This is a genomic window from Kaistia defluvii (assembly GCF_026343955.1).
Taxonomy (GTDB): Bacteria; Pseudomonadota; Alphaproteobacteria; order Rhizobiales; family Kaistiaceae; genus Kaistia; species Kaistia defluvii.
In genome coordinates, this window is record NZ_JAPKNI010000001.1 from 625,624 (window position 1) to 683,294 (window position 57,671).

Annotated in this window: 48 protein-coding genes and 1 pseudogene (2 of these 49 only partly in view); 20 read left to right on the top strand and 29 right to left on the bottom strand. The window is 66.1% G+C overall.

The genetic code is table 11. From position 1 onward, the window contains the following. The 5 genes from OSH10_RS02875 to OSH10_RS02895 all read right to left on the bottom strand — a co-directional run. Nucleotides 1–206: the beginning of a GMC family oxidoreductase gene (locus OSH10_RS02875; protein WP_266330015.1), read on the bottom strand. Its footprint begins 1,525 nt before the window's first position; 206 of the gene's 1,731 nt are visible here — the first part of the coding sequence; its start codon is at nt 204–206; its stop codon lies off the left edge, out of view. Between the two features lie 4 nt (nt 207–210). Then, nucleotides 211–1,635: an NAD-dependent succinate-semialdehyde dehydrogenase gene (locus OSH10_RS02880; RefSeq protein WP_266330016.1), complete on the bottom strand. Its 1,425-nt coding sequence runs from the start codon at nt 1,633–1,635 to the stop codon at nt 211–213. 149 nt (nt 1,636–1,784) lie between these two features. Continuing rightward, a complete protein-coding gene (locus tag OSH10_RS02885; RefSeq protein WP_266330017.1) occupies nt 1,785–3,548 on the bottom strand; it encodes a SulP family inorganic anion transporter in 1,764 nt (587 codons plus the stop codon). A gap of 43 nt (nt 3,549–3,591) precedes the next feature. Then, nucleotides 3,592–4,518: an MBL fold metallo-hydrolase gene (locus OSH10_RS02890; protein WP_266330018.1), complete on the bottom strand. Its 927-nt coding sequence runs from the start codon at nt 4,516–4,518 to the stop codon at nt 3,592–3,594. Next, nucleotides 4,475–5,953: an aminotransferase class V-fold PLP-dependent enzyme gene (locus OSH10_RS02895; RefSeq protein ID WP_266330377.1), complete on the bottom strand. Its 1,479-nt coding sequence runs from the start codon at nt 5,951–5,953 to the stop codon at nt 4,475–4,477. The genes OSH10_RS02890 and OSH10_RS02895 overlap by 44 nt, the downstream gene beginning before the upstream one ends. A 142-nt stretch (nt 5,954–6,095) precedes the next feature. On the opposite strand from OSH10_RS02895, the gene OSH10_RS02900 reads away from it, so the two are divergent. From OSH10_RS02900 to OSH10_RS02920, 5 genes and pseudogenes are all read left to right on the top strand, one after another. Beyond that, nucleotides 6,096–6,572, top strand: a complete 477-nt coding sequence (locus OSH10_RS02900) for an Lrp/AsnC family transcriptional regulator (protein WP_266330019.1) — start codon at nt 6,096–6,098, stop codon at nt 6,570–6,572. Nucleotides 6,573–6,666: 94 nt separating this feature from the next. After that, nucleotides 6,667–8,376: a GMC family oxidoreductase gene (locus OSH10_RS02905; protein WP_266330020.1), complete on the top strand. Its 1,710-nt coding sequence runs from the start codon at nt 6,667–6,669 to the stop codon at nt 8,374–8,376. 36 nt (nt 8,377–8,412) lie between these two features. After that, nucleotides 8,413–9,150 (top strand): aspartate/glutamate racemase family protein, encoded by a 738-nt coding sequence (locus OSH10_RS02910; RefSeq protein WP_266330021.1) that lies wholly within the window; start codon nt 8,413–8,415, stop codon nt 9,148–9,150. 4 nt (nt 9,151–9,154) lie between these two features. Then, nucleotides 9,155–9,649: an Lrp/AsnC family transcriptional regulator gene (locus OSH10_RS02915; protein WP_266330023.1), complete on the top strand. Its 495-nt coding sequence runs from the start codon at nt 9,155–9,157 to the stop codon at nt 9,647–9,649. Between the two features lie 133 nt (nt 9,650–9,782). Then, a pseudogene (locus tag OSH10_RS02920) lies at nt 9,783–10,850 on the top strand (saccharopine dehydrogenase C-terminal domain-containing protein); the annotation flags it as partial. A gap of 327 nt (nt 10,851–11,177) precedes the next feature. On the opposite strand, the gene OSH10_RS02925 reads toward OSH10_RS02920, so the two are convergent. From OSH10_RS02925 to OSH10_RS02970, 10 genes are all read right to left on the bottom strand, one after another. Continuing rightward, nucleotides 11,178–11,912, bottom strand: coding sequence for an iron-sulfur cluster assembly protein (locus OSH10_RS02925; protein ID WP_266330024.1), 735 nt, complete (start codon nt 11,910–11,912; stop codon nt 11,178–11,180). Continuing rightward, complete coding sequence (locus OSH10_RS02930; RefSeq protein ID WP_266330025.1) at nt 11,899–12,936, bottom strand: amidohydrolase family protein; 1,038 nt, start codon at nt 12,934–12,936, stop codon at nt 11,899–11,901. The genes OSH10_RS02925 and OSH10_RS02930 overlap by 14 nt, the downstream gene beginning before the upstream one ends. A gap of 206 nt (nt 12,937–13,142) precedes the next feature. Beyond that, nucleotides 13,143–14,156, bottom strand: a complete 1,014-nt coding sequence (locus OSH10_RS02935) for an ABC transporter permease (protein ID WP_266330026.1) — start codon at nt 14,154–14,156, stop codon at nt 13,143–13,145. A gap of 58 nt (nt 14,157–14,214) precedes the next feature. Then, the gene (locus tag OSH10_RS02940; protein ID WP_266330027.1) at nt 14,215–15,741 is read right to left on the bottom strand and encodes a sugar ABC transporter ATP-binding protein; all 1,527 of its coding nucleotides are present in this window, start codon (nt 15,739–15,741) and stop codon (nt 14,215–14,217) included. Between the two features lie 98 nt (nt 15,742–15,839). Beyond that, nucleotides 15,840–16,928 carry a substrate-binding domain-containing protein gene (locus OSH10_RS02945; RefSeq protein WP_266330028.1) on the bottom strand — a complete coding sequence of 363 codons (1,089 nt, stop codon included), beginning with the start codon at nt 16,926–16,928 and terminating at the stop codon, nt 15,840–15,842. Between the two features lie 250 nt (nt 16,929–17,178). After that, nucleotides 17,179–17,883 carry a ribose 5-phosphate isomerase A gene (gene rpiA, locus OSH10_RS02950; RefSeq protein ID WP_266330030.1) on the bottom strand — a complete coding sequence of 235 codons (705 nt, stop codon included), beginning with the start codon at nt 17,881–17,883 and terminating at the stop codon, nt 17,179–17,181. A gap of 37 nt (nt 17,884–17,920) precedes the next feature. After that, the gene (locus OSH10_RS02955) at nt 17,921–18,763 is read right to left on the bottom strand and encodes a MurR/RpiR family transcriptional regulator (RefSeq protein WP_266330031.1); all 843 of its coding nucleotides are present in this window, start codon (nt 18,761–18,763) and stop codon (nt 17,921–17,923) included. 10 nt (nt 18,764–18,773) lie between these two features. Then, nucleotides 18,774–19,454 (bottom strand): HAD-IA family hydrolase, encoded by a 681-nt coding sequence (locus tag OSH10_RS02960; RefSeq protein ID WP_266330032.1) that lies wholly within the window; start codon nt 19,452–19,454, stop codon nt 18,774–18,776. Nucleotides 19,455–19,485: 31 nt separating this feature from the next. Continuing rightward, nucleotides 19,486–21,006, bottom strand: coding sequence for a xylulokinase (gene xylB / locus OSH10_RS02965; protein ID WP_266330033.1), 1,521 nt, complete (start codon nt 21,004–21,006; stop codon nt 19,486–19,488). 4 nt (nt 21,007–21,010) lie between these two features. After that, on the bottom strand, nt 21,011–22,462 hold the full coding sequence (locus tag OSH10_RS02970; protein WP_266330034.1) for an aldehyde dehydrogenase family protein: 1,452 nt from the start codon (nt 22,460–22,462) through the stop codon (nt 21,011–21,013). A 681-nt stretch (nt 22,463–23,143) separates the two neighbouring features. Here OSH10_RS02970 and OSH10_RS02975 point away from each other — a divergent pair. The 6 genes from OSH10_RS02975 (at nt 23,144) to OSH10_RS03000 (ending at nt 29,849) form a co-directional block, all read left to right on the top strand. Beyond that, nucleotides 23,144–24,244, top strand: a complete 1,101-nt coding sequence (locus OSH10_RS02975) for a sugar ABC transporter substrate-binding protein (protein WP_266330035.1) — start codon at nt 23,144–23,146, stop codon at nt 24,242–24,244. 143 nt (nt 24,245–24,387) lie between these two features. Next, the gene (locus OSH10_RS02980; protein WP_266330037.1) at nt 24,388–25,386 is read left to right on the top strand and encodes an ABC transporter permease; all 999 of its coding nucleotides are present in this window, start codon (nt 24,388–24,390) and stop codon (nt 25,384–25,386) included. Then, the gene (locus OSH10_RS02985; RefSeq protein ID WP_266330039.1) at nt 25,383–26,951 is read left to right on the top strand and encodes a sugar ABC transporter ATP-binding protein; all 1,569 of its coding nucleotides are present in this window, start codon (nt 25,383–25,385) and stop codon (nt 26,949–26,951) included. Before OSH10_RS02980 ends, OSH10_RS02985 begins: the two co-directional genes overlap by 4 nt. Nucleotides 26,952–26,955: 4 nt before the next feature. After that, nucleotides 26,956–27,915, top strand: coding sequence for an ABC transporter permease (locus OSH10_RS02990; RefSeq protein WP_266330040.1), 960 nt, complete (start codon nt 26,956–26,958; stop codon nt 27,913–27,915). A gap of 45 nt (nt 27,916–27,960) precedes the next feature. After that, nucleotides 27,961–28,752 carry an SDR family NAD(P)-dependent oxidoreductase gene (locus OSH10_RS02995; protein WP_266330041.1) on the top strand — a complete coding sequence of 264 codons (792 nt, stop codon included), beginning with the start codon at nt 27,961–27,963 and terminating at the stop codon, nt 28,750–28,752. 83 nt (nt 28,753–28,835) lie between these two features. Continuing rightward, nucleotides 28,836–29,849, top strand: a complete 1,014-nt coding sequence (locus OSH10_RS03000; protein WP_266330042.1) for a LacI family DNA-binding transcriptional regulator — start codon at nt 28,836–28,838, stop codon at nt 29,847–29,849. Nucleotides 29,850–29,858: 9 nt separating this feature from the next. On the opposite strand, the gene OSH10_RS03005 is transcribed toward OSH10_RS03000, so the two are convergent. The 3 genes from OSH10_RS03005 to OSH10_RS03015 form a co-directional block, all read right to left on the bottom strand. After that, the gene (locus tag OSH10_RS03005; RefSeq protein ID WP_266330043.1) at nt 29,859–31,484 is read right to left on the bottom strand and encodes a GMC family oxidoreductase; all 1,626 of its coding nucleotides are present in this window, start codon (nt 31,482–31,484) and stop codon (nt 29,859–29,861) included. A gap of 295 nt (nt 31,485–31,779) precedes the next feature. Then, on the bottom strand, nt 31,780–32,460 hold the full coding sequence (locus tag OSH10_RS03010; RefSeq protein ID WP_266330044.1) for an HAD-IA family hydrolase: 681 nt from the start codon (nt 32,458–32,460) through the stop codon (nt 31,780–31,782). Between the two features lie 114 nt (nt 32,461–32,574). Next, entirely contained in the window at nt 32,575–32,970 is a 396-nt protein-coding gene (locus OSH10_RS03015; protein WP_266330046.1) for a (R)-mandelonitrile lyase, read from the bottom strand. A gap of 237 nt (nt 32,971–33,207) precedes the next feature. On the opposite strand from OSH10_RS03015, the gene OSH10_RS03020 reads away from it, so the two are divergent. The 6 genes from OSH10_RS03020 (at nt 33,208) to OSH10_RS03045 (ending at nt 39,893) form a co-directional block, all read left to right on the top strand. After that, nucleotides 33,208–33,438 carry a hypothetical protein gene (locus tag OSH10_RS03020; protein WP_266330048.1) on the top strand — a complete coding sequence of 77 codons (231 nt, stop codon included), beginning with the start codon at nt 33,208–33,210 and terminating at the stop codon, nt 33,436–33,438. Then, nucleotides 33,422–34,459 (top strand): DNA topoisomerase IB, encoded by a 1,038-nt coding sequence (locus OSH10_RS03025; protein WP_266330049.1) that lies wholly within the window; start codon nt 33,422–33,424, stop codon nt 34,457–34,459. Before OSH10_RS03020 ends, OSH10_RS03025 begins: the two co-directional genes overlap by 17 nt. Before the next feature lie 87 nt (nt 34,460–34,546). Continuing rightward, the gene (locus OSH10_RS03030; RefSeq protein ID WP_266330051.1) at nt 34,547–35,014 is read left to right on the top strand and encodes an MgtC/SapB family protein; all 468 of its coding nucleotides are present in this window, start codon (nt 34,547–34,549) and stop codon (nt 35,012–35,014) included. 108 nt (nt 35,015–35,122) lie between these two features. After that, a complete protein-coding gene (locus OSH10_RS03035) occupies nt 35,123–36,274 on the top strand; it encodes an NAD(P)/FAD-dependent oxidoreductase (protein ID WP_266330053.1) in 1,152 nt (383 codons plus the stop codon). 293 nt (nt 36,275–36,567) lie between these two features. Beyond that, entirely contained in the window at nt 36,568–39,513 is a 2,946-nt protein-coding gene (locus OSH10_RS03040; protein ID WP_266330054.1) for a hybrid sensor histidine kinase/response regulator, read from the top strand. Nucleotides 39,514–39,686: 173 nt separating this feature from the next. Further along, nucleotides 39,687–39,893 (top strand): hypothetical protein, encoded by a 207-nt coding sequence (locus tag OSH10_RS03045; RefSeq protein WP_266330055.1) that lies wholly within the window; start codon nt 39,687–39,689, stop codon nt 39,891–39,893. Between the two features lie 198 nt (nt 39,894–40,091). On the opposite strand, the gene OSH10_RS03050 is transcribed toward OSH10_RS03045, so the two are convergent. Further along, complete coding sequence (locus tag OSH10_RS03050; protein ID WP_266330056.1) at nt 40,092–41,192, bottom strand: mandelate racemase/muconate lactonizing enzyme family protein; 1,101 nt, start codon at nt 41,190–41,192, stop codon at nt 40,092–40,094. Between the two features lie 52 nt (nt 41,193–41,244). Continuing rightward, nucleotides 41,245–42,720, bottom strand: a complete 1,476-nt coding sequence (locus OSH10_RS03055) for an aldehyde dehydrogenase family protein (protein WP_266330058.1) — start codon at nt 42,718–42,720, stop codon at nt 41,245–41,247. Nucleotides 42,721–42,936: 216 nt separating this feature from the next. Between OSH10_RS03055 and OSH10_RS03060 the strand changes: the two genes are divergently transcribed. Then, a complete protein-coding gene (locus OSH10_RS03060; protein WP_266330060.1) occupies nt 42,937–43,662 on the top strand; it encodes an FCD domain-containing protein in 726 nt (241 codons plus the stop codon). Between the two features lie 28 nt (nt 43,663–43,690). Then, nucleotides 43,691–45,313 carry a GMC family oxidoreductase gene (locus OSH10_RS03065; protein ID WP_266330062.1) on the top strand — a complete coding sequence of 541 codons (1,623 nt, stop codon included), beginning with the start codon at nt 43,691–43,693 and terminating at the stop codon, nt 45,311–45,313. Between the two features lie 250 nt (nt 45,314–45,563). On the opposite strand, the gene OSH10_RS03070 is transcribed toward OSH10_RS03065, so the two are convergent. The 8 genes from OSH10_RS03070 to OSH10_RS03105 all read right to left on the bottom strand — a co-directional run bounded on the left by OSH10_RS03070 (nt 45,564) and on the right by OSH10_RS03105 (nt 55,023). After that, nucleotides 45,564–46,682 carry a LacI family DNA-binding transcriptional regulator gene (locus OSH10_RS03070; RefSeq protein ID WP_266330063.1) on the bottom strand — a complete coding sequence of 373 codons (1,119 nt, stop codon included), beginning with the start codon at nt 46,680–46,682 and terminating at the stop codon, nt 45,564–45,566. A gap of 189 nt (nt 46,683–46,871) precedes the next feature. Continuing rightward, on the bottom strand, nt 46,872–47,897 hold the full coding sequence (locus OSH10_RS03075; protein WP_266330064.1) for an ABC transporter permease: 1,026 nt from the start codon (nt 47,895–47,897) through the stop codon (nt 46,872–46,874). Then, nucleotides 47,897–48,919 (bottom strand): ABC transporter permease, encoded by a 1,023-nt coding sequence (locus OSH10_RS03080; RefSeq protein WP_266330065.1) that lies wholly within the window; start codon nt 48,917–48,919, stop codon nt 47,897–47,899. Before OSH10_RS03080 ends, OSH10_RS03075 begins: the two co-directional genes overlap by 1 nt. Further along, entirely contained in the window at nt 48,916–50,445 is a 1,530-nt protein-coding gene (locus tag OSH10_RS03085; protein WP_266330067.1) for a sugar ABC transporter ATP-binding protein, read from the bottom strand. The genes OSH10_RS03080 and OSH10_RS03085 overlap by 4 nt, the downstream gene beginning before the upstream one ends. Before the next feature lie 115 nt (nt 50,446–50,560). Continuing rightward, nucleotides 50,561–51,541, bottom strand: a complete 981-nt coding sequence (locus OSH10_RS03090; RefSeq protein ID WP_266330069.1) for an ABC transporter substrate-binding protein — start codon at nt 51,539–51,541, stop codon at nt 50,561–50,563. An 88-nt stretch (nt 51,542–51,629) separates the two neighbouring features. Further along, nucleotides 51,630–53,237: a choline dehydrogenase gene (locus tag OSH10_RS03095; RefSeq protein ID WP_266330071.1), complete on the bottom strand. Its 1,608-nt coding sequence runs from the start codon at nt 53,235–53,237 to the stop codon at nt 51,630–51,632. 72 nt (nt 53,238–53,309) lie between these two features. Beyond that, on the bottom strand, nt 53,310–53,768 hold the full coding sequence (locus OSH10_RS03100) for a MaoC family dehydratase (protein WP_266330073.1): 459 nt from the start codon (nt 53,766–53,768) through the stop codon (nt 53,310–53,312). A 25-nt stretch (nt 53,769–53,793) separates the two neighbouring features. Next, nucleotides 53,794–55,023 (bottom strand): CaiB/BaiF CoA transferase family protein, encoded by a 1,230-nt coding sequence (locus OSH10_RS03105; protein WP_266330075.1) that lies wholly within the window; start codon nt 55,021–55,023, stop codon nt 53,794–53,796. A gap of 485 nt (nt 55,024–55,508) precedes the next feature. On the opposite strand from OSH10_RS03105, the gene OSH10_RS03110 reads away from it, so the two are divergent. After that, nucleotides 55,509–56,990: an aldehyde dehydrogenase family protein gene (locus OSH10_RS03110; protein WP_266330076.1), complete on the top strand. Its 1,482-nt coding sequence runs from the start codon at nt 55,509–55,511 to the stop codon at nt 56,988–56,990. A 120-nt stretch (nt 56,991–57,110) separates the two neighbouring features. Here the strand turns inward: OSH10_RS03110 and OSH10_RS03115 are convergent, their stop codons facing one another. Beyond that, nucleotides 57,111–57,671: the end of an FAD-binding protein gene (locus tag OSH10_RS03115; RefSeq protein WP_266330077.1), read on the bottom strand. The gene runs 1,131 nt beyond the window's last position; the window shows 561 of its 1,692 coding nt (coding positions 1,132–1,692); the start codon falls outside the window, past its right edge; it ends in the stop codon at nt 57,111–57,113.

A 57,671-nucleotide genomic window follows, 5' to 3' on the forward strand; every position in this document is an offset into this window, starting at 1 on the left:
AGGTCCGGCCAGACATTCTTGGCGTTGAAATAGGCGACGCGCGGATAGCTGTCGAGAATGGCGGGCTCGACCCGGTCGGGCGGCGTATCGCGACCCGCTTCCAGCAGGATCACGCGATACTTGCCGTCCTCCGACAGGCGGCTCGCCATGACGCAGCCGGCCGAACCGCCGCCGACGACGACGAAATCGCAGTTCAGCTCCGGCATGGCCTCAGCCTTCGTTCACGAACTTGGTCACGAGATAGGAATCGAGCCCCTCAATGCCGCCCTCGACGCCATAGCCGCTGTCCTTGACGCCGCCGAACGGCGTCTCCGCGCTGCTGGCGACGAAGGTGTTGATGCCGACGACGCCGACCTTCAGGTCGCGGGCGATGCGGCGCGAATAGGCGGTCGAATGGGTGAGCGCATAGCCGGCAAGCCCGAACGGCACGGCGTTGGCGGCCGCGATCGCTTCGTCGAGGTCGGCGAAGGGGGTGATCGTCGCCAAGGGGCCGAACGGCTCCTCGCTCATCACCCTGGCATGGGCCGGCACGTCGGCGAGCACGGTCGGCTCGAAGAAATTGCCCGGCCGGTCGATGCGCTTGCCGCCGGCCACCAGCCGGGCGCCGCAGGAGACCGCCTCGGCCGTCAGCCGCTCGACCGCGTCGACGCGGCGCGCATTGGTGAGCGGCCCCATCACGGTCGCCGGATCGAGGCCGTCGCCGACCTGCACGGTCTTCGCGAGACGGGCGAACTCGCCGACGAAATCGTCATAGATCGACTGGTGCACGAAGAAGCGCGTCGCCGAGGTACAGACCTGGCCGGCATTGCGGAACTTCGCGGTTGCCGAACGGGCGGCGGCCCAGGCCGGATCGACATCCTCCATGACCAGGACCGGCGCATGCCCGCCCAGTTCCATGGTCAGGCGCTTCAGGCCCGGCGCGGCAAGCCGCGCCAGTTCGCGGCCGACCACGGTCGAGCCGGTGAACGACACCTTGGCGACCTTGGGCGATGCCATGATCTGGATGGAGATATCGGCCGGACGTCCCAGGACGACATTGAGCGCACCCGCCGGCAGGCCGGCGTCGTGCAGGCACTGGGCAATGGCGAGCGGCGCGGACGGCGTTTCCTCGGCCGGCTTGAGCACGACGGTGCAACCGGCGGCCAGAGCCGCGGCAACCTTCTTGCCGGACGTCATGGCCGGGAAATTCCAGGGCGACATCGCCGCCACGACGCCGACCGGCTCCTTGAGCACGACCATGCGGCCATCCTCCGGGCCCGGGATGATCCGGCCATAGGCGCGGCGTGCTTCATCGGCGAACCAGTCGAACACCTCGGCGGTGGCCAGGATCTCGCCCCTCGCCTCCGCCAGCGGCTTGCCGTTCTCCAGCGTCAGTCCGGTGGCGATGTCGTCGACGCGCCGCCGGATCAGATCGGCAGCACGGCGCAGCACGCGGGCGCGCTCGACCGGCGCCTTCCGGCTCCAGGCCGGAAACGCCGCCTCCGCCGCATCGATCGCGGCCGAGACATCCTCAGCCGAAGCGATCGGCAACGGCGCCAGTTCCTGCCCGGTTGCCGGGTTGACGATGACGTTGGAAGCCGTTTCAAAGGTCGAACGGGCAATCCCGTTGATCAGCAGGGTCGGTGCAGCGTACATGGGGCGCGCCTTGGCTAGATCCTAATCAATCATTTAAAACATTTATTTGAATGCGCGCTCAAGTGAAAACGCGCCCTGCCCCAACGGCGATGCCAGACATCAAAACGCGCGTTCGGCCGAAGCACCGGCCCGGAGAATGGATTTCTCTCTCACGCGCGCTCGACGGACCCCGTCCCGGCCTCGACCCCGGCAGCAGCCGGGAGGGTCAGCGCACGGACCGCCTCCATCTGGCTCAGGAACACCTTGCCGGACAGTTTGGCGAGAAAGTCGGAACGGCGCAGCCGGTCCATCACCGGCCCCTTCACTTCCGACAGGTGAAACTGGATTCCGGCATCCTGCAGGCGGCTGTTGATCTCGAACAGGCTGTCGAGCGCGCTGGAATCGATCGTGTTGACGGCGGGACACATCAGGATCAGGTGCCGCACCTTCGGCCGCTCGGCCACCAGCCGCAACACGCTGTCTTCGAGGAAGCCGCAATTGCCGAAATAAAGGCTTTCGTCGACGCGCAGGCCGAGCACGGCCTCGTCGGTGAGAACGGCATGGCGCTCGACATTGCGGAAATGCTCCGTCCCCGGCATCTGGCCGACGACAGCCATATGGGGCCGGCTGGTGCGCTGGAGATGCAGGATCAGCGACACGGCCACGCCGGTGACGACGCCGATCTCCACGCCCCAGATCCACGTCACCAGGATCGTCGCTGAGATCGCGACGAAATCCGGCCGCGAATAGGCATAGACGCGCCGGATCGCCGCGATATCGACCAGCGATAGAACGGCGACGATGATCGTCGCCGCCAGCGTCGCCTGCGGCAGATGCGCGAGATAGGGCGTCAGGAACAGCGTGACGAGACCGATGCCGATGGCGGTATAGAGCCCGGCCGCAGGCGTCTCGGCGCCGGCGTCGAAATTGACCACGGAGCGGGCAAAGCCGCCCGTGACCGGATAGCCCGACGAAAAGCCGGAAGCGAGATTGGCGACGCCGAGCCCGATCAGTTCCTGGTTGGGCGAGATCCGCTGCCGCCGCTTCGAGGCGAGCGTCTGGGCGATCGAGATCGACTCGACGAAGCCAACGACGCTGAGCAGCAAGGCGGGCCCCGCCAGGCGCGTCACCGTCTCGATCGAAAGATCCGGCAGCGCAAACACCGGCAGGCCCTGCGGGATGGTGCCGACCAGCTGCACGCCCTTGGCCTGCAGGTCGAAGGCGACCGCCGCCACCGTCGTCACGACGATCGCCGCGATCGGCCCGAGCCGCACGATCAGTTCGGCCCCCGCGCGACGCAGGCCAAGCCGAAGCAGCACCCCCTTCAACCGCGAGCGCACGAAGATCAGGAAGGCGACGACCCCGACACCGATCAGGACGGTATAGGGATTGACGAGCGGGAGCGCCCGGAAGAGGCCTGCCAGCATCTCGGGCAAGGTGCTGCCGCCGGCTCGGACGCCCAGTACATGCTTGAGCTGGCTGACGGCGATCAGCACGCCGGACGCGGTGATGAAGCCGGAAATCACCGGCCGGCTGAGCAATCCGGCCAGGAAGCCGAGGCGGAACACGCCCATCAGCACCAGGATGACGCCGGAGAGAAAGGCGAGCGCCACCGCCATGGCGAGGTATTCCGGCGATCCCGGCGCCGCGACCTGGCTGATCGCCGCCGCCGTCATCAGCGAGATCACCGCGACCGGCCCGACCGCCAGCGTCCGGCTGGTGCCGAACAGCATGTAGGCGACCAGCGGCAGCATCGACGCATAGAGCCCGACCTGGGGCGGCAGGCCGGCCAGCATCGCATAGGCGAGCGACTGCGGCACCAGCATCACCGTGACGATCACCGCGGCGATCAGGTCATTGGTCAGCGTCGATCGATCGTAGCGGCGGCCCCAGTCGAGAATGGGGAGGCTTCGTTGCAGCAGTCTCGCGATCACGCTTCAGGCCCGTGTTGGAGGAAGGCGTCAGAGATGGAAACGATCAGCCCCAGTCCGGCTCGCCCAGCGCGCCGATTGGGATCTTCAGATAGCGTCGGCCATTGGCTTCCGGCTCGGGCAGCCGGCCGCCATTCGTATTCACCTGCAAGGCATGCAGGATCAGCTTCGGCATTGGCAAGGTCGCATCGCGCCGATTTCGCAGCGCCACGAACTCGGCCTCGCTCGCGCAGACGGAAACATGCGTGTTGCGGGCGCGCTGTTCGGCGACCGTGCTTTCCCATGCGGGCTCGCGCCCACCAGGCTGGTAGTCATGCCCGGTGAACAGCCGCGTCTCGTCCGGCAAGGCCAGAATGGCCTGGATCGAGCGCCAGAGATCGCCGGCCGATCCGCCCGGGAAATCGGCCCGCGCCGTGCCGCTGTCCGGCATGAACAGCGTGTCGTGCACGAAGGCGGCGTCGCCGACGACATAGGTGATCGAAGCCAGCGTATGGCCGGGCGACAACATCACCCGCGCCTCGAGATCGCCGATGCGGAAGCGATCGCCATCGGCAAACAGCCGATCCCAGGCCGACCCGTCGGCTGGCAGGTCGGTCCGATTGTAGATGGCGTTCCAGATCGTCTGGACGCCCGCCACCTTCTCGCCGATCGCCGTCGGCGCGCCGGTCCTGCGGCGCAGATAGTCGGCGGCCGAAAGACGATCGGCATGCGGATGAGTATCGAGGATCCATTCCAGCGTCAGGCCTTGCGAGGCGATGAAGGCGAGCAGGCGGTCGGCGTTCCGGCTCGCCACCGAGCCCGACTTCTCGTCGAAGTCGAGCACGGTATCGATGATGGCACAGCGCCGCGTCGCCGGGTCGGCCACGATATACTGGATGGAGAACGTCCGGGGATCGAAGAACCCCGTCACCTGCGGCCGGCCGGCCAAGTCAGGCCGCCTTGTCGGCAGGGCGGAACTTCGCCGTCGCGACATCGACCTGATAGGCGGAGGCAGCGGACGGGTCGCGCGCCAGCTGGTCGAGCGAGCGGATCAGGAAATCGGCCTTGGCATCGTCCATCAGGAAGCTGAGGTTCAGCCGCACCCAGCCGGGCTTCTCGATTTCCTGGCCGGCGCCGATGCTGGCGCGGATCGCGTTGGAGGCGTCCTCGTCAATGCCGAGCAGGCGATGCGCATAGGGGCCGGCGCAGGCACAGCCACCTCGCGCCTGGATGCCGAAGCAATCGCTCAGCATGCGGGTGAAGAGCTGGTGGTGGACGAAGCCGCCTTCGCCGTTCAGCACGCGCATGGAGAAGATCGGCAGCCGCTCGCCCCTGTCGACGCCGAGCAGCTTCAGCCGAGGATTCTGCGACCACACGGCCAGCGCCCGGTCGTTCAGCTCGGCATGGCGGCGATCGATGAAGGCCTGCCCGACCGCATCCTTGACGAGAAAGGCCAGCACGGCGCGGATGTCGCCAACGACGTTCGGCGTGCCCGCCTCTTCCCGCGCGGCGAGATCCTTCACATAGTCGTGGCCCCAGGGCGAAACGAACGACACGGTGCCGCCACCGGGCCAGCTCGGCCGCGTCTGCGTCACGGCGGATTTCCGCACCACGAGAATGCCGGAAGCGCCCGGGCCACCGACAAACTTGTGCGGCGACAGCACGATCGCGTCCTTCGCCAGGCCTTCGCCCCGCGCCATGTTCATCGGCATGTAGGGGCCGCCGCCGGCATAGTCCCAGACCGCGAGCGCGCCGTGTCGCTTCAGCAGCGCCGTCACCGCATCCGTATCCGTGGTGATGCCGGTGACGTTGGAGGCGGCCGAGAAAGCGCCGATGCGCAGGCTCCGGTCGCCGGTTCGCGCCAGCGTCGCTTCGAGTTCGCCGAGATCCGGGCCGCCTTCGGCCGCTTCGGCGATCTCGATCACCTCAGCGCCGCTCTCGCGCCAGGGCAGGATGTTGGAGTGGTGCTCATAGGGGCCGACGATCACCAGCGGATTCTCGCCGCGCTGCGCCGCGTCGGCGACACCGAGCAGCGACACCAGCCGGTTGATTCCGGCGGTCGCGCCCGAACCGGTGAAGATGACGGCGCAATCCGCGTCGGCGCCGACCAGCCGGCCGATGGTGGCGCGCCCCTCGCGGCGCATCCGCGTCATCGCGCCACCGCAATAGGACGCCTCGGTATGGCTGTTGGCGTAATAGGGCAGGACTTCTTCCATGACGAAGCTCTCGACCTGGCGCAGCGCCCGGCCCGAGGCGACGTAATCGGCATAGAGCAAGGGCTTCAGCCCGAAGGGGCCTTCGATCAGCTTCCCCTCGCCGATCAGCCCTTCGCGCAGTTCGCGCACGATATCCGGGCTTGCGAGACTGGCGCGAAAACGCTGCAACGGCGTGGCGTTGACGGTCTCGATCGTGTCGCGTGAGGTATCCATGGCCATGCGCTTTCTGAGGAAAGAGGCCCATCGCAGGCGGAGGCCGAAACGGGTCATTCAAACCATCATTTCAACTTCCAAACGCGTAAAACACACCGATTTCATTGACAAATAGCTCCACATTCGATCATACGATCGAAATATGAAGTCAAAATTCGATCATATGGATTTGCGAATTCTGCGCGCCCTGCAGAATGATTCATCGCTGTCGCAGCGCGAGCTGGCCGAGACGGTGAACCTGTCGCAGAACGCCTGCTGGCGGCGGCTCCAGGCAATCCAGCAGAGCGGCGTGATCCAGGGCTATTCGGTCCGGCTCAACCGCGCCGCCGTCGATCTCGACGTGGTCGTCTTCGTCATGATCCGCACCCGCCATCATTCCAAGGCATGGCTGGAAACCTTCCGCCAGCATGTGCAGTCCATGCCGGAAGTGATCGACTTCTACCGGATCGGCGGCGACTACGACTACATGCTGAAGATCGTCACGCACGACCTCGCGAGCTACGACCGCTCCTATCAGCGCCTGATCGAGAAGGTGGAGCTGGACACGGTCACCTCCTATTTCGCCATGGAGGCGATCGCGGAACAGCGTCCCTTCCCGATCCGCGATGTCGGCGGCTAGCGCAGAAGTGAGACCGCGCAGTCCGATTGACGATGCCCGATCGCGGATCTAGAAATTAAACAGTTGTTTTAATCAGCGGATTTGCGGGCTCGCCATGTTCTTCGACCATATCATCGTTGGCGGCGGCTCCGCCGGCTGCGTGCTGGCCAATCGGCTTTCGGCCGACCCGAAGCGCCGCGTGCTGCTGATCGAGGCGGGTCCCGATACCCCGCCCGAAGCGGTCCCCGCCACGATCTATGGCGAGGGCTTCCTGCCGGATTATTTCCAGCCCTATCGCTACTGGACCGAGCTGAAGGCCTATACCGGCCCGATCGGCAACAAATCGCCGGCCGAGATCAAGGCCGCCATGCCCGAGCGCCGCTACGAGCAGGCGCGCGTCATGGGCGGCGGTTCCTCGGTAAACGCCCAGGTGCTGATCCGCGGCCTCGCCACTGATTATGACGAGTGGCAGGCGATGGGCGCGGCAGGATGGTCCTGGGACGACTGCCTGCCCTATCTCAAGAAGATCGAGCGCGACCTCGATTTCTCGACGCCGCTGAGCGGCACCGAAGGGCGCATCCCGATCCGCCGCACCTTCCCGGAATACTGGAGCCCGTTTGCCCTCGCCTTCCGCGACGTGGTCGGCAGGGCCGGCATTCCCTATCTCGACGACAGCCACCAGCAGGTCGGCGACGCCTGCTTCCCGTTCGGCCGCAACAATGCCTACAACCACCGGGTCTCGTCGGCGGCGGGCTATCTCGACGAGTCGACCCGCCGTCGTCCCAACCTGAAGATCCTTTCCGGAACCGTGGTGCAGGGGCTGACCTCGGAAGGGCGCCGCATCACCGGCGTCACCATCCGCCGCGACGGCAAGGACGAGCGCATCGAGGCCAGCGAGGTCATCCTGTCGGCCGGCGCGCTACACAGCCCGGCCCTGCTGATGCGCGCCGGCATCGGCCGCGCCGAGCATCTCGCCGAGCACAACATCGCCGTCCTCAGCGACCGGCGCGGCGTCGGCGAGAACCTCCTCGACCACCCGCTGATCGGCTTCGGCGTCCATCTGAAGCCGGAGGGCCAGCTTTCGCGCGCCGCCAAGAACGGCTTCCTGATGCATATGCGCTGGAGCTCGGGCCATCCGCAGACGCCGCGCGTCGACATGAAGCTGACCGTCTCCGGCCGCTTTGCCGCGACGCGGCTGGGCGAACGCCTCGCCACCGTCAATTTCGGTCCCAACAAGGCCTATTCAAAGGGCATCGTGCGACTGAACGATGCCTCGCCCCATTCCGAGCCCTTCGTTGCCTTCAACTATCTTTCCGACCATCGCGATCTCGAGCGCTTCATGACCACGGCGCGCCAGGTCGCCGGGTTCCTGACGCAGGGTCCCGTCTCCGACTATGTCAGCGCCTTCTGGCCGGGCATCTACGCGGCCTCGCTGCGCAACCTGACCGCGCCGACGGCGATGAACAAGATCATCACCAATGTCGCGGCCGGCCTGCTCGATCTCGGGGGCGCGGCGCGGCAGCTCGTGCTGGGCGCGGCCATAGACAAGCGCTTCCCGCTCGACAAGACCATGGCCGACGAAACGCTGATGGAAGAATGGATCCGCGCCGGCGTGCAGGGCGACTGGCATCCCTGCGGCACCAACCGCATGGGCCGCGCCGATGATCCGAACGCCGTGGTCGATCCGCATGGCTCGGTCTATGGCGTCGAGGGCTTGCGCGTCGCCGACGCATCGATCATGCCGTCGATCCCGGCCGCCAACATCAACCTGACGACGATGATGATCGCCGAGAAGATCGCCGACGATATCCTGGCCGGGCGCTAAGGGCCGAACGCAGGACCAATTCAGGAGACGAGGAACGTGGGAATCTATCGGGTTCGTCCGGATGCGCAGAGCTATGGCCATGAGATCGGCATCCTGCTGATCGCCTGCTCCAATCCCTTCCCGCCGGGCGATGTCGGCAACGCCTGGAGCTACAATTATCCGGTGCTGTACGAGACCATCTACGACGTCACCATCGACAGCCTGATCAATGAGGGCGACCGCTCGATGGCGCCGTCGGTGGTCGCCGCGGCGAAGAAGCTGCAAGGCATGGGCGTCAAGGCGATCACCAGCGATTGCGGCTACATGCTGTATTTCCAGGAGGAAGTCGCCGCCGCGCTCGACATCCCGGTGATGCTGTCGAGCCTGCTGCAGCTGCCCTTCATCGCGGCAACCTTGGCGCCCAGCGCCTCGATCGGCGTCATTTGCGCCAACAAGGACCGGCTGACGCCGGAGCTGCTCTCTTACGCCTACCCGCACCCGACCCGGACGTTGCATGTCGCGGGGCTGCAGGACGCGCCGGCCTTCCGCTATGCCATTCTCGACGAGAAGGGCGAGCTCGACAGCGACGCGGTGGAAAAGGAAGTCGTCGAGCGCGCCGTGAAGCTGGTCGAGGAACATCCCGAAATCGGCGCGATCCTGCTGGAATGCTCCAACCTTCCCCTTTACGCTGCGGCGGTACAGCGGGCGACGGGCCGGCATGTGTTCGACTTCCTGACGATGATCGATTTCGTACAGGGAGCGGGCCGGCGCCGGACCTATCAGGGAGGCTACTGAACCGATGGACAGTCCCGGCTCCGGCAAAGACGCAGCTTCCAGCGGCCGTGTCCGGGACAAGCAGCCCACACTCGACGGCACCGATCGTAAGCTGATCGCCCTGTTGCAGGAGAATGCGCGCGAATCCGTCACAGAGCTGGCGCGCAAGCTGAAGCTCGGCCGGACCACCGTGCACGAGCGGATCGCCAAGCTCGAGAAGAGCGGCGTCATCCTCGGCTATTCGACCATCCTGTCGCGCAATCTCGGCACGCCGGCGAGCCGGGCGATCGTCATGCTGAGCCTGGTGCAGCGCATGCAGCCGGCCGTGATGGAGCGGCTGCGGCGGCTGCCGGAAGTGCTTACCTGCCACACCGTCAGCGGCGACTTCGACCTCGCTCTCATGGTCGAGGCGCCGCAGATGGACGATCTCGACGCCGTGCTCGACGAGATCATCAACCTTCCCGGCGTCGAGCGCTGCCGCAGCTCGATCATCATGACGACCAATTTCGACAAGGGCTGACGGCGCTTCCGTCATTTCGTCGGACAGGCCGTCGTTTCGTCGGCGGAACGGCGGTCGAGCTTCATTTTCCACGCTGGCGACCGCATCGCCCGCCCCGGACAATCGGTGCCTCGAGAGCGAGGGAGCCGCTGCCATGAAGACCATCACCGTCGTTGGAGCCGGAAAGATCGGCAGCACCATCGCGTCGATGCTGGCGGAGACGGGTGACTACCGGGTCGAACTGGTCGACCGCAGCGAAGCGAGCCTCGACGCCCTGCCGGCACGGCCGCGCCTGACACACCGCGTGGTCGATGTCGCCACCGAAGGCGCGCTGGCCGAAACCCTGGCCGGCTCTTTCGCCGTCATCAGCGCCCTGCCCTTCCACCTGACGACCGCCGTCGCCACGGCCGCGATCTCAGCCGGCGTCCACTATCTCGACCTGACCGAAGATGTCGCCAGCACCCGTTTCGTGAAGGCCATGGCCGCGACCGCCAGCGCGGCGCTGATCCCGCAATGCGGCCTCGCACCCGGCTTCATCTCGATCGTCGCCAGCGACATGGCGCGCGATTTCGACAGTCTCGACAGCATCCGCATGCGGGTCGGCGCGCTGCCGCAGTTTCCCTCCAACGGGCTCAATTACAGCCTGACCTGGAGCACGGACGGCGTCATCAACGAATATTGCGAGCCCTGCGAGGCGATCACCAATGGACGGCTCGTCTCGGTGCCGCCGCTGGAAGAACGTGAGGAATTCTCGCTCGACGGCGTGCTCTACGAGGCGTTCAACACCTCCGGCGGCCTCGGCACGCTGTGCGAGACGCTCTCCGGCAAGGTGCGGCGGCTCAACTACAAGACGGTCCGCTATCCCGGCCATGCGGCGATCATGAAGGTGCTGCTCGACGATCTCCGCCTCTGCGCCCGGCGTGAATTGCTGAAGGATATTCTGGAGCAGTCGCTGCCGACGACGCGGCAGGATGTGGTGGTGATCTTCGTCAGCGTCAGCGGCATGAAGCAGGGCCGGCTTGTCGAAGAAATCTACGCCAAGAAGATCTATAGCCGCGGGGAAGGCCCGAGCGCCTGCAGCGCCATCCAACTGACGACCGCCTCGGCCGCCTGCGCGGTGCTCGATCTGCTGGCCGAGGGCAAGCTTCCCGCGACGGGCCTGGTCCGGCAGGAAGACATTCCGATGGCGGCGTTCCTCGCCAATCGCTTCGGCAGCGTCTACCGGCCGGACGGATCCGGCACCACCGACAGCCAGGGGAGGCAGGAAAAGACGGCGGAGCCGCATCCTGCCGATGGCGCCCGCCGCCACGCCAAGGCGGCGGGCCTCCTGCCCGCCTGAGAAAACCGACCGGTCGGCCTCACCGGCAGAAGCCGATATTTTTCTGGGAACGATCGTCGCCATCCGGGGTTGCCTTCCCAGATGCGGCGCGCGTCAACCGGACGTGGCGGCACGGGGAACAGGGCAGTTTTTCCGGTTTCTTGCCCTGACCAACGCATAGGTAGTCGAGCCCCTATCCCGCCCGCGCCGCATCGAATTCTTCTCGAAAGATCAGGCCGGATTGGCCGCCGCCAGAATCCGGCAATGCTCGGCGTTTGCCGACATGGTGACCGCCGTGCCGCGCACACTGCGGACATGCACCGCCCACTGCGGCAACGCGACGGGCTCGCCCTGGGCAGTGACGAATGCCCGGTCACCGGGCAGGTTGCGGCGCAGCGCCAGATAGCGCGCCACCGGTTCGGCCAGACCGACTGTCTCTTGGGCGATCCGCTCCAGATCCGAAAGGGTCCATAGCGCCGGCGGCGGCAGGTTGCCCCCCTTGGGCAGTTCATCGAGCACGGCGTGCTGGCGGGCCAGAAAAGCCTTTTCCAGGAAGGTGTGGCGCAGGCCGTCCAGTTCGCCTTCGGCCTTCTGCGGAAAGGCTTCCATGAAGGAGAGATCCTGCGCGACCGCCTCGTTGATGCGCCGCGCCGCGAAATGATCGCGCAACACCACTTCGGCGGAAAGGACCCAGGGCAGCGCCACCACGGCCGCCTTGATGTCGGCCGCCATCAGAAACGCGAAGTTCGCCGCGCACCATTGCGTCGGCAACTGGAAGGCAACGCCGACCGATCCGCCGTCGACCTCGATCGACTTGATGAACCCCATTGCCGTGACCGTCTCGTCCAGTTCGGGGTCGCGGATCGTCTCCAGAGCGAGGCGCACCTCTTCCGCTCGCGCCTCGGTCAAGCTGTCCGCGACCGCCAACGGCGCAGCGGGCGACGGCGTGGCTTCATTCGGCCGCATGGCGGGATGCCTCGGCTGCCGGCAGATCGACCGGCGGCAGGTTCAGCAGCGCATCGGCATCGAGACCGTAGAGCTTGGCCGCGTTGAGGCCCAGAATCTTGCGCTTGGCGTCGAGGTCGAGCGCGTGTCCCGCCTCGGTCGTATCCTCCTCATCGAGCTCGAACGCCATGAACGCCTCAATGATCCAGTCGGGACTGGTGATCGCGTAGTCCGAGCCGAAGATCAGCCGGTCCGGCCCGACGCCCCAGAGCAGTTCGATCAGCATCGTCTTGAAATGGCGCGGCCGGGCGCGGATGAACGAGGTGACCAGCGCCAGCCCGCCATAGACGTTCGGCTCCTGCCCGGCGACGGCGCAGAAATCGTCGATGCGCGGCATGCCGCAATGATCTACGACGAAGGTCAGGTCCGGAAAGCTCGTCGCGACATGGTCGACATCGCGCACGTCGAAGGCGTCATAGTCGAGCGGATGCGTCGTCGGACCCTTATGGACATGGATGATGGTGATGCCCAGTTCGCGGCACTTCTCCAGATAGGGCCTCACGAAATCGTCGGACAGGCGGTAGCCGCGCGAGATGCCGTTCCATTCGCCGGTATAGAGCTTGACGCCCTTGAAACCGAAGCGGTCGTGGTCCTGCTCGAGCCTTGCCAGACCGCGCGAGCCCTCACGCGGATCGATCCGGCCGTTCAGCACGACGCGATCCGGGCAGAGCGCCTTCAGTTCACTACACTGATCCGTGGTGTTGAAGCCGTCCTTGTAGAAATCCCGGAGATCGACGGGCAGCATGATGGCGGCGTCGCAATAGCCGTCGACGAACAGGTCACGGGCCGCCTTTTCGGCGCCGTAGTAGCGGAACTGGTCCTGCGTCCAGCGCTTGTCGGCCGGCGTGAAGCCGACATGCCCGCCCCAGAACGTATCGATGAAGGTGCGGCCATAGTCGTTGCGCCAGTTCTCCGGCCGCCCATCCCAGAGGTGGGTGTGGCCATCGACGATCAGAATGCGCTCTCCGTCCGGCGTAACGAACATGGATCCCTCCCTGGATCTTCCTGGCAGAGACTAGGCCGCGGACCGTCCCTGCAAAGAAGCTTTGCAATCGACGGCACGCTGCCCCTCGCGCCTTATGGTCTGTCCAGGGCCCGGCATAGTCGCGGAAACAGCGCGCCTCGGGCGCCGTTTCCCATGGTCTCCTCCGCGCCGATCGGCGCGATGCGCAACGCTAGCGCGATGCGCGGTCAGCTGAAATAGCGCACACGGATGGCGTCGATGGCAACGGCGATGAAGATCATGACGCCGCCGATGATGCCGACATAGAAGGACGGCACCGAGATGATGGCGAGGCCGACCTGGATGATCGTCAGGAGCAGCACGCCGCCCAGCACGCCGATGACATTGCCACGGCCGCCGAACACGCTGACGCCGCCGATGATGGGGGCCGCGATGGCATAGAGCAGATAGCTCGAGCCCTGGTTCGAGGTGATCGCCATCTGCCAGGACGCCAGCAGGAATCCGGCGCAACCGGCCAGGAAGCCGGCCAGCGTATAGGTCAGGATCTTGACCCGGTCGACGCGGATGCCGGCCGAATTGGAGGCGACCGGATTGCCGCCCACCGCGTAGACGCGGCGGCCGAATACGGTGTTGGAGAGCAGGATGCCGACACCGACCAGCGCGATGACGAAGATGAACGGCATGACCGGCCAGCCGCCGATCGTCGCCTGGCCGATCCAGACATAGCCGTCGGAAAGATTGGTGATGGTGCGGCCCTGGGTCAGCGCCAGCAGCGCGCCCTGCAGGATGATCATCATCGACAGGGTCTGGATCAGCGACACCATCTTGAGCTTGGTGATGCAGAGGCCGTTGAAGAAGCCGATGAAGGTGGCGACGCCGACGCCGACCAGCATGCCCGGGAACCATGGCAGGCCCCAGTCGGAATAGGCCATCGCGCCGATCGCCGAGGAGAAGCCGAGATTGGCCGGCAGCGACAGGTCGATTTCGGCGACCAGAAGCGGCAGCGCCACGGCGAGGCCCAGCATGCCGAGCACCGTGGCCTGCACCATGATGTTCTGCATGTTGTTGACGGTGAAGAAGAACTGGTTGAACAGGCCGAAGATCACGACCAGCGCGATCAGCCAGATCCACACCACATTGTGCAGCACCCATCCGAGGACGGAACGGCCGCCCTCCTTCGCGGTGGGGGCGGTGCCGGCGGGGCTCGCGGTCTTGGCGGCGGCGGTCATCGTGCGGCTCATCTCTTCCTCGTTGTCAGCATGGCATTCCGGGCGACCGGCGCAAGATCCGAATGTGGACCTAGGCCGGCTCAAGCCCCCGGAGCCTGTCATTGGTGATCTCGGAGCCCGTGAGCTCGCGGGCGATGGTGCCGTTTTCGAAGATGCAGACCCGGTCGACGGCGCGCGTGATCTCGTCGGTATCGGTCGAGACGATGATGACGGCGACGCCCGTCCGGCTCAGATCGTCGACGATTCGCAACACGTCCTGCTTCACGCCGACATCGATGCCGCGTGTCGGCTCGTCGAGGATCAGCACACGCGGCCCGGTCGCCAGCACGCGGCCGAGACAGACCTTCTGCTGGTTGCCGCCCGAAAGCGTGTCGACCGCGACCTCGGCCGAGGGCGCCTTGATATCCATCGCCGCGAAATAGCGATCCGAAAGCTTCAGCTCGGCCTCCTTGCTCAGGAAGCCGGCATTGGCCACCGCCGAGAGCGACGACAGCGAGATGTTGGCGCCGATCGACATCTGGCCGATCGCGCCATCGCGGCGGCGGTCGTCGGACAGGAAGGCGATGCCGGATTCGAAGGCATCGCGCGGATGGCTCGGCAGCTTCTGCGTCTCGCTGCCATCGGCAAAGCGGATCGTGCCGGATTGCACCGGCGTCAGGCCGAAGATGCAGCGCGCCAGTTCCTTGGCGCCGGCGCCGGGCAGACCGGTAAAGCCGACCACCTCGCCGGGGCGCAGGTCGAGCGCGGGAACGCGGACGCTGGGACCGACAATATCGCGAAGCTCAACGGCGGGGGCGTCATCGGCGAAGCTGCGGCGCTCGCGCTGGAACAGCACTAGGCCCCGGCCGAGCACCAGCTCGGAAAGCTGCGCCGAGGTCAGGCTGCCGACATCCTCGGAGCCGCCGGCCAGCACGCCGTCGCGCAGCACCGATACGGAGTCGCAGATATCGAGGATCTCGTCATTGTAGTGTGAGATGAAGATGAAGGTGACGCCGTCGGCCTTCAGCCGGCGCATGAAATCGAACAGCTGCTTGCGGTCCTCGACCGTCAGGGCCGCCGTCGGTTCATCAAGGATGATGATCTTGCCGCCGCTGAACATGGCGCGGAGGATGTTGAGCTTGCGCCGGGCCACGGCGTCGAGCTTGCCGGCCGGCTTGTCGAGATCGATGCCGGTCCCGGCCAGCATGCGCGCGGCGTCCTTGCGCAGCTTGCGCCAGTTCACGAAGCCGAAGCGGCGCGGCCAGATGCCCAGCATCAGGTTTTCGGCGGCGGAGAGATGATCGATGATCATCGGCTCCTGGGTGACCAGGAACACGCCCGCCTCTTCCATGGACGGCACGTCGGCATGGCCGAGCGCCACGCCATCAAGGTAGATGGTGCCCGTCGTCGGCTGGCGCTGACCCGACATGATGCCGACCAGCGTGCTCTTGCCGGCGCCGTTTTCGCCCAGCAGGCCATGGATCGAGCCGCGGCGGATGGCGAGGCTGACATCGCGCAGCGCCACGGCGCCGCCATAGACCTTGCCGAGATTCTCGACCCGCAGAACATAGTCGCTCGCGGCCTGCGATCTGGATGTCATCGGCACGGTCACGCGCATCTCCTGTCAAAAACGGAACGGCCGCGCATCGAGCGCGGCGCAACAGAAGGCAACGCCGCGCCGGAGGAACAGGTCCACCGACGCGGCGTCCTTGCCGACTATGTGTAAGGGATCTTCCATTCGATCTCGGCGATGGCGCCCCAATGGCGCGGATCGGCCGAATTCGACTTGTCGATGATGAAGGGCGGAATGATCAGCGTCGGGCCGGTCTTGCCGGCGACGATCTCGCCCTTCTCCCAGAAATACTTCTTGTTCTCGTACGGGCCGATCGGAACGGCCTGCTTCTTCATCGAGTAGGTGCCGAGCATCTCGACCGCGATCTGGCCATAGGCGATCGGATCCTGCGACACGCAGGCGTCCATGAAGCCGTCCTGGATCCACTTCAGCGCGACCGGCTCGCCGTCGATGTTGACGAAGATGACGTGGCCTTCCTCGCCGACCTTCTTCCAGCGACCCTTCTGCTGCAGCGCCGTGACGATGCCGCGCGAAGGCGAATCGGAGGGCGCATGCACCGCGTCGAGATCCGGGAATTCCGACAGCGTCGAGAGCGTCACGGCCAGCATCTGGTCGAGCGCGCCTTCGGTCGGACGGGCGAGATACTTGATCTCCGGATACTTGGCGAACTCGGCGTCCATGCCTTCCTTGCGCAGGCGCCAGGCGACGCTCTGCAGCGCGCCGAAGCAGTTCAGCACGGTGCCCTTGGGGCTGCCATACTTGGCGGTCAGGCGCTTGATGATCTCCTGGGCCGCCATCTGGCCGCCAAGGTAGTTGTCGAAGGAGACGGTGATCGCGACGTCGCCGCCATCGGCCGGCGTGTCGATGATGCCGACCGGAATGCCCTTCTGGTTATAGCGGCGGATCGCCGAGACGATCGCCTGGCTGTCGATCGGGTCGCTGATGATCGCCGAAGGGTCGGAGAGCATGAGGCTCTGCCACTGCTCCAGCTGGCGGGTGTTGTCGAAATTGGCGTTGGTCGCCTGGAATTCCCACTTGTTCGCCTGGACCGCGCGCTTCACGGCCTCTTCCTGGATGACGAAGAAGTAGTAGTCGAGGCTCTTGTTGCTATAGGGAACGAAGACGCGGTCGGCCGCGAAAGCGCTGCCGCTCCCGCCGACCATGGCTCCGACACCGAGAGCCGCGCCTGCCTTGAGCAGGCCGCGACGGCTGAGGTTGTTCACGTTTGTCACTCAATCCTCCCATGTCCCATCGGCTCCCTAATCCCTGCCGACTGGAATGCATCTAGTTTCACTACATCACGATGGACTGTCAATGGCCAAGCGGCCAACGATGATCCGGTATTTTTGGCTTAAATAGTTGATTTGATAGTCGAATATATGGAAATCGCGGACAACACGATCCGGCACCTCCCCGCGATAGCGGGGAAGCCTGGAAGCCGGTAGCTGAACCATTCTGAAGCGGGATGTTTGTTTTACTACATCACCGCATGGCAACGTAGGCGGTGCCATCGAAACAGCCGACCACCATGCCCTGCGATTCCCGCGTGAACAGGCCATTCTCGACAACGCCCGGGATCTGGTTGAGCTTGATTTCCAGCTGTTCCGGATCGGGGATAACGCCGCAGCGGCAGTCGAGGATGAAGTTGCCGCTATCGGTCACGACAGGCTGGCCGTCCTTCATTCGCCGCACGATGACGGCATCGGCGATGCCATGCTCGGCCAGCAGGCGCGAAACCATGCGCTCCGTCTGCTTCCAGGCGAACTGCACCACCTCGACCGGCAGGGGGAAGCCGCCAAGCTGGTCGACGATCTTGGTCTCGTCGCAGATGGTGATCATGCGCTTCGAGGCATGGGCGACGATCTTTTCCCAGAGCAGGCAGGCACCGCCGCCCTTGATCATGCGGAACTGCCGGTCGATCTCGTCCGGGCCGTCCACGGTCAGGTCCAGCTCGCCGATCTCGTTGGGATCGGTGATCTTGATGCCGACTTCCCGCGCGACGTCATTGGTGGCGCGCGACGTTGTCGTGCAGGTGACCTTGAGACCTGCGGCGACATGCTTGCCAAGCTCGCGCACGAAGAAGTGCGACGTCGTGCCGGAGCCGAGGCCGAGCTTCATGCCGTCGCGCACGAATTCCTCGATCACCTTGCGGCCGGCTACCTTCTTGGCTTCATCCTGAGCGGTCATCTCTTGTCCTTCGAATGCGAAACGGATCGGGCGGCGGTCAGATCTTGTCGGTCTGCCACGAATCGAGCGCCGGCAACTGGTCGGGGAATTCGCTGCCGCTGGTGACGGCGATCGAGGTCACCAGCATGTTGATCACCAGGTGATGATTGAGGCGCGAGGCGAGCGGGGTCAGCAGTTCCGTGCGGTCATAGGGCGTCACCGCGATCAGCACGTCGGAGACATGCGCCAGCGGGCTGTCCGCCGCCGTGATCGAAACGACCCGGGCGCCGCCGGTGCGGGCGGCGATCGCCAGTTCGATCATCTGCTTGGTGTGGCCGGACTGCGAGAAGATCAGCGCCACCTCGTTGGGCCGCGACGCTTCGGCGTGCAGCCACTGCCTGGTGCGCCCCATGACCGCCGCGCAGCGCATGCCGAGCCGCTGGAACTTGTGCTCGGCGTCAACCGCCGTCACCTCGGAAATGCCGGTGGCATAGATGCCGACCCAGCTTGCCGCCTGCAGCAGCCGGGCGCCCTCCTCGATCTGGGCGGGCAGCAGATCCTCGAGCGCGCGCTGGATCGCATTCAGCGAATTGCGGGCGGTCTTGCGGACGATGTTCTCGATCGAGTCGCCCGGCACGATCTGCTCATAGGCGAAGGGCGCCGACGGCACGAGGCTCTGCGCCAGGTTGAGCTTGAAGTCCTGATAGCCCTCGAAGCCGAAGCGGCGGCAGAAGCGCATCACGGTCGGGTCGCTGACGTCGCATTCCTGCGATAGCCGCGCCATGCTCATATGGATGACCTTGCCCGGATGCGTCTTGACGAAATTGCCCAGCCGCTGCTCGGCCGGCCCCATCCGGTCGTGCTCCTGGAGAATGCGCTGCAGCAGGCTGTTGGCTGACATTGGGTATCCCTCAGCTGGCCGCCTGGACGGGCCGGTAGGCCATGAGATCGAGCAGCCGCGTCAGACGCTGCTCTGGCTCCGTCGGGACCAACTTGCCGCCGCCCCAGGGAACGACGAAGAACGGCGCGTCGGCACCGACCGCCGTCGCCTGGTCGACCGTGGTGTCGCCGACATAGGCCCACTCCCCCTGGCCGAGCCCCATCAGCTTCGTCACGGCCAGCAGATGGCCAGGATCCGGCTTGCAGGCCGGCACCGCGTCGGCGCCGAGCACGGCATCGAACAGGGGCGCGATGCCCAGCAGATCGAGAATGCGAAGCGTCAGCGCATGCGGCTTGTTGGTACAGATGCCAAGGCGAAAGCCGGCCTGCTTCAGCGCCGCCAGATCCTCGCGGACATGGCTGTAGAATTTCGTCAGCCGCGCCGGCGCCTCGCCATAATGGGCGAGATAGGCGGCATGCGCGGCCCGGATCGTCTCGTCGTCACTCGGCAGACCGAGTTCGACCAGCATGTCGAGCAGCAGGCGGCGCGGGCCATTGCCGATGAAGCGCTCGACGAATTCCGTCTCCTGCTCCGGCCAGCCGCGCGAGCGCAGATAGGCATTCACCGCCGCCGCGATGTCCGGCGCGCTGTCGATCAGCGTGCCGTCGAGGTCGAAAATCAGCGCCCCATAGGAGGCGAGCGGCTTCGTCATGTCTGTCTTTCTGTCGACAATACCGGTCTCGTCACACATCGAGCTTCGCTTCCGCAATCGCCTCGAAGCTTTGCGACAAGGCCGGATAAAGACCTTCGAAGATCCCGAAGGCGCGGCGCAGCGTGTCGCCGGTCTCGCGATCGGGGAACTGGCGCGTCAGCGGCTTGCAGAGCTGCGCCGCCGCCTTCGCGTCCGGCCAGATGCCGACGCCGACGCCCGCCACCAGCGCCGCGCCAAACGCGCCGCCCTCGGCCGCGCCCTCGGTCGTCACAACCTCGCAATCGAACAGATCGGCCTGCATCTGCCGCCAGAGCGCCGAACGCGCCCCGCCGCCCGACGCCTTGATGACGCTGTGCTGCATGCCGATCCGCTGCATCAACCCATGAATATCGCGCAGCGCATAGGTGACGCCTTCCATGACGCTGCGCGCCAGGTCGCCGCCCTCGTGGCGGGCCGTCAGCCCGACGAAGGCGCCGCGCGCGATCGGATCGGGATGCGGGCAGCGCTCGCCATAGAGATAGGGCAGGAAAAACAGGCCCTTCGCACCGGCAGGACTCGCCGCCGCCTTGGCTACGATCTCGTCGAAGGAGAGCTGTTCGCTTCTCTGCCCCATCGAACCCATCGCATCGCGGAACCACGACATGGCGCCGCCGGCATTGAGCGAGACGCCCATGCAGTGCCAGCTATCCGGCGCGACATTGCAGAACACCTGCAATCGACCCTCGGGATTGTCCTCCGGCGCTTCAAGCGCGCTGGCGACAATGCCGGCGGTGCCGATCGTCGTCTGCAATTCGCCGGGCATCATCACGCCGGAACCGAGCGTCTGGATAACGCTGTCGCCGCCACCCCCCACGACCGGAACACCCTCCGGCAGACCGAACAACGCCGCGCCGGAGCGGTTCACCTGACCGGTAACGACCTGCGATTCATGGCACGGCGGCAGCAGCGCCGGATCGATGTCGAGACGTTCGAGCAGTTCGCCGGACCATGCCCGCTTGCGGACGTCGAACAGACCGGTGCCGGACGCATCCGACACTTCCGTCGCGATCTCGCCGGTCAGCACCAGCCGCAGATAGTCCTTCGGGTTCACGACGTGGCGGAGCTTTGCGTACAGCTCCGGCTCGTGGTTGCGCATCCATACGATCTTGCCGCCGGTATAGCCGACCAGCATGCGGTTGTTGGTGAGGGCCAGCAGCGCCTCGAGGCCGCCGGCCTTTTCCGTGATCTCGGCGCATTCCGCGCCGTTGCGCTGGTCGTTCCAGAGCAAGGCCGGCCGCAGCACGCGATGGGCTTCGTCGAGCGGCGTCAGACCGTGCATCTGGCCGGAAAGGCCGATGCCGGCGATCTCGACATCGTCCCGCTTGGCCAGGACGGCGGCGACCGACTGGCGGGCACCCTCGATCCAGAGTGCGGGATCCTGCTCGGTCCAGCCGGGACGCGGCTGCGACAGGCCATAGGTCGCGGTCGAACTGGCGAGCACGCCGCCGGCCTCGTCGATCAGGAGCGCCTTGCAGCCAGACGTGCCGATATCGATCCCCAAAAGGGCCCGCATGATGCTAGCGCCCCTTCGGCTCATCGTGGCGGATGCGGATATGCTTGAAGTTGAAATATTCGAGCATCCCCTCGCGGCCATGCTCATAGCCGACGCCGCTCTGCTTGCGGCCGCCATAAGGCGCGTTCATCACGCCGGCATCGACATTGTTGACCGCGACATTGCCATAGTCGAGACGCGTGGTGAGGTAGCGCACCTCGTCCATGTCCTTGGCGTAGACATAAGAGGCAAGGCCGTAAGGTGTGTCGTTGGCGCGCGCGATCGCCTCGTCGAGACCATCATACGGCGCGACGCCCAGCAGCGGCCCGAACGTCTCCTCGCTCATCACCTTCATGGCGTGCGTGCAATCGGCCACCACGGTCGGGCGGAAGAAATGCCCGCGCGCGAACTGTTCGCCTTCCGGCGCCGCGCCGCCCGTCACCAGCCGCGCGCCCTTGGCGAGCGCATCGGCGAGATGCTCCTTCGTCTTCGCGAGCGGATCGGCCGAAGCCATGGCGCCGAGATCGGCATCGGGCTTGTCGAGGCCGTTGCCGATGGTAAGCGCCTCGGCCGCGACCTTTACCTTGGCAAGGAACGCCTCGTAGATCGGGCGGGCGACATAGACGCGGTTAATCGCGATGCAGATCTGGCCCATATTGCGGAACGAGCGGCGCACCGCGCCCTTGACGGCCGCATCGAGATCCGCCGATTCCGTGACGATCATCGGGCAATTGCCGCCCAGCTCCAGCGACATGCGCTTGACCGTGGTGGCGGATTGCTGGATCCGCAGCCCGACGCTGCTCGAGCCGGTGAAGGCGATCTTGTCGACGCCCGGATGCTCGACCAGCGCCTGGCCGACCACCGAGCCCGGCCCGGTAATGACATTGACGACACCGGCCGGAATCTTGGCTTCCTCCACCTTCCGGGCGATCGCCAGCGCCGTGAACGGCGTCAGATCGGCCGGCTTGATGACGATGGTGCAGCCGGCGGCAAGCGAGGCGCACAGCTTCCAGCCGACCAGCTCGGCCGGATAGTTCCACGGCGTGATCGCGCCGACGACGCCGATCGGCTCGCGGATGACAAGGCTGTGGTGATCGGTGGTGTCACCCGGCACGATCTCGCCATGTACGCGGACCGCTTCCTCGGCGTAGAAATGGCAGGCTTCGGCGAGCTTCAGGATTTCGCCGCGCGCCTCGTTGAGCGGCTTCCCCTGCTCCATCGTCATGATCCGCGCCATGCCGTCCGCATCGGCGGCGATCGCGTCGCCCAGCCGATGCAGCGCCCCGGAGCGCGCCTTGGCCGGCTGATCGGCCCAGCCGCGGAAGGCCGCGCGCGCCGCGGCGACAGCCTCGTTGATCTCGTCCGCGGTCGAGGCGGCGATCTCGCCGATCGACTCGCCCGTCGCCGGGTTGAGGACCGCGATATGGGCGCCGGCGCCGACCTTCCAGCCGCCACCGATGAACAGCTTACCACTCAATTCCGAGATCATTTCATCCGTCCCTGTGACCCGGCGACACGCCCATCCGAACCCACGCTGGGCATGAAAACAGCCTATCCGAGGCCGAGCATGGCGGCAGAATATAGCATAACTACACGAGCACAAGACCGTCCGGCGAGCGAGTTGTGGAAGCGTCGGCGCAGACAGGCCTTCCTGGATCAAGCGCTTAGGATTCCTGCATTTATTCGGCCACGACGGCCGTCGTTCACCGATAGTCCGGACCAGCTTGACCGACGCTTGGCCAGCCCGAGCCAGGGTGAGCCGCAGCGAGCTTGATAGTTTTACTACAACGTCAAGCTACCGCATCTGGCCCCGCCGCTGGGCCCTCGCCTGCGGTCCCTTTTGTCCTCTTGCTGGCCCCCGCCGCCCCGCGTGCACTGCACACTACAAAAACGCCTGCCTCCGACGAGAACAGGCCATTCGGGGCCGATTGACAGCCCTCCAAGCCCGTGCATAGCTATGCAAGGCCAGAAAAACACAATGGGTCGTTGCGGAAAGTCCGAGAGACGGCCGCCAGCCTTTTGCAGCCGGACGACAGGCGCGCCAACGCCGTTTCGCCGGTGGCGGTATCATCACGACGAGGGAAGACGGACAGCCGGAAACGACACATAAAAACGGAGCCCCGGCGGCCAGGGCGTTCCAAACAGGGAGGAGTGATCCATGGGCAATAAACCCATCTCCGGCGCGTTGGGTAAGCCGATCAAGCGGCGAGACATCCTCAAGGGCGCGGGCCTGATCGGCATGGCGGGCGTTTTCCCGGCCATCCTCACCCGATCCGCCTTTGCCGCCGACAAGCCGACCGTCGTGAATTCGATCCGGTCGCTGTCCAATCCCTATCATGCGACGTGGAACAAGGGCGGCGCGGCCTTCGCCAAGTCGGTCGGGGCCGACTACGTCACCCTCGTGACCGAGGGCAACAGCGAGAAGGGCATCGCCGACATCAAGGCGATCCTGGCCAAGACCGGCGGCAATGCCGTCATCAACGTCGACCCGAACGACAGCCCGGACGCGCGGGCGATCGTCGAGGCAGCCAAGGCCGCCGGCGCCTATGTCGTCACCCAGTGGAACAAGCCGGCCGACCTGCATCCCTGGGATTTCGATCCCAACTACGTCGCCCACATCTCCTTCAGCGGCGTGCCCTACGGCAAGGCCATGGCCGAGACGCTGATCAAGAAGATGGGCGGCAAGGGCGGCATCGTCGCGCTCGGCGGCATTGAGTCGAACGTGCCCGCCATCGAGCGCAAGAAGGGCCTGATGGAGGCGCTCGCCGCCAATCCCGACGTCAAGCTGCTCGACTACCAGGTGGCCAACTGGTCGGCGACCGAGGCGCTGGACAAGACCAACGCCTGGCTGACCCAGTTCGGTGACCAGATCACCGGCATCTGGGCCGCGAATGACGACATGGCGCTCGCCGCCGTCGAAGCGCTGCGCGCCGACGGCCGCGCCGGCAAGGTGCCGGTAACCGGCGTGGACGGCATTCAGCTCGCCGTCGAGGCGATCCAGAAGGGCGAACTGGCCGGCACGGTCGCCTGGGATCCGTACTGGCAGGGCGGCATGGGCCTCGCCATCGGCTACGCCGCCAAGACCGGCGTCTTCGATCCGGCCGAGGAGCCGAAGGACCATCGGGAATTCTACGGCAAGGGCGTGATCATCACAGAAGAGAACGCCGATACCTATTATGCCGAGAATATCGCGGCCGAACCCAAGATGGACTGGAACGACATCTGGGGCCGCGTCAGCGGCCAGATCCAGTACGACTGATCTCCCGGGGCGGGCGCGCCGGGTGCGCGCCCATCGCCGGCTCCTGCGTATCGGAGCCGGCGACCTGCCGCGCGTTCCACGTCGCGAACCTTCGCTCGCGACGCCGCGCATCCCGATCGATTTCCCATGAGGCGATCCGGCCAATGACCCTTGATGCTTCGATTTCGTCCCAGGCGGCCAAACCCGCGCCACGTCGACGCTGGCGCATCGCGTCCTGGGCGCCGCTGATCGTGCTCGTGCTGCTTTGTGGCCTGATCACCCTGATCAATCCCAACTTCCTGACCTTCGGCAACATGGTGCGCATCAGCCAGGCGGCGATGATCCCGCTGGTGCTGGGGCTTGGCGCCACCTTCATCATCCTGATGGGCTCGATCGATCTGTCGGTCGAGGGCGGCTTGACGCTGTCCGCCGTCATCCTGTCGATGCTGGTGCTGAACGGTGCCAATTCCAACACCTTCGGCCTCTTTGGCGTTCTCATCGTGCTTCTCGTCGGGGCCGGCGTCGGCTTCGCCAATGGCGTCATCCATGTGCGCCTGAAGATCCCCTCCTTCATGGTGACGCTCGGCATGTGGTTCGTCGGCGTGGGCGCCGCCAACGCGCTGCTCGGCGGCATGGCGATCCGCATCAACGACCCGATGATCCGCGGCCTCGCCATCGAACGCTTCCTCGGATTTCCCTGGGGCGTCTGGCTGGCACTGTTCTGTCTGCTGGTCGCGCTCGTCATCCAGAATTACACCCGCCTCGGGCGTTACATCTATGCGCTCGGCGGCGGCGAGGACCTGGCGGCTCTGTCGGGCATTCCCGTCGGCCGCGTCCGCATCCTGACCTTCACGCTGGCGGGCGTTTTCTACGCCGTCGGCGGCGTGCTGGCCGCGGCCCAGCTCGGCCTCGGCAATGCCCAGATCGGCAATGGCCGCCTGTTCACCACCGTCACCGCCGTGGTCGTTGGCGGCACGGCGCTCTCCGGCGGCCAGGGCAGCGTGCTGCAGACGCTGGTCGGGGTTCTCATCGTCGTCGTGCTGTCGAACGGCATGGTGCTGATGGGCGTGCCGCCCAGCGTGCAGATCGGCGTGCAGGGCCTGATGATCATCGCGGCGGTCGCCTTGTCGATCGACCGCAAGCGGATGCGGATCGTCAAATGAGCGTCACCCAGCTTCACCCCGCCCCCAGGCCGGCCCCCACGCCCGCCGAGGTTTTGCCGCCCGCGCTCGCGCTCGTCCATGTCGACAAGCGCTTTCCCGGCGTCCATGCGCTGAAGGACGTCTCGATCGAGATCCGGCCCGGCGAAGTCGTCGGCCTGGTCGGCGAAAACGGCGCCGGCAAGTCGACGCTGATGAAGATACTCAGCGGTGTCTACCAGCCGGATTCGGGCGACATACTGCTCAACGGCAGCAAGACGCGCTTCGTCAGCGCTTCCGACGCCATGCGCCAGGGCATCGGCATGGTGTTCCAGGAGCAGTCGCTGCTGACCAATCTGACGGTCGGCGAGAACATCTATCTCGGCAACGAGAAGCAATTCAGCCGCTTCGGAATCGTCGACTGGCGCGCACTCTACGCTGCCGCCTCGCGACAGCTTGAGAAGGTGCAGATCGACGCCGATCCGAGGATGCGGGCCGAGGATCTCGACTTCGCCGCCCGGCAGATGGTGGAACTCGCCAAGGCGCTGACGCTGGAGGAAAATGCACCGGGCCATCTGGTCATCCTGCTCGACGAACCGACCTCCGTGCTGGAGCGGGCCGAGATCGACATCCTGTTCGCCCGCGTCCGCGCCCTGCGCGCACGCGCCTCGTTCATCTTCGTCTCGCATCGTCTCGACGAGGTGCTGGAACTCTCCGACCGCATCTATGTGATGAAGGACGGCGCCGTCGTCGCCGATCTGGTCGCCGCCGAGGCCAACGTCACGCAACTGCACCATCTGATGGTCGGACGAAGCCTGCAGGCGGAATACTACCGCGAACCGCTGCAGGTGCCCTATCGTGACGAGGTGGTCCTGGAACTCGAAGGCCTCCGCCACGCCGGCGCCTATCGCGACATCGACTTCAAGCTGCATGCCGGCGAGATCCTCGGCATTGCCGGGGTCATCGGCTCCGGCCGCGAGGAACTGACGCGCACGCTGGCGGGCTTCGCACCGCATGATGGCGGCAAGCTTATCGCGCATGGCAAGTCGGTGACGCTGCGCTCGCCGGCCGAGGCCGTCGATATCGGCGTCGGCTACATTCCGCGCGAACGCCGGGTCGAGGGGCTGGTGCTGTTCCTGCCGGTCGCCGCCAACATCACGCTGGGCGATCTCGGCACGCTGACCAAGCACGGCCTGATCGACACGCGCGAGGAGAAGCGGCTGGCGCAGGAATGGGTGCAGAAGCTCAGGATCCGCACGCCGGGCATCCACACGCTCTGCCTCAATCTCTCCGGCGGCAACCAGCAGAAAGTCGTGCTCGCCAAGTGGCTGAACGCCAAGGCGCGCATCCTGATCCTCGACCACCCGACCCGCGGTCTCGATGTCGGCGCCAAGGAGGAGGTCTACGAGCTCATCCGGGCCGTCACTGCCGAAGGCGTCGCCGTCATCCTGACCTCGGACACGCTGGAGGAGACGATCGGATTGAGCCACACGGTGCTGGTGATGCGCGATGGCGTCATCACCCACCGTGTCGGCGCCGAGCCCGGCCACAAGCCGCAGCAGGTCGATCTCATCGGACACATGGTGTAACGCGATGAACAGCATAATCGAGACGATCCGCACCGATGGGCTGCGCCAGTGGCTGCCTCTGGCCACGCTGATCCTGCTGGTGATACTGGTGGGCGCCTTCCAGCCCGCCTTCCTCGAAGTGAACACATTGCTGCAGCTTGCCAGCGATACCGCCGTCGTGTTCATCCTCGCGACCGGCGTCACCTTCGTCATCATGCTGGGGGGCATCGACCTCTCGATCCAGTCGATGGCGTCGCTTTCCAGCGTCGCCGTGGCGCTGACGCTGTCGCGCTTCGGCTACGGCGCCTTCGTCTTCGCCTTCGCACTTGGCGCCGTGGCGGGCCTGCTTTCCGGCATCGCCCATGTGCGCCTGCGCATCCCCTCCTTCATCGCCACGCTGGCCATGGGCGGCGTGCTCTACAGCGCCGCCCTGGTCACCTCGAGGGAGCGCTCGATCACGCTGGGCGACAGCGACCGCGCCTATCTCGGCTGGATCACCGGCACGGTCTTCGGCATCCCCAACGTCGTCGTCATCGCGCTGATCGTGCTGGCGATCGCGCATGTCCTGCAAAGCCGCACCCGTTTCGGCCGCTACAGCGCCGCGATCGGCGCCGGCGAACCGGCGGCCTATGCCTCCGGCGTCAAGGTCGACCGCCAGAAGATCATCGCGTTCGTCCTGTCGGGCGCCTGCGCGGCGCTGGCCGGCATCGTCCTGGTCGGCCGGCTCGCCAGCGGATCGCCGACGCTGGCGAGCGAGTTGCTGCTGCCCTCGATCGCCGCGGTCGTGGTCGGCGGCACCGCCATCACCGGCGGTGTCGGCAGCATCTGGCGCACGCTGGTCGGCGCGCTGATCATCTCGGTGGTACGCATCGGCATGACGTTTCTCGGCGTCAACATCTTCGCCCAGAACATCGTCTTCGGAGTCGTCCTGGTCGCCGCCGTCGCCATCACCATCGATCGGTCCAAGATACCGATCGTCAAGTAATCGCGTTTTTCAAAGGGCCACTCTCAAGAGGCCAGGAGCACAAGCATGGATCTCGGACTTCGCGACAAGGTTGCCGTCATCACCGGCGGCAGCATCGGCATCGGACTGGCAGTGGCCAAGGGCTTCGCGGCGGAGGGCGCCCATGTCGTCATCGCCGCGCGCGATGCCGACCGGCTGGCGGCGGCGCGCGAGGAGATCCTCGCCGCCCATTCGGTGCAGGTGGTCGCGGTCGATTGCGACGTTGCCACCGCGCCCGGCTGCGACAAGCTGCTCGCCGCCACCGAGGCGGCTTTTGGCGGCGCCGACATCCTCCTGAACAATGCCGGCACCGGCAGCAACGAAACCATCATGGATGCCCCCGACGACAAGTGGCAGTTCTACTGGGACCTGCATGTCATGGCGGCGGTCCGGCTGGCGCGCGGTCTGGTTCCTTCGATGAAGCGGCGCGGCGGTGGCGTGATCCTCAACAACGCCTCGATCTGCGCCGCCCAGCCGCTCTGGTACGAGCCGATCTACAATGTCACCAAGGCGGCGCTGATCATGGCGTCGAAGACGATGGCGACCGAGTTCATCCCGCACAATATCCGCGTCAACGCGATCAATCCGGGCTTCGTGCTGACGCCGGACTGGATCAAGACGGCGACCCAGCTGACCGCCGAAACCGGCGGCGACTGGAAGGGCTACATCGACAATCTGGCCCGCGAGAACGCGCCGATCGGCCGCTTCGCCTCGCCGGAGGAAATCGCCGATTTCTTCGTGTTTCTCTGTTCCGACCGGGCCAGCTATTCCGTCGGCTCCACCTATTTCGTCGATGGCGGCATGCTGAAGACGATCTGAGACGAACGGCGACGGAGGTTTCCGTTGAATTCCGCATGGGCGGGCGCTACGCAGGCGCCCGTCATCCCCTTCAGGTCAGCCTCATGAAAGCCTCGAGAAGGTACCCGTCATCGACCGATGTGGCGCGCCTCGCCGGCGTTTCGCAGTCGGCCGTGTCGCGCACCTTCAACAAGGGCAAGAGCGTCTCGGAAGAAACCAGCCGGAAGGTGTTCGAAGCGGCGGAGCAACTGGGCTACAGCCCCAATTTCCTGCCGCGCATGCTGCTCAAGCATCGCTCCGACCTCGTCGCCATCGTCGTCAGCGACAGTTCCAACCCCTTCTATGCCGTGGCCGTCGACGCCTTCTCGAAGGCATTGCAGGAAACCGGGCACCAGGTGCTGCTCGCCAGCGTCGATGGCGGCAATGCGCTGGACGGCATCCTGCCGCGCCTTGCCAGCTACCGCGTGGACGCCATCGTCAGCGCCCTGCCGGTGGTGACCGAAGCGGCCGCCCAGGCCTTTGCCCGGCTGCGAATTCCGATCGTGTCATTCAATACACCGGCGCACAACCAGTGGGTGGCGTCCGTCTGCTCCGACAATGCCGGCGGGGGCGCTCTGGTCGCCGATCTCTTCGTCGCACGCGGCGCCCGGACCTTCGGCTTCATCGGCGGCACGCCGCGCGATTATGCCAGCGAGGAACGCCTGCGCGGGTTTCGCGAGCGCCTGGAATCGCATGGCTGCGACCGCGTCGAGATCATGATGGGCGACTATCTCTATGAGGACGCTTTCAGGGCCACCGCCGCCCTGGTGGAGCGGCGCGAGGTGCCCGACGCGCTGTTCTGCGCCAACGACCTGATGGCCTTCGGCGCACTGGACGCGTTGCGTCGCGCTGGCCTGCGGATCCCGGACGACGTGCTGGTCGCCGGCTATGACGACGTCCCGGCCGCCGCCTGGGGCTCGTTCGACCTGACGACGGTGGTGCACGGCCATCAGGCCATGGTGGCGGCCGCGATTGCCATCCTGCACGCGCGCATGGCCGAAGCCGGCGCGGAGCCGACCGATGGCGGCACCATCACGGTGCCGGTCCGCCTGGTCGAGCGCACCACGACGCGGCGGTAGCGCCGCGCCTCATGCGCCGAGCGCTGCCTCGCGGACAGGATCCCGCGCGCCGCTCCGGTTGCCGCGGATCAGGTCGGACGCCTTTTCGCCGATCATCACCGTCGGGGCGTTGGTGTTGGACGAGACCAGGCGCGGCATGATCGAACTGTCGCAGACCCTCAGGCCCTCGATGCCGTGCACGCGCAGTTCCGGGTCCACCACGGCGTCCTCGCCATGGCCCATGCGGCAGGTACCGACGGGGTGATAGGCGGTGCGCGCCGCCGAGCGGGCGAATTCCTGGTATTCGGCCAGCGTGCGCACGCCCTTGCCCGGAATGTGTTCTCCCGCGAGGAAGGGCCTGAAAGCGTCCTGCGCCATGATTTCCTGGCTGAGCTTCACGCCGTCGACGGCGCGCGCCAGATCATAGGGATCGGAGAACGCGTTGGTGTCGATGCGCGGCGCGTCGTTGGGGTCGGCCGAGCGCAGGGTCACGGAGCCGCGCGATCGCGGGCGCGTATGGTAGGAATTCAGCGTGCAGCCATTGCCGCCCGGCACCGAGCCGACGCCCTTCTCGACGCCCGCGCCGGGCAGGAAATGGAATTGCAGGTCCGGCGTCTTCTCGGCCCGGTCGCCCCACCAGAACGCGCCGCCCTCGACGATATTGGATGCCACCGGCCCCTTGCCGAGCGCCAGGTATTCGAGCCCCGCCATCAGCTTCCAGTGCGGCTTCTTGTATTTGTCGAAGCTGTGCGGCCCGTTCAGCTGGTAGACGATGTCGATATTGGTGTGGTCCTGCAGGTTCTGCCCCACGCCGCGCAAATCGTGCACGACCGGGATGCCATGCTCGCGCAGATGCGCCGCCGGGCCGATGCCCGAAAGCATCAGCAGCTTGGGGGAACCGATGGCGCCGGAGGCGACAATCACCTCACGCTCGGCGCGCAGGATCTCGCTGCGCCCGTCGGTGGCGATCTCGACGCCCACCGCTCGGCCCGCTTCGACGACGATGCGGCGGGTGAGCACGTCGGTGCGGACGGTGAGGTTCGGCCGGCCCAGCGCCGGCTTGAGATAGCCAACCGCCGTGCTGCAACGCCGACCCTTGCGCGTTGTCGACTGGTAGAAGCCGGTGCCGGCCTGGTGGGGGCCGTTGAAGTCCGGGTTGAACGGCAGCCCCGCTTCCTGTGCCGCCTGGACGAAGACGCGGGTCAGCGGATGCGGCGAGCCGCTGCTGACGCCGAGCGGGCCGCCATGGCCGTGATAGGGGCCGGCGAAGGTGTCGTTGTCCTCGGAGCGGCGGAACAGCGGCAGGATTTCGCGGAACGACCAGCCGGTGCAGCCCTCCTCCTCGGCCCAGGCGTCATAGTCCTCCGGGCAGCCACGGGTGAAGACCTGGGCGTTGATCGAGCTGCCGCCGCCAAGCACCCGCCCTTGCGGATAGGGAATGATGCGCCCGTTGACGGCCTTGCCCGGCTCCGTCTCGTAGCCCCAGGAGAGCGGCCCGGCGGAGATCTTGAAGAAGCCGACGGGCATATGGATGTAGCGATCGGTATCGCGCGGGCCGGCCTCGAGCAGCAGCACCGATACGTCGGGATCCTCGCTCAGCCGGGCCGCCATGACGCAGCCGGCGGAGCCACCGCCGACGATGATGTAATCCGGCATCCAGAACCTCCCATCGCGAGGCCGCAACGGGAGCCGTCCGACGTCATGGACCTCCCGTTCGCGCGCCCGAAAAAGACGGTACGCCGACAGTCTCCCCCCGCCGGCGTTCCCGATCCACGAAGCCTAGCGCATGGCAGGTCGGCGCGCTTCGCCAAATATGCGCCCCGTGAAGATCACGACGACATTATGATCGCGTTCTCCGTCGCCTGGAGCGGGGGGTTGCAGGCCAGCCCCGGCGACGGAGCGGCTGCAGCGCGTCAGCGGAGCCCTTCGCCGGCGTGCGCCGCACCGGGCATCAGTCCAGGGCGAGATCGCGGGATACCGTCAGACGGCCATCGGCATCGCCGGACACCCGCAATCCCTCGTAATGGCTGATGCCGGGATGGCTGGAAGCGAGCGGCGCGGTATGCGTCGCCTGGATCACCAGGACGCTGGCGCCGGCGCGCTCGCCGGCTTCGATGCCGGCCGGGGCATCCTCGAAAACAAGGCAATCCGACGCCACGACGCCGAGCCGGCTGGCGGCGAGCAGGTAGCAATCCGGCTCGGGTTTGCCGATCGCCACGTCGTCTGCGGTGACGAACACCGCCGGCGGCGTCAGGCCCGCCGCCTCCAGCCGGCGAAGCGCGAGCAGACGCGGCGCTGACGTGACCAGCGCCCAGCGATCCGCCGGAATGGAGCCGAGGAATGCCGCCGCGCCGCCGATCTCCCGCACGCCGTCGACGTCGTCGATCTCGGCCTGGAGGATCCATTCCGCCTCGGCATCGGCGTCGATTCCGGGCAAGGCCAACTGACGCACCGTGTCGATGGCGCGCTTGCCATGCAGCGTCGGCAGGAAGGCGGCAACGTCGAGGCCATGCCGGCCAGCCCAATTCGACCAGACGCGCTCCGCCGCCTCGATCGAGGTCAACAGCGTCCCGTCCATGTCAAACAGGAACGCCGCAAAAGAACGTCCGCCGAACAGCGCATCCGTCGTCATGGAAAGCCTCTTGCTGATGGCGTGCGCGCGGATCGCGGCTCCGCCGGAATGATCGCTGCGACCCTTACCCGCCTTGCCGCCCGCTGTCAGCCCCGCCCATGCGGACCCAGCCCTTCAGCGACCGTATTGCTCCTCGGTGACGGGCTCCATCCAGTCGACGACCTTGCCCTCGAAGACTTCCTGGATGGCGATGTGGGTCATCGCCGTTGTCGGGCCGGCGCCGTGCCAGTGCTTTTCACCGGGTGAAAACCAGATGACGTCGCCGGGAAAAATCTCCTCGACCGCGCCGCCGAGCCGCTGCGCCAGGCCCTTGCCCGCGGTGACGATCAGGGTCTGGCCGAGCGGATGGGTATGCCATGCCGTTCGCGCGCCCGGCTCGAAGGTGACGCTCGCGCCCTGGACGCGCGCGGGATCGAACGCGTTGAACAGCGGATCGATGCGCACCGTGCCGGTGAACCAGTCCGCAGGCCCCTTGCCGGATGCCTGGGTGCCAACTCGCCTGATTTCCATGTCGCCATCCTCGTCCGGTTCGTGCCCATGACACAGACATAGCGTGTTTTCGAGTCAAGCGAGGCCCGCTTCTCGCCCTGCCTGCGGTACCCGGCCGGTCGGGGACGCCCGGCGCAGCCCGCTTCGCGTGCCACTTTGAAAAATTCCGCGCACCCAGCCGGGATCCGGCTGGAACTTGCGACGCGCACCGTCGTTGGAGCCATCACCGACCCCATCTCGAGCAGCAGGAATAAGGTCATGACGGCGATTTCAGAGCAGACCATCCGAGACGAAGCCGAGCGGATCTTCGAGGCGAAGGGTCGACCGATCTGGTCCCATCCGCTCGACTACTGGACGGAAGCGTCCAACCTCCTCGCTCGGAAAACGGCCAGCGAACCGAAGCGAGAGGCCCGTCTCGCGAGGATCGACTTCGGCACCTCGCCCCTGCGCACGGCCAGCCCGCAGGGCCATGATGCCGGACAGCTCTGAGCTCGAGGAAGCCATTGCCGCGTCCGAGCCGCTGGAAGGGCTGAAGCGGGCGCGCGCCGAGGATCTCGGCATCCGCAGGCGGCGGCGTGGGCGCGGCTTTTCCTATGTCGATCGCAAGGGGCGGACGATCCGCGCCAAGGCTGCCTTGGAGCGGATCGCCAACCTCGCGATTCCGCCCGCCTATGAAGACGTTCGCATCTCGAGCGACCCTACCTCGCATCTGCAGGCGATCGGACGTGATGCGGCCGGGCGCTGGCAGCACCGGTACCATGCGAACTGGACCGGCGTTCGCGAATCCCGGAAGATCGAGAGGCTGGCGCTGCTTCTCGACGTGCTACCGAAGATCCGGGCCCGCGTCCGTACCGATATGGCGCGCCGGAAGCTCGACCGCGCAAAAGCGCTTGCCTGCGCCGTCGTGATCCTCGACGAGACCCACATTCGCGTCGGCTGCGAGGCCTATGTCTCGACAAGCGGCGCGCGCGGCGCGGCGACGTTGCTCAAGCGCCACTCCAGCCTCGGCAATGACCAGGTGCTGCTCTGCTTTCGCGGCAAGGGCGGCACCCGGTTCCGCTGTACGGTGCTGCACGCTCCGCTCGCCCGTGCGCTGAGCCGGATCGCCGAACTTCCCGGCCGCCGCCTGCTGCAATACCAGGATGCCTCCGGCGCGGTCCGCCCCATCCACGCGCAGGAGATCAACGCCTATCTGAAGGAGATTTCGGGCGCCGAGATCACCGCCAAGGATCTCCGCATGCTGGCCGCCAACGCGCTTGCGGCGCAGGAATTCGCGGCCATGCGGCCCGAGCCGGTCGAGACCCGCCAGCGCCGCCAGATCGCCGCCGTGATGCGGACCGTGGCGGAGCGTCTCGGCAATACGCCTGCCGTCACCCGCAAGAGCTATGTCCATTCCCGCATCGTCGAGGCGTTCGCGGCGGGCGGGCTGCCGGACATCGTGAAGACCTGTCGGAGTGTCGGCCTGCGCAAGCGCAGCGAGAGCCTGGTGAAGCGGCTGATCGCCTCCTGACCCACATGGAAAACCTTATGGATTGAGGCGGGAACCCGAACGAGGCGAAATCGTTTATCGGCGGCCAGAAGGAGGCACTCGCCCGACATGGAAGAATTCGCACAGCAGTTTGGCCAGAAAACCTGGCTGCCCTTCTCCGTCATCTCCGCGCGCCTGCTGCTGGCAGCGCTGCTGGGCGCCGTCGTCGGCTTCGAGAGGGAATGGCGGAACCGCCCCGCCGGGCTCCGCACGCATATCCTGATCTGCGTGAGCACGGCCGCGATCGCGATCATCGCGACGGAGATAACCCATCTGGGCGATTTCGGCGGCCAGGAAATCCGGATCGACCCGCTGCGCCTGGTCGAGGCCACCACCGCCGGCGTCGCCTTCCTGGCGGCGGGCCTGATCTTTTTCTCCAAGGGCGAAGTGCATGGCCTGACCACCGGGGCCGGCATGTGGCTCGCCGGCGCGGCCGGCCTCGCCGTTGGACTGGGCTTCTGGCAGATTGCCCTGCTCTGCACGGTAATCGCTCTGGTGACCTTCGCGCTGCTGTCCTTTCTCCCTCGCGGCCGGTAAGGGATGGGGCAGGATCTCGACTTCACAAGCCCTTCCGGCGATTCCTCGATCCACCCGCTACGGAGTGGCTCCGGCCCCTGGCAGCTTGGCGGACCGCAGAAGATGCCGATGCTGCGCGTCTCCGGCACGCAAAGCTGCGACGTCGTGGTCATCGGTGCCGGCATCACTGGCGCCATGACGGCGGAAATCCTAACGCGGGCCGGCCATTCGGTGATCGTCGTCGACCGGGCGTTTCCCGGACGGGGGAGCACGGCCGCCAGCACCGCCATGCTCCTTTGGGAGATCGATTCTTCCCTGGTCGAACTGGCCGATCTCTACGGCTTCGACAAGGCTTCCGCCGTCTACCAGCGCAGCCTGCTCGCGGTCTCCGGCATCGCCGATCTGGTCGAGCGACTTGCCCTGCCGTGCCAGTTTGCGTTGCGCCCCTCGCTCTATCTGGCCCCGCCCGGCGAAGGCGCGGGCGATCTGGCGCAAGAGCATGCGGCTCGCGCCCGGGCCGGCCTGCCGGGTTCCTTGCTGTCGCGCGAGGAACTGATCGGCGCTTTCGGCTTCGACAGGCCGGCCGCTCTTGTGTCGCCCGGCTCGGCCGAGGCCGATCCGGTCCAGCTCTCGCACGGCCTGCTGCAGGCCGCATTCCGGCGCGGCGCGAGGCTGGTCGCCGACGAGGCCGTCCGTTACGACTGGGACGACGACACGGCCTATGTCGCGCTCGCATCCGGCGCCTCGCTGAACGCCAGGAAGGTTGTGCTCGCAACCGGTTATGACATGCCGGATTTCGTGCGGTCCGATCTGCACAGCATCGTCTCGACCTGGTGTATCGCCACCGCCCCCGTGCCCGGCAACGCGATCTGGAACGACCGCGCCCTGCTCTGGGAGGCGGCCGATCCCTACCTCTATGCCCGGCTGACCCAATCGGATGAAATCATCCTGGGCGGCGAGGATGAGGTGATCGAGGACGCGGACAAGCGCGATAGCAAAATGGCCGAGAAGTCGGCAGCCCTGGCGCGCCGGATGCGCGCGCTATGGCCCGATCGAGACTATACCTTCACCTCGTCCTGGACGGCGGCGTTCGGCCAGACGGAAGACGGACTTCCGCTGATCGGCCCGGTGCCGGGCGCGCGCCATATCCTCGCCGCCTACGGCTACGGCGGCAATGGCATCACCTTCAGCTTCATGGCTTCGCGCATCATCGCCGAACTCGTCGCGGGTGCGCCAAGGCCATGGTTCGACGATTTCGCGCTCGATCGCGGGCAACCCTAGGGGGATTAAGGAGACGAGCCCAAACGTGCCAGCGATAGGTGCCGCGCGAGGACGGAACACCGGGTGATTGTATAGATTGGAAGATCAGGGAGGTGGGCAGATGTTTTCGGGGATGAATCTGGATGGCGTCGCGCGACACGCGCCGACTGTCCCACGACCTCGACTATTCTCGCCTGCCGATGCAGCGACCTCGGCCGAATGACGCCCTGTTTCATTTGAAACAGACTATCGATCCCCCTATAACCGCTTGATCGCAAACGATTAGCGCCCGCACTGGAAAGAACTTCACGGATATGAGCCAGAACAATACGCCGTCGTCGTCTGGTTCGGATCTCGGGTTTCTGGCGGGAGGCGGCGAAATGGGCGGCCGCATCGCCGGCTATGACTGGGCGTCCACCTCGCTGGGGCCGGTCGCCGACTGGCCGCGATCCCTGAAGACGACCATCGGCCTCGTCCTGCGCTCGCCGGTGCCGATCGTGATGCTGTGGGGCGCCGACGGCGTCATGATCTACAATGACGGCTATTCCCGCTTTGCCGGGGGGCGTCATCCCGGCATTCTCGGCAGCAAGGTGCTCGAGGGCTGGCCCGAGGTCGCCGAGTTCAACGCCCATGTGATGAAGGTGGGGCTCAGCGGCAACACGCTCGCCTACAAGGACCAGGAACTCACGCTGTATCGAAACGGCGTTCCCGAACAGGTCTGGATGAACCTCGACTATTCGCCGATCCCCGACGAGAACGGCACGCCGATCGGCGTCATCGCCATCGTCGTCGAGACGACCTCCAAGGTGAAGGCGGAGCAATGGCTCCAGGGCGAGCGGGAACGTCTGAGCCAGATGTTCCAGCAGGCCCCCGGCTTCATGGCGCGGCTGACCGGCCGCGATCATGTCTTCGATCTTGCCAACCCGGCCTATCTGGCCCTGGTCGGCCATCGCGACATCGTCGGCAAGCCGATCCGCGCGGCCCTGCCTGAGCTCTCCGGCCAGGGCTATTTCGAACGGCTGGACCAGGTTTTCGAGACGGGCGAACCGTTCATCGGCCTCGAAATGCCGGTGATGCTGCGACGCCTGCCGGACGACGAAAGCGAACAGCGCTTCGTCGATCTCGTCTATCACCCGCTTCGCGACGATACCGGATCGATCATCGGCATCTTCGCCCAGGGCACCGACGTGACCGAGCGCGTGCTGGCCCGCCGCGCGGCCAATGCCAGCGAGGCGCAGTTCCGCACCTTCGCGCAGGTGATGCCCAATCATTTCTGGACGGCGACGCCGGAGGGACGGCTCGACTGGTTCAACGACCAGGTCTATCGCTACAGCGGCGCCGGGGCTGGCGATCTCGACGAGAATGGCTGGGTGTCGCTGGTCCATCCCGACGATGTGCCGCCAATGACCGCCAGGTGGCGCTCGGCGCTGCAATCCGGCACCCAATACGAGACCGAGTTCCGGATCCGCCGCGACGATGGCAGCTATCGCTGGTTCCTGGTCCGCGCGATGCCGGTCCGGGACGAAGATGGCTCGATCCGGCGCTGGGTCGGCACCAATACCGATATCGAAGAAGCCAAGGAAACCGCCCGCGCCCTTGCCGAATGGACCGAGACGCTCGAAGCGCGCGTGGACGCCGAAATGGCCGAACGCCGCAGCGCCGAGGCCGCGCTGCAGCAGGCGCAGAAGATGGAGGCGATCGGCAATCTGACCGGCGGCGTGGCGCATGATTTCAACAATCTGCTCCAGGTTCTCTCCGGCAATCTGCAACTGCTGAGCCGCGACATATCCGGCAACGAGCGCGCCGAGCGCCGCGTCGCCACGGCCCTGACGGCGGTCGCCCGTGGCGCCAAGCTCGCCAGCCAATTGCTCGCCTTCGGCCGCCGCCAGCCCCTGGCGCCGAAAGTCCTCAATGTCGGCCGTTTCGTCTATGGCATGGAAGACATGCTGCGGCGGACGCTCGGCGAGAGCATCGAGATCGAGGTTCTCGTCTCCGGCGGGCTCTGGAACACCTTCGCCGATCCGACCCAGATCGAGAACGCCCTGCTCAATCTCTGCATCAACGCCCGCGACGCGATGGAGGGCACCGGGAAGCTTACCATCGAAGCCGGCAACGCCTTCCTCGACGAGACCTATGCCCGCGCGCAGCCCGAGGTCGTCCCGGGCCAGTATGTCGTGATGGCGGTGAGCGACACCGGCTGCGGCATGACGCCCGAAGTGATGTCGCGCGTGTTCGAACCGTTCTTTTCGACCAAGCCGGCCGGCAAGGGCACAGGACTCGGCCTCGCCATGGTGTTCGGCTTCACCAAGCAGTCCGGCGGACACGTCAAGATCTACAGCGAGGTCGGCCACGGCACGACGGTGAAGCTCTATCTGCCGCGCACGCAGCAAACGGAGGACGTCCCGTCGACGCAGCATTTTGGCCCCGTCACCGGTGGCGAAGAGACCATTCTGGTTGCCGAAGACGATGAGGAGGTCCGCGCCGCCGTGATCGACATGCTGGGCGGCCTCGGCTATCGCGTCCTCAAGGCAAAGGATGCCGACAGCGCGCTCAGCATCATCGAAAGCGGCATTCCGATCGACATGCTCTTCACCGACGTGGTGATGCCGGGAACGCTGAAGAGCACCGATCTCGCCCGCAAGGCGCGCGAGCGCATCCCCGGCATCGCGGTGCTCTTCACCTCCGGCTATACGGAGAATTCCATCGTGCATGGCGGCCGGCTCGACGCCAATGTCGAGCTGCTTTCCAAGCCCTACACGGTCGAGGCGTTGGCGCGGAAGATCCGCCACGTGCTCGGCAACGAGCAGCAGCGCAGCGCCGCCAGGACGGCGACGACCGCACCCGACGCGCCCCGCCCGGCGGCTCCCCCGGCGCCCGTTCCCGAGGAAGCCCGGTCGCTGCGCGTCCTGCTCGTCGAAGACGAGGTGATGATCCGGATCAACTCCATCGACGTGCTGGAGGAGCTTGGCCACCAGGTCATCGAAGCGCGCGATGCCGAGCAGGCTCTCGCCGCCCTGGAGGCCCACCCGCTCGACGTCATCGTGACCGATCTCGGACTGCCCGGAATTTCGGGGGCCGATTTCGCACTGATGGCGCGGGCGATGCAGCCAGAGATCCCGATCGTCTTTGCCACCGGCGACAGCCAGGCCCCCGCCCTGCCCGGAAAGCCCGGCATTCTGCTGCGGAAACCCTATGACGGCGATGACATGCAGGCCGCCATCGAGGCAGCGACGGCCTTGTCCGGGGCCGGGCAGGACTAGCTTGCAAAGCCGGCTTATGATCCGCCGGCGACAGGCCGGATCCGGCGTCTTGCCGTTCCGCAAAAATGGATCAGCGCGCCGGTTCCAGTATTCGACTTTGCCAGGAAGGTCGGATAGACATATGCCTCTGGTGAGAGCGGTCTCTCGCCCTGAATCGGGGTTTGAGAACGGCCATGGAGCAATCTCTTCCGACACTTCGCGAGGAGTTGGAGCAACTCGCCGAGCAGTCGATCAGCGATGAGGCACGATCCGCCTTGAAGCGGGCCGCCTGCGTCGTGCGCCAGACCGAACTTCCCGCACCGGGCCAGAAGACAGGCGCATCCGCCTTGACCGATGAAGACCGCGCCGATGGTGGCCTGATCGAGCGCCTCGGGGAATAGAAGGGCGCACGTCGCTCGGCACTTGCCGACAAGCCGACGGGAAACGACCCCGGACGTCTGGACCCAGCCTGCGCTCAGTCGTCCGGGATTGCTTGCCAAGGGGCCATTCCAAGCGCACCCGTTGGAGCATCGCTCGAAAGAACCTGGTTTTATCAGTCGGTTAGAGTGTCCCGCCGCGAGAAGAAGCGGCGCGACGCGCTAGATGTCGCCAAGAGCCTCCAACGCAGCCCAATCGAACCGGACGCCGCTGCCGGGCTCATCTGGCGCGACAGCGCGGCCATCCACAACCACCAGCGGGCGAAGCGTGTAGCGATCGATCTGGAAGGCGTGCACCTCGAGCCAGCCGGCATTCGGCACGGCCGGAACGAGGCTGACATGCAACTCCTGCATGCCGTGACTGCAGACCGGAATCCCCAGCGGCTCGGCCAGCCGGGCGACGCGCAGGAAGCCGGTGACGCCACCGCAATTCGAAGCGTCGGGCTGGATGAAGGACAGCGACGAATGCTCGAAGGCGTGCTTGAACTCCTGCAGCGTATGCAGGTTTTCGCCCATCGCCAGCGGCACGCGGGTCGCCTTGGCGAGTTTCCCATAGCCGGCGAAATCATCCGGCTCCATCGGCTCCTCGAACCAGGTGAGATCGAACGGTTCGAACGCCTTGCCCGCCGCGATGGCGCGGTCGAGATCGTAGCCGAAATTGCCGTCGACCATCAGCTTGTTCGACGGTCCGATCCGCTCGCGCACGGCGCGAAGCCGCGCCACGTCTTCCGCCAGATCCGGCTTGCCAACCTTGATCTTGATAGCCCGATAGCCCTGATCGAGATAGCCGCCAACGCTTTCGACGAGCTTTTCGATAGGATAGTTCAGGTCGACGCCGCCGCGATAGGTGAGCGGCGAATTGCCGGCGCCGCCTGCCATCTTCCAGAGCGGCAGGTTCTGCCGGAGGCCGCGCAGATCCCACAACGCGATGTCGATCGCCGAAATGGCGAAGGAGGCGATGCCGCCACGGCCGACATAATGCAGGCGCGACTGCATCTCGTCATAGAGCGTGTCAATATCGTCGGCGTCATGACCGATCAGCATCGGCGCGAGATCGTGGTCGATCATCGCCTTGGTGGCATGGCCGCCGGTGCCGATCGTATAGGTATAGCCGAGGCCGGTCTGGCCGTCGGCCGTCGCGATCTCGGCCGTCACCAGTTCGAAATAGGTCTGCAGGCCATGACGCGCATCCTGCATGGGTTCCTCGAGCGGAACCCGGAAGACGCGGGACTTGATGCCTGTTATCGCCTGACGGCTGGACATGTTTCTCTTCCCCCTCGGAGAATTTGGTATCGAAAGATCCGGCGGTGCCATATCAGCCCCAGTTGACGTACATGGTCTTCTTCTGGAAATAGCCATCCAGGCCGTATTTCCCGTCCTCGCCGCCGAGACCCGACTGTCCCCAGCCGCTGTGGAAGCCCTGAAGAAGCTCGCCATTGGTTCGGTTGAAGTAGATCTCGCCGAAATTAAGCTCTGCTGCGACCCGCATCAGACGCTTCAGGCTGCCGGTATAGACATAGGCCGAGAGGCCATAGTCGGAATCGTTGGCGAGCCGCAGCGCCTCCTCGAAATCGTCAATGATGACGATCGGCACGACGGGCCCGAAGATCTCCTCGCGCATCGCCGGGATCGCATTGTCCGTGGCAAGCAGGATGGTCGGCGCGTACCAATGGCCCTTCGAATGAACGCCCTTGGTGAGCTTGCCACCTTCGAGCAGGACCTCGGCGCCGGCCTCGACGCTGCGCCGCACGATATCGGCGATCTTGTCGACCTCCGGGCCGCTGATCTTCGGACCGATGTCGGGATTGTCGAGCGGGTCGCCGATGACGAGGGCGCGACTGCGAGCGATGAACTTCTGGAGGAACTCATCCGCGATGGCGCGATGCAGATACATGCGCTCATTGCAGGTGCAGATCTGGCCGCAATTGGTGTAGCGCGCCGTCACCGCGCTCTCGACGGCGCGATCGATATCCGCGTCTTCCATCACGATGAAGGGGGCCTTGCCGCCGAGTTCGAGGCGGATCGGCTTGATGCGGGCGGCCCCCGAGGCATAGATCTCGCGCCCGGCGCGCGTGCTGCCGGTCATGGTGATCAGGTCGGAGTGCGGGCTTTCGACCAGGGCCTGGCCGACCGCGTGGCCGGTTCCCGTCACCACGTTGAAGACGCCCGCCGGAATGCCGACCTTTTCCGCCAGGGCGGCAATGGCCAGACCGGATAGCGGCGTGAATTCATGCGCCTTGAGGACGAAGCTGTTGCCGGCGACCAGCGCCGGGCCGAGCTTGCGGGCCGTCAGCGCCGAGGGATAGTTCCACGCCGTCAGGCCCACCACGACGCCGTAGGGTGCGCGCCGAATCCAGATTTCCTCCTGGGCGGCGTCGGACGGCATGATGTCGCCCTCGATGCGACGGCCGCTTTCGGCCGCGAAGCGCAGGAAGGCTTCCGTGGCGCCGATCTCGCCATAGGCCTGGTTCAGCGGCTTGCCCTGTTCGGCGACGACGACATGGGCGAGCAGGTCGCGATGATCGCGCACGGCATCCGCGAGCAGGCCGACCAGCCTGCCGCGTTCCGGTGCGGGTATGGCCGCCCAGCCGGGCTGGGCCCTTTTGGCAGCGTCGAGGGCCGCCTGCGCATGCTCGGCCGAACCGCCCGGCACGGTGCCGATGATGTCGCCATTGGCCGGATTCTCGATCTCGACGAGCGGCGCCGCACTCTCGGCATGCCAGGCGCCATCGATGAACATACCCATGTGAGCCGGGGTTTCCGCCACCACGCCGCCAAGCTTTTCGAGCACAACTTCCTCCAGATTTGGTCCGACCAAAATTCGGAGAGGTTGGACCACACCTCAGCCCATAATGTCAATTACTCCGGATTTCTGATCCGAATTCCGTGAAGTTGGGCGAGAACGCTCAAATTATCGATTTTTTGGTCCGTCCATAGAGAGGCTATTGATCTTCGCTGACGATTGATGGATTGCTGCGGCAACGATGTGTACGCCGGATAGAGATCCATGCTGACCGACCAGCCGCTCGAGGACATGCCGCCCCATCCGGGCGAGCACCGCGCCGCCGACATCGTCGTCGCGACGATCGAACAGGATATCGTCTCCGGACTGCTGGAGAATGGCAGCCTCCTGCCGCCCGAGCGCGACCTGATGGGTCGTTTCGGCATCAGCCGCACGGTTGTGCGCGAGGCGATCGCCACGCTGACCACCCGGGGCCTGCTGGAAAGCAAGCCGCGCCACCGGCCGGTCGTCCGCAAGCCCGGCTACGACGCGGCCTTCTCGGCGGTCGGCGGCGTCGTCAGCCATCTGCTGCGGCAGGATGGCGGCGTGAAGACCCTTTACGACGTGCGCATCTTTCTCGAGGCGTCGCTGGTGCGGCATGCGGCGCTGCACGCACGCAAGGAAGACATTGCCGCGCTCCGCGCCGCACTCGAGCGCAACCACGCCGCGATCGACGATCCGGTGCTGTTCGACAACACCGACGTGGCCTTTCACGCCGTCTTCTACGGCATTCTCGGCAACCCGGTTTTCCCGGCCGTTCACCGGGCCTTCGTGACCTGGCTGTTCGAGCACTGGCAGAGCATGAACCGCTCGCCGGAACAGAACCTGATCTACTACGCCGGCCACAAGGCCATCTTCGACGCCATCATCGACCGAGACCCGGACGCAGCCGAAAAGGCACTTCTCGCCCATCTGGGCGAGGCTTGGGAGACGGTTCGCGGCACGTTCTAATTCATGGATACCAGGGAGGATTTCGAGAGTGGCTCGGGAGGAGTTTGACTATATCGTCGTCGGGGGCGGGTCGGCCGGCTGCGTCGCCGCCGCGCAACTGGTCACCAAGGGCAACTATCGCGTCCTGCTGCTCGAGGCCGGGCATTCGCACCACCACCCCCTGCTCGACATGCCGCCTGGCATCTTCAAGATGATCAATGGCAGCAAGTACATGAAGTACCACACGACGGTACCGCAGCCGCATCTCGATGGCCGCGAGCATGACATCCCGCAGGGCAATGTGCTCGGCGGCGGCTCGTCGGTGAATGCGCAGGTCTATATTCGCGGCCGCCCCGCCGACTATGACGAGTGGGACCAGATCCTGCGTGGCAACAATGATGGCGCCGACTGGAGCTGGAATGCGGTGCTGCAGCATTTCCGCGGCATGGAAGGCAACAACCGGCTCAACAACGACGCCCATGGCGCCGACGGTCCGCTGCTCGTCTCAGACCCCGGCCATGTCAACGAATTGTCGCGCTGGTTCGTGCAGGCGGTGCAGGCGCTGCGCGAGCCGTTCAATCCCGACTTCAACGGCCCCTCGCAACGCGGCGTCGGCTTCTACCAGTTCATGAACCGGGCCGGAAAGCGCAGCAGCGCCGCCTATGCCTTCGTCGAGCCGCTGAAGAACGATCCGCGTCTGACCGTCCGGCTCCATGCCGAGGTCTCGCGCATCCTGATCGAGGACGGCGCCGCCGTGGGCGTCCGCTACCGCATCAGCGGGACCGAGCACACCGCCTATGCGAAAGGCGAGGTGATCGTCAGTTCCGGCGCGCTGGTCAGCCCCAAGCTGCTGATGCTTTCCGGCATCGGACCGGCGGCCCACCTGGCCGAGCACGGCATCGAATGCAAGGTTGACCTGCCGGGCGTCGGCGCCAACCTGATCGATCACCCGGAGGTGCCGATCACCGGCACGACCAATGGCAAGTACGGCTATTTCAACCAGGGCAATGGCTGGCGGATGCTGAAGAACGGCATTCAGTTCAAGCTGTTCGGCAGCGGCCCGATCACCACCGCCGGCGTCGAGGCGGGCGCCTTCGTCAACCCGCTCGATCCCGACGCGCCGCCGACCATCCAGGCCTTCTGCGTGCCGATCGTCTATCTCGACCGCGACACGCGCAAGTCGATGAAGGATACCTACGGCCTGACCATCACAACGGTGGTGGTCAAGCCGAAGTCGCGCGGCTACGTCAAGCTGCGCTCGGCCGATCCCGCCGCCATGCCGCTCGTCTCGCCCAACCTGCTCAAGGACGAGGACGACATGCGCCAGATGGTGGCCGGTCAGCGCTTCTTCCTGCGCGCCTTCCATACCGAGCCGCTCGCCCGCCGGATCGAGCGCGTCGCCCTACCCGCCCAGCCGGATCCGGACGAGGCGGCACTCCTCACTCATTGCCGGCGCTTCGTGAAGACCAATTATCATCCGGCCGGCACCTGCAAGATGGGCGCGGATGGCGACCCGATGGCGGTGCTGGATTCCCGCATGCGCGTGCGCGGCGTCGAACGGCTGCGGGTCTGCGACATGTCGGCGGTGCCGAACATCAATGCCGGCAACACCAATGCGCCCGCGATGATGCTGGGGGATCGCTGCGCCGACTTCATCCTCAATCCGCGCTGATCCCTCGCGCCACGGCCAGCCGCTTCCTCCCCGACCCTGCCCGCTGGCGAGCGAGGCGGGAGCGCGTCTGGCTGACTTCCCGTCCCGAAGAGAAAACCGTGGGGCTCAGCGTCTGTGGCTGCCTGCAGGGCCCGTCGCACGCGCAATATCTGGCCGACAGGGTACGTCGGGATCAAGGTCGGGCCGGTCGACGGTGCACGGCACTCGCCTCCTGGCGCGGAGCCCGTCCGTCCGAAGACGCGGCCTGACCTCAGGCGACGGCGGCCCGGGAACGGCGCTTGCGGAGAACCGGCGCCGCGACCGGACCGGTTGAGCCGCGGACGATCAGCGCGGCCTCCAGTTGCGTGCTCATGGGGATCGGCTCGCCTTCGATGCAGCGGATCAGGTGATCCGCCGCCAGCGTTCCGATCTCGGCCGCCGGCACCCGCACCGTCGTCAGCGCCGGATCGGTCTCGCCGGCGATCTCGACATCGTCGAAGCCGGTGATCGAAATATCCTCGGGAACGCGAATGCCTTCGCGGCGCGCCTCGGCCAGGGCGCCCACCGCCATGGCGTCCGTGGTGCAGAGGAAGGCGGTGACGCCGGGATGGGCGGCGCGAAGCTGGTGAAACGCCTCGCGGCCGGCGACGATGCTGGGCTGGGCCACCTCGACGATCCGGTCGGGCGGCAGGCGGATACCCTCCTCCGCGATCGCCTCGAGAATGCCGTCGAGACGCGCCTGCGACCGGTCATTCGGCATGCCGGTATTGGCGATGACGGCGAATTCGCGGTGGCCGAGTTCCAGCAGGTAGCGCGTCATGCCATAGGTGGCACGCCGGTTGTCGATGCCGATCGCCGGAATGCCCTGGCGCGAGGTGCACACATAGCTCGTGACCAGCGGCCGGCGATGATGACGGATCAGCGGCAGCACGTCGGGAGCGAAAGAATCGCCGACGAGTACCAGCCCGTCGACGCCATATTCCAGCATCGAGCGGATCTGCCGGAACTCGCGCGTCGGATCATATTGCGAATGGGCGAGGATCAGCGTGTAGCCGCGCGCGCCCAGTCCGACCTCGAGCGCTTCGACCCCATCGGCAAAAATGGCGTTGCCGAGCGTCGGCACGACGGCGCCCACCGTATGGCTGCGGCCGGAGCTCAGCGCCTTGGCCATGCGATCCGGGGAATAGGCCAGCATCTCGACGGCACGCAGCACCCGTTCGCGAATGGCCGGCCGCACGATGTCGGGCTGGTTGATCGCGCGCGAGGCGGTCGCGAGCGACACCTTCGCCAGGCTGGCCACATCCTCGAGCTTGGCGCGAACCGCCCCGGGGGCCGGCGGCTCGGTCTGCTTCTTCGTAGGCGACGGAGCTTTCTTGTCGGACTTATCCATACCGGAACTCTGAAGCAGAAGCGCGGACGCCGCAAGCGACGCGCCGGGCCCGGCGAAACGGGGTCATGGCGCCGCCTCGCCCAGGATCCGGCGAGGCTTCCCCTTTGGCGGAGCCCCGCCCGATCACGCCCGTTCGGCGCCAGGCGGCACGGCCCGGCGCCGGACGATCCGATGCGGCCGGAGCCGGCTTCAGGCGGCGGCCGCGGAGCGGGTCAGCCGGCTCTGCAGGATCACCACCACGAGCAGGAAGCCGCCACGCAGCACCGACTGCCAGTAGGCGCTGAGGCTGATCCAGCCCATGCCGTTCTCGAAATTGAGAACGGTGAACAGGATGCCCAGCAACAGGGTGCCGACCAGCGTCGCGCCGACCGAGCCCTTGCCGCCGGTGAGCAGCGTGCCGCCCACCACCACCGATGCGATGGCGAACAGTTCCCAGCCAACGCCCTCGATCGGCTGACCGGCGCCGAACTGCGCCGCCAGGATGACGCCCGCCATGCCGGCCAGGAAGCCGGACATGACGTAGACCAGGAAGATCGTGCGGTCGGTGGGCAGGCCCATCAGGCGCGAGGCTTCCTCGCCGCCGCCAACCGCCAGCACGTGCCGGCCGAAGGCGGTGCGGTTCAGGATCAGCGAACCAAGGAAATAGGCGAAGAGCGCGATCCAGGCCGGGATCGGGAAGCCTAGGAAGATCCGGATGACCGCGCCGAAGAAGCCGGCATCCTCGCCATTGACCCATTCAGGCGCATAGAGGGCGAAGTCGCCCTGGCCGAGCGCCATGAAATTGGTGTCATAGGAGGCGGGGACCGATTGCTGGTTGGAAAGCAGCAGGGCGACGCCGGAGGCCGCCAGCATCGTCGCCAGCGTGGCAATGAACGGCAGGATCTTCATCTTCGAAATGATGAAGCCGTTGATGATGCCGGCGGCGAGGCCGGCCGCCAGGCCGCCCAGAAGACCGGGGATCAGGCCGTAGGGGCTGAGATAGGCGGCGACGACGCTCGAAAGCGCCGCGACGGACCCGACCGACAGGTCGATGCCGCCCGTCATGATGACGAAGCACATGCCGAGCCCGACCAGCGCGAACATCGAGTTGTAACGCAGCACCGTGAGGATGTTGTACTCGCTGATGAAGCCATCATAGCGCCAGGCGCCGAAACCGATGATGAGCAGCAAGGCGAGAAGAGCGCCGAAGCCGGCGGAGGCGTGAAGACGAGGCATTACGCGCGATCCTGCCTTTGGAGCCAGACGGCGAGCACGATCAGTCCGGCCTTGACCACTAGGGCCGCCGCGTCGGGAACGCCATTGGCGAGTAGGGTATAGCGAACGAGCTGGATGATCAGCGCGCCGAGCAGCGTGCCGATGATCGTGGCGCGGCCACCGCTCAGCAGCGTGCCGCCCACGGCGACCGCGGCGATGACGTCGAGCTCGATGCCCATGCCGATCAGATTGGCGTCGGCGGCCGAGTTCATCGCGATGACGATCAGGCCGGCAATGCCGCTGCAGACGCCCGAAATGACATAGACCCTGCGCTTGACGCGGCGCACCGGAATGCCCGCGAGCCAGGCCGCCTGTTCATTGCCGCCGACCGCCAGCACCTGGCGACCAAACACCGTGCGTTGCAGCGCCCAGGCCGCGATCAGCACCAGCGCCAGCATGATCCAGACCTGGAACGGCACGCCGAAGACGCGGCCGATGGCGATCTGCTGGAATTCCGGAACCTTGAAGACCTGCAGGTCGCCGTTGGTCCAGACCTGGGCGATGCCACGCCCGGCGATATAGAGGATCAGGGTGGCGATGATCGGCTGCACCCGGAAACTCGACACGAGCCAGCCATTGAACAGTCCGAAGAAGCCGGCGACCGTGATCGACAGCACGATGGCGAGCGCGATGCCGGTATAGAGATTGGGTACCGGGAACAGGGTGCCCTGGAAGATCTGCGGCGCAAAGGCGCCGGCGATCGCCATGATCGAACCGACCGAAAGGTCGATGCCGCCCGTGGCGATGACCATCGTCATGCCGACGCCGACGATGACGATCACGCAGACCTGGGTGAGGTTCACCGACAGGGTCTGCATCGTCGCGAAGTGCGGGGTGAAGATGAAATTGAAAATCAGCAGCGCGACCAGCGCCGCGATGGTGCCGATATGGCGGCGCGACAGCACGGCGGCGATGCCGCCGCGCGGGCGCGAGCCGACGCTGCCCGGCACCGGCGAAGGCGCATTCTGTGTCGTGGAACTCATGCGACTTCTCCATGCCCGTGGGCCATGGCCCCCATCACGGCGGGCTCGTTGATCGCCTCGCCGTCAAATTCGGCTGTCATCTTGCCGTCCCGCAGAACGAAGACGCGATCCGAGCCTTCGACGATTTCTTCGATTTCCGACGAGATCATCAGCACGCCGAGCCCGTCATCCGCGAGCTTGCGGATCAGGCGCTGGATCTCGGCCTTGGCGCCGACATCGATGCCGCGCGTCGGTTCGTCCAGGATCAGCAGTTTCGGGTTCATGCAGAGCCAGCGCGCCAGCAGGACCTTCTGCTGGTTGCCGCCCGAGAGTTCGCGGATCTTCTGCTCGGGGCTCGAGCACTTGATTCCGATCTCCTTGATGAAGCGCAGCACGATCTCGCGCTGACGCGACTCGTCGACGATGCCGGCGCGCGACAGCGCAGGCAGCAGCGCCAGCGTCAGGTTCTCGCGAACCGACATGCCGGGGATGATGCCCTCATGCTTGCGATCTTCGGAGCAGAAGCCGATGCCGGCCTTGATGGCGTCGGCGGGCGCGGTGAAGTCGGTTTCCTTGCCCTCGAGGCGGATGCTGCCCTTCTCGTGCGGGCTGGCGCCGTAGATGGCGCGCGCCGTCTCGGTGCGGCCGGCGCCGAGCAGGCCGGCCAGGCCGACGATCTCGCCACGGCGGACGGACAGGCTGGCGTCGCTCACGCGGCGGCCGACGGCGAGATCCTGCACGGACAGCAGTTCCTCGCCGATCGTGCGCGTTCCCTCGGTGAAGGCGGTGGCACCAGCGCGGCGAACCTCGGCGAGGTCGCGGCCGAGCATGGTGGCGACCAGCTGCAGCTTGGTCATGTCGGCCATGGTCGACACCGCGACCGTGCGCCCGTCGCGCATGACGGTGACGCGGTCGCAGACGGCATAGAGCTCATCGAGCTTGTGGCTGACGAAGACGACGGCAACGCGCTTGGCCTTGAGCCGGCGAATGGTCTCGAACAGAACGCCGACTTCGGTCTCGTCGAGCGAGGAGGTCGGCTCGTCCATGATCACCAGACGGGCATCGAAGGAGACGGCGCGGGCGATCGCGACCATCTGCTGGATCGCGGTGGAGAACTCGCCCAGCGGCCGGCGGACGTCGACGTCGATGTCGAACTCGGCCAGCAGCTTCCGGGCGCCCGCCTGCATCGCGCGCAGGTCGAGCAGACCCAGCCGCGTCTTGATCTCGCGTCCGAGATAGATGTTCTCGGTCACGGAGCGGAAAGGAATGAGGTTGATTTCCTGGAAGATCGTCGAGATGCCGCCGCGCTGCGCCATCTCCGGCGACGTCGCCGCCCAGGGCGCGCCGTTCACCGTGATGGTGCCTGCGTCCTTGCGGCTGAAGCCGTTCAGGACCTTGATCATCGTGGACTTGCCGGCGCCGTTCTGGCCGATCAGGGCCATGACCTCGCCTTCGCGCACTTCCAGCGAAGCGTCGATGAGGGCAGGAATATTGCCGAAGGACTTGTTGATGCCTTGCATCGACAGAAAAGGTTCTGCGGTAGCCATGGGCGACTCTATCTCGAAGCTGACGACAGCCGAAACCGCATCCGGCCCCGGCTGGCGTGAGGAATGGTCGAAGCTAAAGCAAAGACGGGCGCCCAAAGGCGCCCGTCCGCAAGGCTTAGTAGGCTTCGGGGAGATAGGCCGCGATGTTTTCCTTGGTGAAAACACGGTCCTTGTTGACCAGGCGCGGCGCGACGGCCTCGCCCTTGCCGTACTTGACCACGGCGTCGAAGGCGGCCGGGCCGAAGTTCGGGTTGCACTCGACCACGACGACCATCTTGCCGTCCATGAGCGCCTGCGCGGCGTCCTTGGTACCGTCGATCGAAGCGATGATCAGGTCCTTGCCCGGAACCTTGCCGGCCGCTTCCATGGCGGCGATCGCACCCATCGACATTTCGTCATTGTGCGAATAGAGCGCCGTTGCCTCGGGATGCGCCTGGTAGAGCGTCTCGAAGACCTGGCGGCCCTTGTCGCGGGCGAAATCACCGGACTGGGAGGCGATGACCTCCATGCCCGGATGGTCCTTGATGTAATCGGCGAAGCCCTTGGCGCGGTCATTGGCCGGCGAGGAGCCAACGGTGCCGACCAGCTCGATGATCTTGGCCTTGCCGTCGACAGCCTTGACCAGCGCTTCGGCGGCCAGGCGACCTTCCTCGACGAAGTCGGAGCCGATGAAGGCAACGTAGTCCTCACCGCCCTTGGCGAGGCTCGGATCCACGCCACGGTCGATCAGGAAGAGCGGAATACCGGCCTTCTTGGCTTCCATGACGGCGGGGATCAGCGGGCGCTCTTCGCGCGGGGCGAGCAGGATGACGTCGACCTTCTGGGCGATCATGGAGCGAACGTCGGCCACCTGCTTGGCGGCCGAGCCGGCGGCATCGGTGTAGACCAGCTGCCAGCCGCGCTTCTTGGCTTCGTCCTGCATGCTCTTGGTCTGCTGCAGGCGCCAGGGATTGTTGCTCTCGGTCTGGGCGAAACCGATCTTGTAGGTTTCCTTTTCCTTCAGCTTCGGCATGTCGGCATAGGCCGGGCGCAGGCCAAAGGCACCCAGAGCGGCGCCACCGGCGGCGATCTGCAGCAACGAACGACGATTGATCATGTTACTTCCTCCCTCGGACCATGTTGAGCGGGGTCCGAAATCCGCACTTGTCAATTCAGGGCTCTCTGCCAAAAGCCCGTCCCCTCGGTCAGGCCACGCCCGCAGCGTAACCCTCACGTCCGCCGAGTATCATGTCCGCCCCTTTTTCGGCGATCATAATCGTCGCGGCGTTCGTATTCGCACTCACCATCTTCGGCATGATCGACGCATCGATCACGCGAAGTCCGACCAATCCCCGTACCCGCAGCGCCGCATCCACAACCGCCATCGGATCGGTGCCCATCTTGCAGGTGCCGACCGGATGATACTGCGTATGGGCGGATCGACGGACATAGGCATCGATCTGGGCATCCGTCTTTACATCGGGTCCGGGGGAAACTTCAATTCCACGATACGGATCAAATGCCCTTTGGGCCAACACGTCACGACAGATTTTCACGCCTTCCCGCAGAACCCGCACATCCTCCTCGGCCGCCAAATAATTTGGATCGATTTCAGGATGCTTCGTGGGATCGCTGGAGCGAATCAGCACGGTTCCCAGGCTCTCGGGTCGCTGCACGTTGATCAGCGGCTGGTAGCCATGGGACTTGTGCAGGGTGCGGCCATGCTCGCCATACATGATCATGATGAAGTGATACTGGATGTCGGGCGCCACCAGGTCCGGCCGCGACTTGACGAAGCCGACCGCCTGGATGCCCGGATGCGCGATCGGACCGTCCCGCGTCAGCGCGTAGCGCACCAGCGACTTGGCGACATTGACCGGCTTCAGTTCCTTCAGCAGCGAAATCGGCTGGGTGCATTCCTGCTGGATCTCGGTGGCCACGTGGTCGGACAGATTCTGCCCGACGCCAGGCAGATCCTGCACGGTGCGGATGCCGACCGAACGCAGATGGTCGCCATCGCCGACGCCGGAAAGCTGGAGAAGCTGCGGCGAGTTGATGGCGCCGCCGGCGAGGATCACCTCGGCATCGGCGCGGATGATCTCCGTCCGGCCCTTGCGCACATATTCGACGCCGACGGCGCGCCCGCCCTCGATCAGGACGCGCGAGGCCAGCGCATGGGTGATGACCCGGAGGTTCGGCCGCGCGAGCGCCGGGCGCAGGTAGCAATAGGCGGTGCTGGCCCGCCGCCCCCTGGTGATGGTGCTGTCGAGCGGGCCGAAGCCCTCCTGGCTCGACGCGTTGACATCGGGATTGCGCGGATGGCCGGCCTGGGCTCCCGCCTCCAGCCAGGCGAGCGCCAGCGGATGAAATTCCTGCACCCGCGAGGTGTGCAGCGGCCCGCCGCTGCCATGGAACTCGTCCTCGCCCAGTTCCCAGTTTTCGGCGCGCTTGAAATAGGGCAGCACGTCCGAATAGGACCAGCCGCGATTGCCCATCTGGGCCCAGCCGTCATAGTCGGAGGCGTGGCCGCGGATATAGACCATGCCGTTGACGGAACTGCTGCCGCCCAGGACCTTGCCGCGCGGCCAGTGGAACGTGCGCCCCCCGCAGTGCTTCTGCGGCACGGTCTGGTAGCCCCAGTCGACGGCGCCCGACAGCATGAGCTGCCGATAGCCGGCCGGCATATGGATGAACGGACTGCGATCGGGCCCGCCGGCCTCGAGCAGAACGACATTGATGGCGGGATCGGCGCTCAAACGGTTGGCCAGGACACAGCCCGCCGACCCGGCGCCGACGATCACATAGTCGGTCATAGTCTCTTCCCTCACGGCTCCCGCGGCCACCCTGCAAACCGTGGGGAGCCGCGCCTGGACAGTTGAACGCGGCTAGGCGGCCTCGTCCTCGGCCACGTCGTTCTTGACCCATTTCAGGAGATGCTCGCCCACCGCGACCAGCACGCCCTTCTGGTTGTGCACATCGACCTGGGCGCGTGTCCGCCGACGCGCCTCGTCGACCTCCTTGATGGTGTAGGTGACGTTGACCGTGTCGCCGAAGAACACGGGGGCCAGGAAGCGCACGCGGTCGTAGCCGAGCGACACGGGGGTCGAGTCGATCCCCTGCGACAGGCTGCGCTCGATCATCAGCGTCGAGGCCGTCGACATGAAGCCGATCGTCAGCGCGCCATGGGCGATGCGCTGTCCGTAGATCGACTTCTTCATGAACTCGTCATTGACGTGGTTGCCGGAGAAGTCGCCGGTGATGCCGGCATAGAGATAGACATCGGCCTCGCCGACGGTCTTGGAGAAGCGAACGGCGTCGCCGATCTCTGCGTGCATGGATTTCATGGTGATGGCCTATCCTCTGTAGCGATCATTGCGCGGCCGCGACGAGCGGCGGGGCCGTCTCGGGAGCCTGTTCGCCGCCGACCACGCCCCCCTGGAAGAGCGCCTCGACGCCGGCCTCGTCGTAGCCGAGCTCGGCCAGGATCTCGGCCGTCTGGGCGCCCAGCTTCTGGGGCGGCAGCCGGACAGCGGGCGCTTCCCCGTCATAACGGACCGGATGGGTCACCAGGGTGACCGGCGAGCCGGTCGCCCCCGGCACGGTGACGAAATTGCCGTTGTGGACCACCTGCGGGTCCTCCGCGAGATGGGTGTAGTCGTTGACTTCGGAATGCCAGATGCCGCGCTCGGCCAGGATGACGCTCCATTCCGCCGTGCTGCGCTTCTTCAGCGCCCGGGCGATGCCGGCCGCCGCCTCCTGCCGCCGCTCATAGGCCTGGCTGTTGGGGATGCGCTCCGCCTCGGGGATCTCGAGCGCCTCGGAAATCGCCTCCAGCGAGCCGAGCGAAATTGCGATGAAGCTGTCGCGGGTGGAATAGATCCCGTAGGGGGCGCCATAGTACCACCCCGCGAGGCGGCCGGTCTGGCGGACGTCGTCGTCGCGCGCCCCATTCAGGAAGCACACCAGCGATTCCATCTGCAGGTCGAGCGCGGCGCTGAGCAGGCTGACATCGACGCGACCGCCCTCCCCGCTACGCTCGCGTCGCAGCAGGGCCGCGAGAATGCCGGCCGCGAACAGGGCCGCGCCATGGTGATCCACCACGGAAACACCAACCGCGCGCGGGCCATCCTCCTGCGTCCCCGTGATCGCGGCGAGACCCGACATCGCCTGGACGATCAGATCCTGGCCGGGCCGCTTGGCATAGGGGCCATCCGGCCCGAAGCCCGACGCGGCCGCGTAGATGATGCCGGGATTGACCTTGCGGATATCCTCGAAGCCGAGGCCAAGCTTGGCCATCACGCCGGGACGATAATTCTCGGCCACCACATCGGCGCTCTCGACCAGCTTTCTCGCGACCGCCAGCCCCTCCGGGTTCTTCAGGTCGAGCGCCAGGCTGCGCTTGTTCCGGTTGCCGGTCAGCTGCAGCATGGTCTGGCCGTCCAGGAAGCGGTTGGCGCCGCCCCATTTGCGCTGGAACGCGCCCTCCACGGGCTCGATCGCGATGACGTCCGCGCCAAGATCCGCCAGGAACTGAATTCCGACCGGCCCCATCAGGAAATGATTGAAACTGACGATCCGGATACCTTCGAGATGGCGCACGATCCCTCCAACGGAAACGACTTCTGAAAACGATTTCAGAAACGCTAGCGCATGTTCCGAGACTTGGCAATGCCGGGAGTCGAGCCGAGGAACGTTGAGGCTGCGCCACGGGCCGGCCGCACCCTTACGCTGCGATGTCCTATTCCGGCAATTCCGTCGCCCCTCCGCGAGTCGCCTCCCCCTCGGCGTCTCACACGCCATTGCGCCGTTCGGAAAAAGACGCTAGAATTTCGATATGAAAGCGCTTTCAGATGAAGTGGAAGGTTCGTGACCTCCATCGCCGGACTGCGCCGCCAACCTGCGCGGCAGCCATCTACCCGCCGGCGCCGGCTGGCCGTTCCGCCTCGCGGCGCAAGGTCGGAAAGCGCGAGCCCGCGCCTGCGCGTCCGGCCACGAAAGCTCCCCCTCTTTTCCAGGACGGGCTCGCTCGCCCGACGCCCCGTCCCCGCCCTTGTATGAAACGCCTGCCTCGAAGGACTGCAGCCATGAACCACATCTTCACGACGCGCGATTACGCCCACCATCTGGCCGGGGACCGCGCCAAATCGGGCCCGATGATCGACCGCGTTTCGCCGGGCTCCGGCCGCCTGGTCGCCCGTTTTCGACAGGGCACCGCGGAAGACGCCGCCGCGGCGATCGCCCAGGCGCGCGACGCCTTCGACAACGGCCCCTGGCCGAACAGGACCGGCATGGAGCGGGCGGCCGTGCTGCGCCGCTGGGCCGATCTGATCGAGGAGAATGTCGAGCGCCTGGCCCGCATCGAGGTCGACGAGGCCGGCAAGCCGATCCGCCAGGCGCGCGGTGATCTCGGCAATGTCGTGTCGCTGACCCACTTTGCCGCCGGCCTCGCCATGCAGGTCCACGGCGAGACCTACTCCAATCTCGGCCCGCAGAAGGCGGGCTGGATCCACCGCGAGCCGGTCGGCGTCGTCGGCATGATCATCCCGTGGAATTTCCCCGCCCTGATCTTCGCCCAGAAGGTGCCGTTCGCGCTGGCCGCCGGCTGCACCGTCGTGGTCAAGCCGTCCGAGTTCACTTCCGGCACGGCGCTGGAACTGGCGCGCCTCGGCGCACTGGCCGGCATTCCCGACGGCGTGCTGTCGGTCGTGACCGGCTATGGCGATCCCGTGGGCGAAGCCCTGGTGAAGAGCCCCGACGTCGATTTTGTCTCCTTCACCGGCTCGACCGCGATCGGCCGCCGCATCCTCGCCAACTCGGCCGAGACGCTGAAGCGCGTTTCCCTCGAACTCGGCGGCAAATCGGCCAACATCGTCTTCGCCGATGCCGATCTCGAGGACGCCATCGACGGCTCGCTCTACGGCATCTTCTACAACCAGGGCGAATGCTGCTGCTCGGCCACGCGGCTTCTGGTCGACGAGAGGATCGCCGATGATTTCGTCGCCCGCCTGGTGGCCCGGGCCAAGTCGCTCAAGCTCGGCGACATCCATGCCGACGATTCCGATATCGGCGCGATGATCAGCGACAAGCACTTCGAAAAGGTCTGCTCCTATCTGGGCAAGGGCAAGGCCGAGGGCGCGAGCGTCGCCCTGGGTGGCGAAGCGGCGACGCTGGATCACGGCCTGTTCGTCCAGCCGACGATCTTCGACCATGTCACGCCCGACATGACGATCTTCCGCGAGGAGATCTTCGGGCCGGTGCTGTCGGTCATCCGCTTCAAGGATCCGGACGAGGCCGTGCGCCTGGCCAATGACACCATCTACGGCCTGGCGAGCTCGATCTGGACCAAGAATTTCGACACCGCGCACCAGATCACGCCGAAGCTGCGCAGCGGCTCGGTCTGGATCAACACGACCATCGACGGTTCGCCGCAGATGCCGTTCGGCGGCTACAAGGCGTCCGGCTTCGGCCGCGAGATGGGCCAGGCCGGCCTCGACGAGTTCACCAACATCAAGACGGTATTCGCCCATCTCGGCAAGCGCGAGCCCTATTACGCAGCCAAGCGCTGACGGCGGAGGGCAAGGCCCTCTTTCCCGGTGAAGTCCGGCTCAGAAGGAACGGGCGCCGCGATCTCTCGCGGCGCCCGTTCCATTTGCCCTTCCAAGGGCAAACGGCCGGAGGAACAGGGTTCAGAGATCGCCGAGCCGGGCGCGGAAGAAGCCGCCCGCGGCATGGCGGTCGAGCAGGATGTTGTGTTCGAAGGCCGGATCCCGCTCAGGGAAATCCTCGCGATAATGGCTGCCACGGCTCTCGGGACGGGCGAGAGCCGCCAGCGCCATCAGTTCACCGACCGCGATCAGGTTCTCGAGTTCCAGCGCCTGCACGGTCTCGGCCGGCGTATCGATCCGCGCCTCACTCTCCAGGCTCCGCCGGATATCAGCGCATTCGGCACGGAAGGCCTGGAGGCCTGCCTCATCACGCAGGATCAGAAGATGGCGGTTGGCCGCGTCCTGCAGCCTGGCGCGAAGCTCGGGCAATTCGCGCGTCGCGGCGCCGTTGGCGCCCTTGAGCAGGGCGGCGTGCCCATCGAGCGGATCGGCCAGCGGGCGGTGATCGATCTCGCGCGCCCGCGCCGCCGCCGCCCTTCCGGCCCGACCGCCGAACACCTGGCAGGTCACCGACATGTTGCCGCCGAGCCGGTCGGCGCCATGCGGTCCGGCCGCCACTTCGCCGGCCGCGAACAGGCCCTT

Excerpts from the sequence above, each read along its gene's own strand:
- OSH10_RS02940 (WP_266330027.1), bottom strand. The coding sequence starts at position 15,741 with ATGCGCGTGACCGTGCCGATGACATCCAGATCGCAGGCCGCGAGCGAC.
- OSH10_RS03095 (WP_266330071.1), bottom strand. The coding sequence starts at position 53,237 with ATGACCGACTATGTGATCGTCGGCGCCGGGTCGGCGGGCTGTGTCCTG.
- OSH10_RS02915 (WP_266330023.1), top strand. The coding sequence starts at position 9,155 with ATGGACAGTCCCGGCTCCGGCAAAGACGCAGCTTCCAGCGGCCGTGTC.
- OSH10_RS02995 (WP_266330041.1), top strand. The coding sequence starts at position 27,961 with ATGGATCTCGGACTTCGCGACAAGGTTGCCGTCATCACCGGCGGCAGC.
- OSH10_RS03070 (WP_266330063.1), bottom strand. The coding sequence starts at position 46,682 with ATGGATAAGTCCGACAAGAAAGCTCCGTCGCCTACGAAGAAGCAGACC.
- OSH10_RS03010 (WP_266330044.1), bottom strand. The coding sequence starts at position 32,460 with ATGACGACGGATGCGCTGTTCGGCGGACGTTCTTTTGCGGCGTTCCTG.
- OSH10_RS03040 (WP_266330054.1), top strand. The coding sequence starts at position 36,568 with ATGAGCCAGAACAATACGCCGTCGTCGTCTGGTTCGGATCTCGGGTTT.
- OSH10_RS02990 (WP_266330040.1), top strand. The coding sequence starts at position 26,956 with ATGAACAGCATAATCGAGACGATCCGCACCGATGGGCTGCGCCAGTGG.
- OSH10_RS03085 (WP_266330067.1), bottom strand. The coding sequence starts at position 50,445 with ATGGCTACCGCAGAACCTTTTCTGTCGATGCAAGGCATCAACAAGTCC.
- OSH10_RS03075 (WP_266330064.1), bottom strand. The coding sequence starts at position 47,897 with ATGCCTCGTCTTCACGCCTCCGCCGGCTTCGGCGCTCTTCTCGCCTTG.
- OSH10_RS03045 (WP_266330055.1), top strand. The coding sequence starts at position 39,687 with ATGGAGCAATCTCTTCCGACACTTCGCGAGGAGTTGGAGCAACTCGCC.
- OSH10_RS02960 (WP_266330032.1), bottom strand. The coding sequence starts at position 19,454 with ATGACGAAGCCGCTCGCCTCCTATGGGGCGCTGATTTTCGACCTCGAC.
- OSH10_RS03005 (WP_266330043.1), bottom strand. The coding sequence starts at position 31,484 with ATGCCGGATTACATCATCGTCGGCGGTGGCTCCGCCGGCTGCGTCATG.
- OSH10_RS02905 (WP_266330020.1), top strand. The coding sequence starts at position 6,667 with ATGTTCTTCGACCATATCATCGTTGGCGGCGGCTCCGCCGGCTGCGTG.
- OSH10_RS03015 (WP_266330046.1), bottom strand. The coding sequence starts at position 32,970 with ATGGAAATCAGGCGAGTTGGCACCCAGGCATCCGGCAAGGGGCCTGCG.
- OSH10_RS03025 (WP_266330049.1), top strand. The coding sequence starts at position 33,422 with ATGCCGGACAGCTCTGAGCTCGAGGAAGCCATTGCCGCGTCCGAGCCG.
- OSH10_RS02890 (WP_266330018.1), bottom strand. The coding sequence starts at position 4,518 with ATGTCGCGACGGCGAAGTTCCGCCCTGCCGACAAGGCGGCCTGACTTG.
- OSH10_RS03080 (WP_266330065.1), bottom strand. The coding sequence starts at position 48,919 with ATGAGTTCCACGACACAGAATGCGCCTTCGCCGGTGCCGGGCAGCGTC.
- OSH10_RS03060 (WP_266330060.1), top strand. The coding sequence starts at position 42,937 with ATGCTGACCGACCAGCCGCTCGAGGACATGCCGCCCCATCCGGGCGAG.
- OSH10_RS03035 (WP_266330053.1), top strand. The coding sequence starts at position 35,123 with ATGCTGCGCGTCTCCGGCACGCAAAGCTGCGACGTCGTGGTCATCGGT.
- OSH10_RS02895 (WP_266330377.1), bottom strand. The coding sequence starts at position 5,953 with ATGGATACCTCACGCGACACGATCGAGACCGTCAACGCCACGCCGTTG.
- xylB (WP_266330033.1), bottom strand. The coding sequence starts at position 21,006 with ATGCGGGCCCTTTTGGGGATCGATATCGGCACGTCTGGCTGCAAGGCG.
- OSH10_RS02925 (WP_266330024.1), bottom strand. The coding sequence starts at position 11,912 with ATGCGGCCGAATGAAGCCACGCCGTCGCCCGCTGCGCCGTTGGCGGTC.
- OSH10_RS02900 (WP_266330019.1), top strand. The coding sequence starts at position 6,096 with ATGAAGTCAAAATTCGATCATATGGATTTGCGAATTCTGCGCGCCCTG.
- OSH10_RS03020 (WP_266330048.1), top strand. The coding sequence starts at position 33,208 with ATGACGGCGATTTCAGAGCAGACCATCCGAGACGAAGCCGAGCGGATC.
- OSH10_RS02935 (WP_266330026.1), bottom strand. The coding sequence starts at position 14,156 with ATGAGCCGCACGATGACCGCCGCCGCCAAGACCGCGAGCCCCGCCGGC.
- OSH10_RS02955 (WP_266330031.1), bottom strand. The coding sequence starts at position 18,763 with ATGTCAGCCAACAGCCTGCTGCAGCGCATTCTCCAGGAGCACGACCGG.
- OSH10_RS03030 (WP_266330051.1), top strand. The coding sequence starts at position 34,547 with ATGGAAGAATTCGCACAGCAGTTTGGCCAGAAAACCTGGCTGCCCTTC.
- OSH10_RS02975 (WP_266330035.1), top strand. The coding sequence starts at position 23,144 with ATGGGCAATAAACCCATCTCCGGCGCGTTGGGTAAGCCGATCAAGCGG.
- OSH10_RS02985 (WP_266330039.1), top strand. The coding sequence starts at position 25,383 with ATGAGCGTCACCCAGCTTCACCCCGCCCCCAGGCCGGCCCCCACGCCC.
- OSH10_RS03100 (WP_266330073.1), bottom strand. The coding sequence starts at position 53,768 with ATGAAATCCATGCACGCAGAGATCGGCGACGCCGTTCGCTTCTCCAAG.
- OSH10_RS02880 (WP_266330016.1), bottom strand. The coding sequence starts at position 1,635 with ATGTACGCTGCACCGACCCTGCTGATCAACGGGATTGCCCGTTCGACC.
- OSH10_RS03000 (WP_266330042.1), top strand. The coding sequence starts at position 28,836 with ATGAAAGCCTCGAGAAGGTACCCGTCATCGACCGATGTGGCGCGCCTC.
- OSH10_RS03090 (WP_266330069.1), bottom strand. The coding sequence starts at position 51,541 with ATGATCAATCGTCGTTCGTTGCTGCAGATCGCCGCCGGTGGCGCCGCT.
- OSH10_RS03110 (WP_266330076.1), top strand. The coding sequence starts at position 55,509 with ATGAACCACATCTTCACGACGCGCGATTACGCCCACCATCTGGCCGGG.
- rpiA (WP_266330030.1), bottom strand. The coding sequence starts at position 17,883 with ATGACCGCTCAGGATGAAGCCAAGAAGGTAGCCGGCCGCAAGGTGATC.
- OSH10_RS02930 (WP_266330025.1), bottom strand. The coding sequence starts at position 12,936 with ATGTTCGTTACGCCGGACGGAGAGCGCATTCTGATCGTCGATGGCCAC.
- OSH10_RS03050 (WP_266330056.1), bottom strand. The coding sequence starts at position 41,192 with ATGTCCAGCCGTCAGGCGATAACAGGCATCAAGTCCCGCGTCTTCCGG.
- OSH10_RS02980 (WP_266330037.1), top strand. The coding sequence starts at position 24,388 with ATGACCCTTGATGCTTCGATTTCGTCCCAGGCGGCCAAACCCGCGCCA.